The organism is Micromonospora okii (assembly GCF_020884795.1).
Taxonomy (GTDB): domain Bacteria; phylum Actinomycetota; class Actinomycetes; order Mycobacteriales; family Micromonosporaceae; genus Micromonospora; species Micromonospora okii.
Genome location: NZ_BBZF01000013.1, coordinates 657,337 through 714,140, shown reverse-complemented (window position 1 = coordinate 714,140; position 56,804 = coordinate 657,337). Strand labels below are relative to the sequence as shown.

Sequence of the window (56,804 nt, the reverse complement as noted above, 5' to 3'; positions counted from 1 at the left end):
GACCCGGAAGCCACCGCGCCCGAGAATACAGGTCCGCACCCGCCCGGGGCAAAGCGACTACCGGGAGTCGGGTGCCGCGCCTGGCCGGACCGGCCCGCCCGAGGCTGCCGGAGCGCGCCCCACCAGCCCGCCCAGGGCTGGTGGGGCCCGCCTGACCGGCGCGGTTTCCCGCTGTGCCGCCCCCGGATCAGGGCTACGCTCCATCGACATGGAGGAGCAGCCGCCCAGCGACCCGCCCCGCCGCGCGCCTGGTGAGGGCACGCGGCGACGCCGTTCCGCACGGGCGGCCTTCACGCCGCCCGCGCCTCCCGAGGCCGATTCCGCCCCACCCCGGGATCCGGCCCCGGCGGCACCGCCGCCCCGCCCGCGCCGGCCCAGGCCCGCTCCGACCGTGCTCTTCCAGCCGCCCGATTCCGGGCAACCGACGCCCCGGGCCGTCCCGGGCAGGGCGAAGAAGAGCGAGTCGGCCGTCGGCGAGCAGCCCGAGGACGTGACCGGGGGACGTGACGAGCCACACGCCGGGGCCGAGCCGGGACCGGGCGGGCCGGAGACGACCGGACCGGCCGCCACACCGGGGACGCCCGCCACGGAGCCCGAGACGGACGTCACAGCGGCTGAGCCGGCCGCCAGGGCGCGCGCACCGAGGAAGGCCACCGCGCGCAAGGCAGCCCCCGGGAGGGCCACCCCGGCGAAGTCGGCGGCGAAAGCCACCCCCGTCGAGGCGACGGCGGAGGCTGCCCCCGCCAAGGTGACCGCGAAGGCCGCCCGGAAGAAGGCCGCCCCGGCCAGAACCGCTGCCGAGCCCGCCCCCACGACGCCGGCGGCCGGAGTCGTGGCGGTACCGGAGGCCGCCGGGCCGGTGGCGCGTACCGCTGGGGTGGGCCTGCGGGCGACGGCCGCGCGGGTGCTCGACCAGCCGGGCTTCGCTCCCGAGCTGCTGGCCCTGGCCGCGGTGCGCACGCTCGGGCCGGACGCTCGCGAGTGGGCCCGGCGGCACCGGGCCGCCTACCCGGAGGCGACCGCCGACGGGCTCGCCCGGCTCGCCACCCGGCGGTACGTCCGGCTGGCCCGGGCGGGCGGGGCGACCGCGGCGCTCGCCGGGGCGTTCGCGCCGGTCGCGGAGCTGGCGGCGGCGCTGTGGGCGCAGGCCGGGCTGGTGCTGCACCTGGCGGCGGCGTACGGCCGGGACCCGGCCGACCCGGAGCGGGCGGTGGAGCTGCTGGTGCTGACCGGGGTGCACCCGGACCAGGCCGACGCACGGGCGGCGCTGGCGGCGGCGGAGGCGGCGGCCGGCGCGGTCGATCAGCCGTGGCCCCGGGTTGTGGAGGGGGCCCGTCGGTTGGCCGCGCCGCTCGGCGCGTGGCTCGGGGTGCGGTGGGCGGCCCGGCTGGTGCCGGGGGCGGCCGTGCTGGCGGGCGCGGCGGGCGGCTCGGCCGCCGCCGAGCGGCTGGCGGCCCGCGCGGTGGCCACCTACCGCCCGCCGCGCCGGGGCCGCTGACCGGGACCGCCGCTCCCGAGGCCGCTGATCGGAGCCGCCGCTCCCGGGAGGGCGCTGATCGGAACCGCCGCCCCGGGAGGGTCGCTGATCAGGGCCGCCCCGCCCGGCAGCTCTGCCCCGGACCACGAGCGGTCAGAGCCAGTCGAACCATGATCTCGGCAGGAGGGCGTAGCCGACGAAGGCGACGACGTCGAGCAGGGTGTGCGCGACGATCAGCGGCATCACCCGCTTCGTGCGCAGGTAGAACAGGCCGAACACGACGCCCATCACGGCGTTGCCGACGAACGCGCCGAAGCCCTGGTAGAGGTGGTAGGACCCGCGCAGGACGGCGCTCGCCGCGAGCACCGCCCAGAGCCGCCACCGGAGCTGGCGCAGCCGGGTGACCAGGTAGCCGACCACGATCACCTCCTCCACCACGGCGTTCTGCACGGCGGCGAGGATCAGCACGGGGACCGTCCACCACAGGTCCGGTAGCGCGGCCGGGACGACGGTGGCGTTGACGCCGAGCTGGGCGGCGACCCAGAACAGCGCCAGGCCGGGCAGGCCGATGAGCGCCGCGAGGCCCGCGCCGCGCGCCAGGTCGGAGCCGGGGCGCCGCAGGTCGACCCCGAGGGTACGGGCGGGGTCGCCGGGGTCGCGCGCCAGCAGGTGTACGGCGAGCAGCACCGGTAGCAGAGCGAAGACGATGCCGAGGAGCTGGTACGTCAGGTCCAGCCAGGGGCGGGCCGACTGGGAGGTGTTCAGGGCGGCGGTCTGCTTCGACAGCGGCCCGTCGGCGGTCAGCTTCGCGGCGATCGACACGAGCGCGTAGACCGCCGACCGCCCGAGCGAGAGCCCGAGCACCAGCAGCGTCTCCGTGCCGAGGACCCGGCGGGACGCCGGGCGGGTGGGCTCAACGGTCACCGCACCACTCTGCCCGACCGGCGGCCGGCGGGACACGGCCGGTGGGGCGACGGAGGGCCGGTGAGGCGGCGTCCGGACGGCCCGGCAAGACGGTGTGAGCGGATCGCACATTCTGTGCGACCGGCGCACACGCTCCGTGGACATTCTATGCGGGCCCGATCCGCCGGCAGGAGGAGGAGCGCCGAAGTGGACGACGTCGCGCGGTTGTTGAAGGAGAGCTGGACCCTGGTCGAGGAGCACCGGGACCGGCTGAGCGGCCACTTCTACGCCCGGCTCTTCCTGCTCGACCCCGCACTGCGTCAGCTCTTCCCGGCGGAGATGACCGGCCAGGGTGACCGCATCCTGGACGCGATCGTGACCGCCATCCAGGTGGTGGACGATCCGGAGAGCTTCGAGGAGTACCTGCGCGCGCTCGGCCGGGACCACCGCAAGTACCACGTCGACGCGGAGCACTACGCCACGATGGGCGTCGCGCTGCTGGACGCGCTGCGCTGCACCGCCGGGGACGGCTGGAACCTGACCTACGACCAGGCGTGGCGAGACGCGTACGGGGCGATCTCGGAGAAGATGCTGGCCGGGGCGGCGGCGGACGGGAACCCGCCGTTCTGGCACGCCGAGGTGCTGACCCACGAGCGGTACGGCCAGGACACGGCCGTGCTGACCGTGCGCGCCCTCCAGCACCCGCTGCCGTGGCGGGCCGGCCAGTACGTCAGCGTCGAGGTGCCCCGGCACCTGCCCCGGGTCTGGCGGACGTACTCGGTGGCGAACGCCCCGAACGACGACAACGTCCTGGAGTTCCACGTGCGGACGCCCCCGGGCGCGGGCTGGGTCTCCGGGGCGCTGGTCCGTCGCACGAAGGCGGGCGACCTGCTGCGCGTCGCCGCGCCGATGGGGTCGATGACCGTGGACCGCGCCTCGGAGCGGGACATCCTCTGCGTCGCCGGTGGGGTGGGGCTGGCCCCGGTCAAGGCGATGGTCGAGGAGCTGACCACCTGGAACCGGAGCCGCTGGGTGCACGTCTTCTACGGGGCCCGGCGCGCCGGCGACCTGTACGGGCTGGCCGGGCTCCGCGAGCTGATGGAGACTCACCCCTGGCTGTCGGTGACCCCGGCGTGCAGCGAGGAACCGGACTTCGACGGCGAGCACGGCGACGTCTCCGAGGTGGTCGCCCGGTACGGCCCGTGGACGAACCACGACTGTTACGTCTCGGGCTCCGCCCGGATGGTCCGGTCGACCCTGCGGGCGCTCGCCGAGGACGGCGTCCCGCCGCCGCACACCCGGTACGACACGTTCGGCGACCTGTAGCTTTCCTCCCCCCGAAAAAAGGACCGGGTCGCGTGCCCCCGCCCCCTGGGGCACGCGACCCGGTCCTCCCCCGATACCCGCTCAGTACCGCCAGGGGTTACCGGTCTCGCGGTACTCCTCGACGGGCACCAGCGGGACGCCCGGCGTCATCCGGTCGACGTACAGCCGGCCCTCCAGGTGGTCGATCTCGTGCGCCACGAGCCGGGCCATGGCGAACTCGAACGAGGTGATGATCCGGCTGCCGTCCCACTGGGCGTGCTCCACGTCGATGCGCAGCGGCCGGGGCACCAGCCCCCGGTGGTCGAAGAAGGAGAGGCAGCCCTCGTACTGCTCGTCGGTGTCCGGGGAGGCGTCGACGACCCGGGGGTTGAGCAGCACCACCGGCTCGGCGGCGCGGTCGGGCGGGCGGACCACGGCGGCGGCCCAGGCGTGGCCGAGCTGCGGGGCTGCGATGCCGACGCCCTTGCTGAACGGGTGCAGCTCGTCGAGGCGGACCAGCGCCGAGCAGAGCCGGTCGACCAGCTCGCGGGCGGTGGCCTCGTCGGCCGGCAGGTCGAACTGCCGGCTGGGCTGGCGAAGCAGGTCCGCGCCGCGCTGGACGATGCCGAGCCCGCGCATCCGGTCGCTGGCCCGGACCCGGACGCTCCCCGCCGGCCCGCCCGGGTCGGACTCGGGCGGGCGGCTGCGGAACCGCCACTGGAGCCGGTACCGGGCGTTGAGCGGCGGGTCGTCGGTGCGCCAGTCGAAGACCGCCCGGTCGCCCCGGCCCTCCCGGACGATCGGGCGGCGCAGCGGCCCCTCCTCCGCCGAGAGCGAGGTCTCCACCCCCCAGACCTGCGGGTCCAGCTCGGTGGGGAGGTCCAGCCGCACCGAGAGGTGCCGGGTGGGCAGCCGCACGGCCCGCTGGAACCAGGGGCCCCACTTCTCCCGGCCGACGCGGTACGCGTACTCGATGGTGACCCGGTCGCCGGGGTAGAGCGGGAAACGGCCCTCGTCGTTCTCGAAGAGCAGCCAGATCTCCTTGAACGCGTCCCGGTCGTGCTTGGCCCGCCAGTGCATCGGCTCGGGCTGCCCGCCGTCGTGGCGGTGCGCCCGCAGTTGCAGCTCGGCGAAGGTGAGCGGGTGGTCGCGGTGGTGCCGGTTCGACCGGCCCGGGTCGTTGGGGTACCGGTCGACGGCCACCCGGACGAGGTAGCGGGTGACCGGCTCGGTGCCGGCGTTGTAGAGCTCCCGGCGGATGGCGCAGTGGTAGGCGTCGTGGGTGTGGGTGAGCACGGCCTGCTCGCGTTCCACGATCAGCCCGGTGCCCGGTGGCATCCACTGGCCGGGGGCGGGGTGGTCGCGGTGCGGCGGGGTGGAGCGGCCGTGGCGCAGCTCGTCGTACTCCCGGAAGCGCTGCCAGATCGCGCCGCTGGCCTCCAGGACGGCCTCGGCGCGGCGGGCGAAGTCCTCGGTCGGCCGGTGTCGGCGCCCCTCGACGTGGCTGACGTATGACGGGTCGAAGCCCATCAGCGTCGCCAGTTGCTTCTTGGACAGCCCCCGCTCGGTCCGGTGCCGGGCAAGCTCGGCCGCGAACGAGTCGGCGGCCCGCTCGATCGGAGAGGTCGTCATCGGCTTCCTCAACGCAGGGGAAGTATCAGTTTCACGTTCCGTACGCGAACGCGCACAGAAGTGGCACTTTGTCGACATTCACCTTGACAATTCACGCGCGAACGTCGATGCTTCCGCGCCCTACGGCGCACTCCCGCCCGGCGGCCAGGCGGGCGTCGCAGCCCGAACCCGCCCGACCCGGGGTGACGGGCGCCTCCCGATCACCCTCGGATGAGGCTTCCCATACGACGAGGCACTAGTTAGGCTAGCCTTAGCTCAGTAACGCGGACCGTAGTGGGGAGGCCAGGTGACAGCGGTGATGCCCACGACCGCGACGCCGCTCGCCCCGGTGACCGCCACCCTCCGCGCCGTGTTCGGCACCGACGACCTGCCCGGCCTCGCGCCGGGCCTGCTGGTCACCGACGACCGGTTCGGCTGGGCCCCGGCCACCACCCTGGTCGACGGCACCCGGCTGCCCGAGCTGCTCTCCGCCGCCGCGCGGCGCTGGGGCGGCACCCCGCACGCCTGCGCCGCCCTGGCCTGGAAGGCCTACAGCTACTGGGCGGCCCTGCCGGCCGTGCTCGGTTGGGCCGCCGCCCGCCGGGTGCCGCTGCTCGACGCGTCCGACGTGCTGATCCACTTCGAGGCCCACGGCCCCCTGGTGACCATCGGGCTGCGCCGGTCGACCGCCGTCGCGGTGCTCCCCTCCGACCCGCTGGCCCTGGCCGGGCTTCCCGAGGTGCGGGTGGTCGCCGACGAGGCCGAGTTGCTGGCGGCGCTGCGCGCCTCCCTGCTCGACGCCCATCTCGCCCCGCTGATCGCCGCCATCCAGACGGAGGTCCGCATCGGCGCGCGTACGCTGCTCGGCTCCGTCGCCGCCAGCGTCGCGCAGGCCGTGCTTGGCGCGGCGGACACGCTGCCCGGCCCCGCCGTCCGGCACGTCGAGACGCTGCTCGCCGCGCTCGACCTGGCCGACCTGGTCGAGCTGGTGCCCGGCCCGGCCGGAAAGCCGACGGTCCAGCGGCGCACCTGCTGCCTCGCCTTCACCCTGCCCAGCCCGAAGGTCTGCCAGGGCTGCTGCCTCCGCTCCGCCTGAGCGGCCCCCACACTGGTCCGCCTGAGCGGGCGGCCCGGCTCGCGTCAGCTCGTCAGCGGGCGGACGTCCCAGACCCAGACCCCCCCGGTGTACGTGGGGCGGACGCCGGTCAGCTCGGTCATACCCCGGCGCAGTGCGTCGGCGTGCTCGTGCGGGCCGAGGACGACCACCCCCGCCCGCCAGTACCGCAGGTCCTCCAGCGCGGCCCTGCGCGTCGGCCCGGTCACCGGCGGCACCTCGCCCGTGCGCCGGATGGTGAGGAAGAAGCTGCTGGTCGGACGGGGCGGGGCGGTGAAGAGGGCGATCCGGCCCTCCGGGGCCCCGGGCCGGGTGTCCGGCCCGAGGAAGTAGCCCCGGGCCAGCGGCAGGTCCAGGCCGGTCGCCGCCGACCAGCGCAGCGGGTCGGCGTAGTTGGTGTCCGGCAGGGGCAGGGTCACCACGCTGCGCCCGCCGGCCACGTACGGCCGCCAGGCCCCGGAGGTGACGAACTCGGGCACCGGGTCGAGGCGGGTGGCGGGCAGCGGGGTCGGGAACGCCGGGAGCAGCGCCATGAACAGCACGGTGGCGGTGGCGAAGCGGATCTGCGGCCGGGCGGCGGGGTGCTCCCGGGCCAGCCGGCGGGCGTGCTCCGCGCCGAGCGCGAGCAGCACCCCGACCAGCGGTACGGTCGCCAGCGCCCACCGGGTGGGGACCACCGAGTGCAGGATCGGCAGGTTCTCCAGCGCCGCCCAGGGGCCGGGGATCCCGGTCGCCCGGCCCTCGAACTGGATCTCCCGGCCGAGGGAGAGCACGGCGAAGAGCAGGCCGACGGCGGCGAGGCCCAGCACGACCGGGCTGCGCCGCAGCCACCACACCAGCGCGCCCACGAGCACGACGAGGGGCCAGCCGAAGAAGCCGTTCTCCTCGGTGGGGTTCTTCACCAGCCGCGCGGCGACCTTCGGATCCCCGGCGACCGACTCGCGGGCGAAGGCGGTGAACGAGGCCAGGTCGGTGCGGTAGCCGCGGATCAGCTCGGACAGCCCCTCGTACGCGCCGGGGCCGAAGAACTGCACGTAGAGCGGGTAGGCCAGCGCGCCGGCGGCGAGGACGGCGGCGACGCCGAGGCCGGCGAGGAACGGCCGGGCCTGCCGGCGCAGGTCGGCGCGGCGCAGGGCCAGCGCGGCGACCACCACGCCGAGCCCGATCGCGGTCATCAGCAGGATCTCCAGGTTGATGAACGCCTGCCAGACGATCACCAGCCCGAGCAGCACGCCGTTGCGCAGCCACCGGCCGCCCTCGGTCAGCCGCAGGGTGCGCCAGACGATCAGCGGCACCACGAACTGGCTGACGATGTTGGGGTGGGCGTTGGCGTGCGACACCATCGCCGGGGCGAACGCGCAGAATCCGGCACCGAGCCAGGCGGGCCCCCGGGAGCCGATCAGCACGCGGGAGAGCACGAAGTACCAGGCCGCCGCGGTGAGGAACATGCCGCCGGTGAGGAACACCAGGAATGCGGTACGGGGGCCGAACAGGACGGTGACCGGCGTCATTGGCAGGGAAATGGATAATACGGACGTGTTGGCCATCAGGTTCACGCCGTCCGGCACATTCATCCGGTCCGAGCCGAACGGATATGCGAAATCGGTCATCACGCGCGCACCGTGCGCCATCATCCACTCGAAGAGCGCCTGATCGGAGCGGTTGTCCCGGACCCCGTGCCCCGGGTTCGCCCAGAACCGGAGGGTCACCCAGAGCGCGAGCAGCGCGAAGCTGGCCAGCGCGGCGGCGTCCGTCCACCACCCCCGCTTGTCGACACGGCGACCCGGCCGGCGAGTAGTCATAACAATTCGCAGAGTAGTCACACCGTGACGCCGACGTGCGCGTTTCGGGGGACTGGCGTACTATCTGCCGGGTTCGCCGACCGCCGATCTCGTGCCCGCCCCGACCGCAATTCGGCCACCCCCGGTGCCCCGATTTCGCCCCCGTCCGCTTCGGATGGTTCACTCTGTCGGTCCCGGCGCAGGTCGAGTCACACCGTGAGGAATCGACGCATGGCAGAAATCACTGGGGATCAGCGTGTCCAGTCCGAGGTCCTCGAGGGTCTCGCGACGGCGGTCAATCACCGCAGGTGGTTCGTCGAGCTGGCCGTCCCGTACCTCGGTGACAACCCCATCGAGATCGGCAGCGGGCTGGGCGACTACGCCCTGGAGTGGGCGGAGCACTTCCCCCGCTTCACGGCCACCGAGGCGGACCCGGACCGGCTGGTCGCGCTGAAGGAGCGCCTGGCCATGCACCCGAACATCGAGGTGCGGCAGATGCTCCTGCCGCACTCGGAGCGCGGGGACTACAGCGCCGCCGTGTCGTACAACGTGCTGGAGCACATCGAGGACCACGTGGGCGCGCTGCGCAGCATGCGCGACCTGGTCCGGCCGGGCGGCGCCGTGGTGATCATCGTGCCGGCGTTCCAGTTCGCGATGAGCCCGGCGGACATCGCCACCGGCCACGTCCGCCGGTACACGAAGAAGACCCTCTCCGCCGCGATGACCGAGGCCGGCCTGACCGTGGAGAAGATCCACTACGCGAACGCGCTCGGCCTGATCGGCTACTTCATGGCAACCAAGGTCTTCCGGCTGATGCCGAAGGAGGGCCCGATGGTGAAGGTCTACGACACCCTCGTCCTGCCCGCCACGAAGGCGGCGGAGCAGCTCGTCCGCCCCCCGTTCGGCCAGTCCGTCTTCGCCGTCGCCCGCGTGTGAGGAGGGGCCCCCTGTCGACGCTTTCCGCGGTTCAGGGGGCCCCTCCTAACACCTACTCCTTCACCTGGTACGTCGGGCGGATGACCGCCCGCGCCAGGGTGTGGAAGGCCAGGTTGAAGCCGACGTAGGCCCCGCTGGCGTCCGGCCCGACGCCGAGGCGCTCGACGTCGACGGCGTGCACCGCGAAGACGTACCGGTGCGGGCGGTCGCCGGCCGGCGGGGCCGCGCCGCCGTACCCGGTCGCCCCGTAGTCGCTGCGGATGCTGAACGCGCCGCCCAGGTCGGCCTCGTCGACGCCCCGGGGCAGCTCCGTCACCGACGCGGGCACGTCGACCAGCACCCAGTGCCAGAAGCCGCTGCCCGTCGGCGCGTCCGGGTCGAAGCACGTCACCACGAAGCTCTTCGTCTCGGCGGGGAAGCCCGACCAGGCGAGCTGGGGGGAGACGTTCCCGCCGCCGACGCTGTCGTGGGCGTACCGGGCGTCCATCGGCTCGCCGTTGTGCACGTCCTCGCTGGTCAGGGTGAACGACGCAACGGTCGGCAGCAGCTCGTACGGGTCCGGGGCGATCGGTCGTTCCAGGGACATCGGCACGGTCCTTCCGGTGTACGCGGGTTTCCTGCGCACCTTCTTACCCCGCACCGCCCCGCCTATCGACCACCGGCGGACATCGGCGCGCCCCGCCCGTCGCCGGCGGTGTCGACGCCGGATGGTTCACCCGACGTTACATCGACACACTTGACTCTCTCGTGACGCGGTGCTGAACTATCAGTAAAGTTTCCTAAGAATTGCGGGGATCGCATGGAACACAGAAGAAGACGCACCCGCCTCTACCGCCTCCTCGTCTCCCTGACCGCCGCGACGCTGGCCGCCGGGCTGGCCGTGGCAATCCCCGGAACGGCGCAGGCCGCAACCGGACTCACCGCCACCTTCTCGTCCGCCAACAACGGCTCCTGGTTCCTCGACAAGTACGTCATCCGCAACGCCGGGAGCACCTCGGTCAGCAGTTGGAAGCTGGAGTTCGACCTGCCGGCCGGCGTGACCCTGGGCAACGCCTACCACGGCAACGTCACCCGCGACGGCAACCACGTCACCGTGGCCAACGCCCACTACAACGGCACCATCCCGGCCGGCGGCAGCACCGACCCGTTCAGCTTCTGGTTCATCGCCAACGGGTCGGGCGCCGAGCCACTGAACTGCCGGGTCAACGGCGACAAGTGCGACGGCAGCCCCGACCGGGCACCCGCCACGCCGACCGGGCTGGCGGTGACCTCCCGCACCACGAAGACGGTCTCGTTGAGCTGGAGCGCCGCGACGGCCACCGACTTCCCGGTCGCCGGATACGACGTCTACCAGGCGGGCGAGCGCGTCGCCACGGTCAACGGCGCCACCACCGCCACGGTCACCGGGCTGACGCCGAAGTCCACGTACACCTTCACGGTGCGGGCCAGGGACACGCGCGGCAACCTCTCCGCGGACAGCGCGCCGGTCTCCGCCACCACCCTCGACCCGGCCGACGACCGCACACCCCCGTCGACGCCGACCAACCTGCGCGCCACCACGACCGGCGACGTCAGCGTCACGCTCGCCTGGAACGCGTCCACCGACGCCAGCGGCATCGCCGGCTACGACGTGTACCGGGGCGACCAGCTCGCCGCCACGGTCACCGGCACCACCGCGACCGTCACCGGGCTGAGCCCGCTGACCCCGTACAGCTTCACGGTGCGGGCCCGGGACACCTACGACAACGCCTCGGCGGCCAGCTCGCCCCTCAGCGTCACCACGAAGGACGTGGTGGGCGACGGCAAGTACGCCCGGGTCGGGTACTTCGTGCAGTGGGGAATCTACGGCCGCCAGTACTTCGTCAAGAACCTGGACACCTCGGGCGCGGCGGCGAAGCTGACCCACATCAACTACTCGTTCGCGAACATCGACCCGGTCAACCTCACCTGCCTCCAGGGCGTCACCAAGGGCACCACGCAGAACCCGCAGGACCCGAACCAGGGCGACGGCGCGGGCGACGCGGACGCCGACTACGGGCGTCCCTTCAGCGCCGCCCAGTCGGTGGACGGCGTGGCCGACAGCGGTTGGGAGCCGCTGCGCGGCAACTTCAACCAGCTCAAGAAGCTCAAGGCCAAGTATCCGCACCTCAAGATACTGATCTCGCTCGGGGGCTGGACCTACTCCAAGTACTTCTCGGACGCGGCCGCGACGCCCGCCTCGCGGGAGAAGCTCGTCCGCTCCTGCCTCGACATCTACCTCAAGGGCAACCTGCCGGTGGCCGGCAACTCCGGCGGGCCCGGCACCGCCGCCGGCATCTTCGACGGCGTCGACCTGGACTGGGAGTGGCCCGGGGCCGAAGGACACCCCGGCAACCACTGGGGCCCGCAGGACAAGGCCAACAACACCGCCCTGTTCGCCGAGTTCCGCCGGCAGATGGACGAGCTGAGCAAGACCACCGGCCGCCGGTACCTGCTGACCGCGTTCACGCCCGCGGACCCGCAGAAGATCGCGGACGGCTGGGACATCACCCGCTCCGACGGCAACCACAGCGTCTTCGACTACATGGACTTCGCCAACGTGCAGGGCTACGACTTCCACGGCGCGGGCAGTGACAACTCGTGGGAGCCCAACCGCACCGGGCACCAGGGCAACCTGTACCGGGACGAGCAGGACCCGTACCAGTTCGAGTTCAGTGTCGACCGCGCGGTGAAGACCTATCTCGACGCCGGCGTCAACCCGAGACAGCTCACGATCGGCTTCGCCTTCTACGGTCGGGGCTGGCAGGGCGTCGCCGCCGGCACCGCCCCCGGGGGCGGGTCCGCCAACGGCGAGTGGCAGAGCGCCACCGGGGCGGCACCGGGCCAGTTCGCCGAGGAGGCCGGCACGCGCGGCTACTCCAACCTGCTCGCGATGGTCCCCAACTGCACCGTCCACCACGACACCCAGTCGGTCTCGACATACTGCTACACCGGCAACGGCGGGCAGTGGTGGAGTTTCGACGACGCCTGGTCGATCGGGCAGAAGGCCGCCTGGGCGCGACAGCGCAACCTGCTCGGCGGCATGATCTGGGAGATGTCCGGCGACACGTCGAACGGCACGTTGATGAACGCCATCCACACCGGCTTCTGACCTGTCGGGTTCCCACCGCCTCGTCGAGGCGGTGGGAACCCGCTGCCGGCGGCGTCGGGGCGGAGTGACCACGGTCACCTCCCCGCCGCAATCCTGTAATAATGTTCTCCGTGCCGACGCGGAAGTTCTCACTTCCTGCAATTTCGCCCCCTTCGACGCCTGCAGCGGCCCCGAACGTGCCGTTCGGCGCCAGCCTGCGGGCAGCCCGCGAGCGCGCCGGTCTGACGCAGCGGGAGCTGGCCGACCGGGCCGACGTGAACATAGCGACCATTCGTGACCTGGAACAGGGCCGCAGCCGCCTGCCACGGCCGGCCTCGCTGGACGCCCTGGTCGGGGCACTGGGGCTCGCCGGCGAGGCCGCCGAGCTGGTGCGGGCAGCCGCGACGGCCCGCAGGAAACCGACGCCGCAGCCCGATTCCCCGCCCGGCCACCCCGCCGACGAACTCTCCGTGGCGGTGCTCGGCCCACTTCGGGTGCGGTGCGGTTCCCACGAGATCGAGCTGACCTCCACCAAGCAGCGTCGCATCCTGGTGCGCCTGGCGCTGAGCGCCGGCGAGGTGGTGGGACGCGAGGACCTCATCGAGCTGCTGTGGGGCTACCAGCGGCCACCGCAGGCCCAGCAACTGCTCCAGAGCCACGTCGGCCGGCTCCGCCGGAAGCTGCGACTGCCCGACGCGACGAAGGTGCTCCGCCTGGCGGGCGACGGCTACCGCCTCACGCTCGCGCCACAGCAACTGGACCTGCTTCGGTTTCGTCGGCTCGTCGCCCTGGGCGCCGATGAGGCCACCCCCGAGCTGACCGGCAGCCATTTCGCGGCAGCGGCGCTGCTGTGGCGTGGCGAGACGGACGTGGAGGCGCTGCGCGACCATCCGGTGAGCACCGCCCTGCGGCACCAGTACGCACAGCTTCTCCGTAGCTGGGCGGCGCTCACCCGGGAGTTCGGCGGCTGCGAGCAGGTGTTGCCGCCGTTGCGGGAGTTGGCCCGACAGTTCGAGCTGGACGAGCCACTGCACGCCGAGCTGATGATGACCCTGTCAGCCAGCGGGCGGCAGGCCGAGGCGCTCGCCACCTACCAGAGGATCCGTGCCGCCCTGGTGGATCAACTGGGCATCGAGCCCAGCCCGGAGCTCCGGCAGGCGCACGACTACGCGTTGCGGCGCCACGAGTTGCCGGCCCCGGCACCGGCGCACCGCCCCGTGCCCCAGCAGGCCCCCGCCCCGCCGTCCGGTTTCGTCGGCCGGGCCACCGAACTCGGCACGATCGGGGCCGCCCTCGCCGGAGGGGGGCCCGAGGAGGGGCAGGTCTCCCCCCACATCGTCATGCTCAGCGGAGCTGCGGGGGTGGGCAAGACCGCTCTCGCCCTGAAGGCGGCGCACCAGCTACGCGCCGCCTACCCGGACGGGCAGCTCTACGTCGACCTGCGGGGCGGCGCCGGCGTCGCCGTCGCGCCCATAGAGGTGCTCGGACGGTTCCTGCGCGCCCTGGGCGTGCCGGCGCGCCAGGTCGGGGCGGACGAGGCCGAGGCCTCGGCGGCCCTGCGCAGCGAGCTGGCCGACCGCCGGATGTTGCTCGTTCTCGACAACGCGCGTGAGGCGGCGCAGGTACGACCGCTGCTTCCCGGCCCCGGCCACTGCGACGTGCTGGTCACGAGCCGGTGGCGACTGCCCGGCCTCGCCGACGCGACCGTCGTCGACGTCGCCACGCTCCCCCTTCCGGACGCGGTGAAATTGATCTCGGATGCCGCAGGTCGGCGGCCGCCGACGGACCCCCGCTCGACCCAGGAGGTGGCGCTGGCGTGCGGGAAGCTGCCGCTGGCGCTGCGCATCGTGGCCGCCCGGCTCGCGAACCGGCCTGCCTGGAGCGCCGACGACCTGGCCCGGCGACTGCGGGACGTCAACGGGCGGCTGGCCGAGCTCAGCGCCGGCGACTCCAGCGTCCTGGCCAGCTTCCAGCTCAGCTACCAGGAGCTCAGCGAAGCCGCACGCCGGGCGTTCCGGCTCTGCGCCCTGCACCCCGGCGACGACTTCGGTCTCGACGCCACCGCCGAGGCGCTGAACCTGGACCCGGTCGCGGCGGACGCCGTCGTCTGCGAGCTGCTGGACGGCAACATGCTGCTTCAGTCGACCGCGGAACGGTTCAGGTTCCACGACCTGCTCGGGTTGTACGCCGGCAAGCTACTCGCCGCCGGTGACCCCGGTGAGCGCGACGCCGCCCGGGGGCGCCTGCACGCCTGGTATCTCGAACACCTGATCGCCGCGATGGGGCACGTGTCCCCACACGCCGTCCAGCTACCGACCACCGTCACCGGGCGGGCGGGCGCCTTCGCGGGGCAGGAACAGGCGTTGGAGTGGCTGGACCGGGAGGCCGCCGGGCTGGTGGCCCTGGTCGAGCAGACCGCCGAGCCGGGCCAGGAGCCGGTGAGCTGGCAGGTCGCCGACCAGCTACGGGGGTACTTCCTCGTCCGGCGGCACGTGGACCGGTGGCTCCGCACGGCGGAGGCCGGTCTGCGGGCCGCGACGAAGGCGGCCGACGATGCCGCACAGGCCGCGCTGCTCATCAGCCGTGGACAGGCCATGTGGGCGCTGGGTCGCCACCGGGAGGCACTGGACGACTACCGGGCGGGCGCGCTGCTCGCCGAGTCGTGCGCGTGGCGTGAGGCCGCCGCGTACCTGTGGCACACCAGCGGGGTCGTGCAGGCCGAGCAGGGCATGCTCGACGACGCCCAGGAGTCGTATCGACGCGCGCTCGCCCTGTGCGGTGACGAGAGCGCCGGCTACGTCCGGTCCCTCGCGCTCAGTGGTCTGGGTGCCATGTACGTGGACCAGGGGCGGCTGCGGCCCGCCGCCGAGTGCTTCACGGCCGCGCTCCGGCTCAACCAGCGGGCCGGCCGGGAGGCGTCCGCGTTGTCGGCGCGGGGGAACCTCGGGATGGTGCTGCGTCAGCTCGGCGAACTCGACCAGGCCGAGACCTGTCTGACAGCGGCGCTGGCCGGCTACCGACGACGCTCGAGCATGCATGGGGAGTTGTCGATCCTGGACGAGATCAGCCAGCTCCACCGGCAACGGGGCGCACCGGCCGCCGCCGCCAGCGCGGCCAGGGAGGGCTACGACGTCGCCCTGATCGTCCGCGACCAGCGTGCCCAGGTGGCGTTGCTGACCTCGCTCGGCGAGGCGCACCTGGCCGGCCTGGACGTGCCGGAGGCGACGCGGTGCTTCCTGCGCGCGCAGGCCATGGCGAGGCAGCACCACTACCCGTACTTCGACGCCCGCGCGGGGGTGGGCCTGGCCGGCGCGTTCCTGCACACCGGCGACCGCGACGCGGCGCAGCGGGCCTGCGAGCTGGCCCACGACACGGCACGGGCGCACGGCTTCCGCATCCTCGAAGCGGACGCCCTGGCGGTGCGCGCCGACTGCCTGGCGGAACACGATGCCGGGACGGCGAGCCGGCTGCTCGACGAGGCAGCGTCCATCTACCGCGCTGCGGGCGCGGACCGCATTGCGGACGCCCTCGTCCGACGGTGACCCGGGCCACCGGAGGGGGATCGGACGCGTGGGTACGGGACAGCTACGGGAAGCCGGGCGTCGGTCGCGCGTCCCGGCCCGTCGTTAGCTTCGACGCGCTGGGAGCAGTTGTCGATCTCGGATGCCGACGGACGCCCACCCATCAGGGCGTTTCCGAACGGCTCACCAACCTCGCGAGGGAGAGCCGTGACCCTGTGCTTCACGCTGCTGGGCCCGGTGGGGCTCACCACCGACGGCTGCCCGGTCAACGTGGATCGGCCCCGCCGCCGGGCGGTCCTGGCCTACCTGCTGCTGCACGCCAACCAGGTGGTGTCGGTCGGCCAGCTCGCGACGGCGATCTGGGGAGGTAACCCCCCGTCGACGGCGAGGGCCCAGGTCCAGTCCGAGATCTGGGCGCTGCGCCGAAGCATCCAGCAGGCCGACGACGCCACCGGGTCGATCGTCACCCAGCCCGGCGGATACCTGCTGCGGCTGGAGGCCGACCAGCTCGACCTGGCGAGGTACCGGGCCCTGAGCACGACGGCCCGGGTCGAGGTCGAGCGGGGCCTGCTGGAGGACGCCTGCACGCTCATGCGTGAGGCCCTGGCGCTCTGGCGGGGGCCGACGCTCTCCGGGGCGGCAGCCGACTTCGTCGAGCCCAGCCGGGTGCACCTGGAGGAGAGGCGCCTCGCCGACCTGGAATGGCTCCTCGGCCTCGAGCTGACCATCGGGAGACACCACGAGCTCATCGCCGAGCTGACCCGGCACGTCGCCGATCATCCGCTGCGCGAGCGCCTGCGCACCCAGCTCGTCCTCGCGCTGTATCGCTGTGGCCGGCAACCCGAGGCGCTGCGGGTGGCCCGCCAGGGCTGCCAGCTCCTCTCCGACCAGCACGGGCTCGACCCCGGCCCACTGCTGCGCGGCCTGGAACTGGCCATCCTGCGGCAGGATCCCAAGCTCGACCTGGCGGAGAGGACCACACCGGACGAGGCCGCCGCCGTCATCACGGGCACGGCGTCGCCGGGCTGGCGTCCTCACGCCGTCGGGCGGGCGGACAGCACCTCCTGGTACGCCGCGACACTCTCCGCGCTCGCCCGCGACAACAGCTCCGGCTGAGGCCGCCGCCTCCGGCGCAGCCCGTCCACGACGGCGGACAGCCACGCCCGGACCTCGGCCCCGGTCATCCGCACCAGGTAGTCGTCGCCGCACTCCGGCGGATCGAGGCAGCTCCCGCCGTCGCCCACGGCCTCGGGCAACCCACCGGTCCGGGTGGCCACGACGGGCACGCCGTGCACCACGGCCTCCCGGGCGACCATCCCGAAGCTCTCCCGCCACAGGCTCGGCACCAGCAACAGGTCCGTCTCGGCGTACAGCGAGCAGACGTCGGCACGGTAGGCGACGATCTCGACGCACGGCAGTTCCGCCGCGACGATGCCCTGGCTGGCCAGATCGGCGGCGGTCCAGCGACCCTCCACGAAGCGGAAGCGGAACGGCAGGTTCGCCCGGGTCGCGGCCACGACCAGGTGCATCACCACGCCGAGCCCCTTGGCCGGTTCCGGGTTGACGAAGGTGATCCGGTACGGGCCGGAGCGGGCGACGCCACCGGCGCCCGCGCCGGGTGGACAGGAGCACGGGCGCAGCAGCGGCTCGATCGGCCGGGCGTCCCGGCCGGCCTGCCCGACGAAGAGGTCCCGGGCGAACCGGGAGGGCACCACGACGTCGTCGACGAGGCGGAGCGTCTGCGCGACGGGCCGCAGGTCGGCTGCGGGGTGCTCCAACACGACCGGCACGCCCGCCGCCCGCAGCCGCCGGGCCAACGGGGTCTCCTCGCCGAGATGCCCCCAGAGCAGGGCCGCGTCCGGGCGGTCCTGCTCGAGCAGCCGGTCGAGCGACCGTGCCAGGGACCGCAGCGCCGCGTCGTGCCCGCTGCCCGCCGCGCCCGGGTCCATCGGCCCGTCCAGCACCGTCACCCGCGCACCGGCGCTCCGCAGTGCCCCGGCGAGCTGGCGGAGGTGGATCGCCTCGCCCGACCGCCCGGTGGAGATGCGGTGCACGCCGACGACGAGAAGGTGTCTCATCGCCCGCCCCGCGCCCCGCCGGACCGGTACGTGGGCAGGTGGAACTCGCCACGGATCCGGTCGAAGGCGGCGGACCGGCGGCGGAGCCGCTCGATGTCGGCCGGGTCGTCCTTGCGGTAGACGAACGGGGACAACCAGACCACCGCCCGGTCGTCGAGCGGGCGCAGGGACCACGGCGTATCCGCCAACGTCGCCTCGGCCTGCACGGCCTTGGCGAAGGCGACGATCATCGACGGCGCGAACGGCAGCGCCGCCGTGTGCCACTCCAACCCCGAGGCGAGTTGGGCCACCTCCTCCGGCCGCTCGCCGTCGCCCCCGAGAATGCGCAGGTCGTCGGGGTGCTCCGAGACGCGCAGGGCCAGCCGTTGCCCGTGCTGACGGACCACCCGCTGAACGTCGGCGGCCTTGGCCCGCAGGGTCGCCACGGAGCCGGCGGTGACGGAGAGGTCGAGGACGAGCCCGTCGTGGGCGATGGCGGTCCCCTGTGCCCGCCGACGCGCCTGCGGCGCCAGGAGGGAACCGCTCACCAGCCCTTCGAGGAGCAGCTCGCGCCAGCACCGCACCAGTTCCTCGGTCAGGACTGGCCCGGAGAGCACCACCAGCCGCATCGCCTGCGCCGTCGCCACCTGGAGGACATGGGTCAGCTCCACCACGACCGGGCCGTACCCGGCGGTCTGGAACAGCGCGCCCTGGCCGTGCGGACCGGGCGGGTAGGGCAGGGCGCCCCGGACCCGCGCGTCCTCCGCACCGGTCCAGCCCGGCCGGTGCAGGGAACCGTCGCGCTCCATCACCAGGAAGTCCCGGCAGTGCCGCTCCCGTTCGCCGAGGCCGGAGAGCAGGCCCCGGTCGAGGGCGTTGCCGAGAACGGAGGTGTGCGGCCCGGAACCGGGCGGCGGCAGGTAGAACCGCGCTCCGGCTTCGGTCAGTGCCTCCTTCAACTTGGCGAAGGTCACCCCGGGCTGCACCGTGGCGAGGCCGAGCTCGACGTCCAGGCTGAGCCGGTCCAGCCGGGCCAGCCGGACGATCACGCCGGGCGTGCGCAGGCGGGCGTCGTCGTACCCCCAGTTGCGCCCGCGACTGTCGACCCGCCACGGGATCCCGCTGTCGTCGAGGATGCGGACCACGGCACCGAGCTGGTGCAGCGACGTCGGCTCCACCAGCCACTCCGGCGCGTGCCCGACGAGCACGGTCGACGCCGCGGAAGCCGCCGGCGTCACGACCGCGCCCGCGTTCGACAGGCGGTCGAACAGGTCTGCCCCGCTCATATCCGCTCCAGCGCCGCGCGTACCCGATCCGGGGCGACCCCGTACTCGTCCCGCAGGATGCGGGTGACCGACGCGTACGCGGCGACCAGCGTGGCCGCCTGCGGCCCGCGCTTGATGCTCCACAGGTGGCCGAAGTCCGGCGGGTCGGTCGTCCAGGTCAGCGTCTGGGGTGACCAGAGCGCGCCGAAGACGTTCACCACCGGATGCCCGGCGGTACGCGTGAGATGCGTGGCGAGCACCTGTTCGGCGACGGTCATGTGCAGGTGGATGTCGCGTCCCGGGGTGGACGGGTTGTCGGCGAGGAAGGACAGCCCGGTGCGGCTGATCCGCCGGGCCAGGTCGGCGTCGGCGGCCCGGAACAGCGCGGTGTTGCCGACCAGCGGCAGCGAGTCGGGCAGGTCCACGCCGGCCGGGTTGGCGAGTTCGCGCAGCCGGGTGTAGAAGTCGGCGGCGCCGTCCTCCAGGTGGGCGAAGAGCGAGCCGGGTCCGGGCGGGCGCAGGCGGGCGCGCAGGTAGGCGTCGGGGTCGACGAGCACCGCCTCGGGAAAGCGGTCGAGGGCGAGCAGCTTCGGCAACGCGAAGCAGGCGACCCGGTCGTAGTGCCGGTCCAGCCCGGCGTCGTCGAGGACCTCGGTCCGGTCGTAGTGGCCGAGCCAGCCGAGCTGGTCGAGCCAGTCGATGGTCGGCTGGTCGGCGTACAGGTCGATCGGGCCGGCGTGCCGCTGCCAGGACAGGATGCTCAGCAGCCAGGTGGCGCAGGACAACTGGCGGTAGGGGCGCGGGTGCCGGCTGGGCACCCGCCAGTAGGCGTGCACCCCGCGCAGCGGCTCAGCCACCGGCCACCACCCGGGAGACACCGTCCGGACCGCGTACGACGGTCAGGTGCCGGCTGCCCAGTTGCTCGCCGACCGGCCGGTGACTGACCACGATCAGCGTCTCCACCCGCTGCCGGACGGCGGCCAGCAGCCGCAGTTCCATCTCGCGGTCGAGGGAGTTCGTCGCCTCGTCGAGGATCAGCAGCGACGGCCGGCGCAGCAGCGCCCGGGCCAACGCGAACCGCTGCACCTCACCCGCGCTGAAGGTGGCGCCGTTGATCCGCAGCGTCGTGCGCAGCCCCAGCCGCAGCGGGCGCATCACGTCGTCCAGCTCCATCAACGTGAGCGTGTCCCGGATCTCCCGGTCGTCGACCTCCGTCGCGCCGGCGCAGAGGCTGTCGCGGATCGTGGTGTGCATGAAGTCGGAGCGGGGTGGCACGTAGCAGACCAACGGCCGCAGCCCGTCCGGGTCCCAGTCGGCGGTCGACACGCCGTAGACGACGGCCCGGCCGGCCGGCGCCGGGTCCAGCCCGCTGACGATGTGCGCCATCGTGGACTTGCCGACGCCGCTCACCCCGCCGACGGTGACCGTCTCCCCCCGCTCGACACGCAGGTCGAGCCGCAGGTCGAAGCCGTCCTTGGGGCGACTCACCCGCACCCCGTCCAGCTCCACCGCCGGGGCGTCCGGCACCGGCCGGGTGCGCGTGCCGGCCGGCATCACCGGCAGCGTCAGCAGCGTCGCCACGTAACGCAACTGCCGCTCCAGTTGGGCGACGGCCGGCAGGGTCTGCGCCATGGAGATGACCGCGAAGAGCACCGTCCCGCCCAGGGTGAGGAACCCGAACAGCTCCGCCGTGCTGACCAGCCCTGCCGCGACCAGCACCGACCCGACGACGAGGATCACGTAGAGGCCGGCGAAGCGCAGGGCCTCACTCGGCCCGTACACCCAGGAGAGCCGGTACTGCAGCGTCCGTACCGACTCGTGCAGCAGGTCGAGCCGCCGGGCGTGCTCGGCCCGCAGGTGCGACACGGCCCCGAGGCCACGGAAGGTGGTCAGCCCCCGGGTCGTGGTGATCAGGACGTCCTGGACCTCACCGTCGCGGCGCAGTTGCTCGTCGTAGTGGCGGCTGATCGGCCGCCGGGCGAGCAGCGTCAACCCGATGTGCAGGGCGCCGATGGCCGCCACCACGCCGGTGAGCGGCAGCGACATCGACGCCATGAACGCCAGCAGGATCACGACGGCGACGGCGTCGGTGAACATCGACAGGGCCAGGGTGGTGCCGGTCTCCCGCACCTCCCGGGCGCTCTGCACGCGGTGCAGGACCGCGCCCGAGGTCAACTCGGTCGTCGCCGACGTGCGGGTCAGCCGGTCGACGAGGTGACCGAGCATCGCCCGGTCGAAGGCCAGCCCGACGGCGGTGAGCTGCCGGTGCCGCAGCCAGAACAGCACGCTCAGCGCGACGAAGAAGGTGCCGAGGGCGGCGGCCAGGGAGCCGGCGGCCACCCGGCCACCGGCGGCGACCTGGTTCAGGTACGGCAGCAGGACGAGGTTGAGCAGGGTCAGGCCGGTGTAGAGCACGAGGCTCATCACGAGCAGTGGCACGACCTGGCGGAGGTTGAGCCCACCGGAGCGCACCAGGGGCCACAGCCACGAGGCCCGGGCCGACCGGCGGGCGCGTCGGCCCGACGTGGCCGCCACCGAGGGCGGTCCGCCGGCACCTGGCGTGACCGGCCGGCCGTCCGGCAGCAGCACCCAGCCGGAGGACCGTCGGCGGTAGTCGTCCTCGTCGAGCCACGCGCGACCGAACGACGGATCGAAGATCCGCACCTGACGCCGCCGCCGGCGCTCGACGACGACGAAGTGGTCGGCCCGCAGGTGCACGATGGCACCGGGGGTCAGCGCGTCGAAGGGGCAGTCCCGCCGGGCGCGGTAGCGCACGCCGCAGACCTCGGCCGAGGTGTCCCGCAGGTCCCGGAGGGAGAGCGCCCCGCGTACGGCCAACGCGTCCCGCAGCGCCGGCTCGGGGAAGTCGTGGCCCAGCAGCTTCAGGCTGGTGACCAGGGCCTGCACCCCGCAGTCGTTGTCCTGCGTCTGGAGGCTGACGGTCATACCGGGACTCCGATCACTCGTGTTCCGGCCACGGCGGGCGTGCCGTCGCCCAGGCTCACCCCGATCCCCCACCACGGCGGGGTGCCGGTCGCGGTCTCCGCCAGCGCCAGCGCCACCCCGACCGGCCCGCTCAGCACGGAGAGGACGTACGGCGTGTCGAAGACGTCGGCCACCGCCTGCCCGTCGACCCGGTCGAGGTGGGCCGAGAGCCGGGCCGCGAGCGCGCCCGACCGCTCGGCGCCGACGAGCCCTGCCCAGCACGGCGAGAGCCGCATGGCGAGGCTCAGCCCGGCGAGGCCGTGGCAGAAGGTGGTGTCGGCGGTGCCGTCGACGAGCAGGTCGTCGAGCCGACGCAGGGACGCCGGGGTGATCGGCGCCCGGACCATCCGCGCCAGCACGGCCGGGTCGGCGTCCGGGCCCAGCGCGGCCAGCAGGCCGGGCAGGCCGGCGCAGAGGGTGACCCCGCCGACGCCCAGGCCACCGGTGTCGAGCTCCGTCGGCTCCAGCCGTTGGACGTCGCGCACCAGCGCGTCCACCGGCCCGGTCAGCTCCCTGTCCCGGCCGTACCGGTGACCGAGCATCCGTAGCGACAGGATGCCGCCGCCGCGGCCGTGGTAGAGCCCGTTCGACGGTGCCCGGAGGATGCCCAGGGAGGCCTGGGTGAGCGCGGTGGCGAGTTCGTGGCGCGCCTCCGGGTCGGCCACGTCCCACAGCATGATTCCGATGCCCACGGCACCGTTGATCGGGTCGAGTTCGTCGGCGTCGACGAAGCGCCGGTGCTGGGCGGCCAGCACCTCGGCAGCCGCCGGGCCGGTCGCCGCCGGCGTCTCCGAATGGTCGGCGGCCGCAGCGTCGCACTCCTCCGCCAGCCGACGCAGCAGCCAGGTGACCCGGTGGTCGGAGACGGGCTCGCCGCGCAACGCGAGCCGGGTCAGCGACCCGGCCAGCGGCCGGTGGTCGAGCCTCGACGCGAGCAGGGCCAGGGCGGCCAGCGCGTCCACGGTCGCGCCGCCCCGGTGGCGCAGGTGCTCCACCAGCCTTCGGAGCAGCCGGCGCGCGGCGTCGACCTCAGGCACGGCCGGTCCCGCCCCGGGTCACCCGGGCCGTCCGGCCCTTCAACAGCCGGGCCGCCGCCAGCACGATCTCCGTTTCGCGGCTCACCGCCTGCCCGAGCGGCAACCCCCGGTTGACCGTCATGTGGATCATGCTGCTGAAGGCCAGCCGACGGGCGTCGTCGTTCAGACCGGCGAGGTGACCGAGCGTCGGATCCGGCTCGGCGAGCGCGGAGTCCAGGGCCCGTTCCAGGTCGGTCCGGGCCGAACGGAAGGCGGCCATCCAGCTCCGCTGGGCCAGCGAGCTGGGCAGCCGTGGGTCCAGCCCACGCAGGTCGCACAGCAGGTCGAGGGCGCCGTCGTCCCCGCCGAGCTGCCGGCACCAGGCCGCGATCCGGGACACCGCCAGCGCGTACCGGCCCGCCGGGTCCGGAGCGGCGGCGAGCCGTTCGGCCCACCAGGCCGAGTCGCCACAGAAGTGACGCAGGGTGTCCGCCCGCGATTCCGGGCCGCCGTACCGGTAGTCCTCCGGCACCCAGGCGCGGACGTCGACCTCCCACGGCTGCTGCGGCACCAGCCCGGCCAGGTGGGTGCGCAGGCCGGCGAGCAGCGCCCCGGTCGCCGCCGAGGAACGCACGCGGACCCGCAGGTGCGGCCGTTCGTCCCGGTACCGGATGTAGAACAGCTCGCCCCGGCGCATGAGCGTCGTGGCGTCGGCCCCGGCCAGCCACGTCTCGACCGCGCGGTCCGGGGCGTACACGTACCAGCCGGTCCAGTCGGGGTCCGCCGCGGGCAGCCGGTCCACGAGCCGGGTCCGCGACAGCGGCCGGCTCGTCGTCGGCTCCCGGTGCGACCAGGGCACCCAGACGTCGTGTACGTGGCCGCCGAGCTCGGACCACACCGGGGTGCCCACCGGCAGCGCCTCGTGCAACTGGAGCCTGCCCTCACGGCGCAGCCGCTGGGTGAACCACCGCCGTTGCACGGCATCGGTGAGGTCGATCCGCATGGTGAGGTCCGCGCCCTCGGTCAGCTCCACCGTGGAACCCAGCCCCACCTCGGTCAGGACGTCGCAGAGCCCGACGGGATCGGCGGCCAGCTCCAGCAGGTCGGCCCGGTGTCGGGCGTTCAGCACCAGGCCACGGCGGGCGAGCAGGCACCGCCCCGCCGTGATGCGCGGAGTCATGCCGCCCGGCGACCGCCACTGGCTCGGGTCGGCGGCCGGTATGGTGTCGGCGGCCTCGTCCAGCAGCAGCCCGAGCAGCCTGACCGCCCACGGGTTGAAGTCGTGACTCAACGACAGCGGGCTGTCCCAGCGTAGTTCCACGAAGCGCCCGTCGACGCGGTTGACGAGCTGGAGCCGACCGCCCACGACGACGACGGCCAGGTCGGTGAGGAGCAGGTCGCCGGGACGGTGCGGCTGGTTGAGGTTGAGCCGGGGCAGGTCCCCGACCCGACGGCGGGTCAGCGGGGCGCGGCGGTCCAGCGGGGTCCAACCGAGCTCGACGGCGAGCCGGCCGGGGTCCTCGGCGGTGGCGCAGAGCTCCGGGACGTGCAGGTGCTCGCCGAACCTGGCCCCCGGACCGCCCCAGAACCCAGGCATGATCATCTTCAGCCAGGCGTCGGCGCCGGAGCACGGTTCGGCCAGGAGCGCGCCGCAGGCCATGCCGAACCGGGGCCGGGTCGAATCCGCGGGGTCGACCCCTCCCACCCGGTCGGGTTGCCCCGCCCGCCACTGGTCCAGCGTGACCGCCTCGTTCCACCACTCCACCGCGCTGCCGTCGCGGTAGGCGGGGCGCACGAACAGCCGCCGGGGCGCATCCGGGGGGCGGGGCGTCTCCGGGGGCGTGGGCGGTCGCCGCCAACTGCCCAGCGGGTGTTCCACCGGCGCGGTCAGCAGCCAGGTCAGCGGCACCGCGCCACCGGAGAACGTGCCGCCCACGTACTCCCTGACCCGTTCGAGCCGGTCGGACGGCCACGGCACCCGCATGAGCTGGTCGACGCCGTCGACCAGCGCCTCCACCGGGCCACGGTCGAGGCGGGGCCGGACCTCGCTGAACGCGTCCACGAACTGGTCGGGGCGGAACGGCCGTTCCTCGGCGAGCACCGCCTTCACCGGATCGGCGGGCGAGGCCGACGCGGCGGCTCCCACCAGCATCTCCGGCGCGTGCTCCGGCAGCAGCAGGTGCCGGCGTACGCAGAGGTCGAACTGCGCCGGGCCGTCCTCGCCGAGGTCGGCGGCCCAGTCGGCGGCGGAGCGCGGCGCGGCGGCGCGCAGGTCACCGAGCCGCTCGGCGAGCCGACGGATCACCGGGTCGTCCGACAGCGACGTCGTCCCACCCCGGTCCGGGCGCACGTACGACCAGCGACCGGCGTCGGCGACCAGGGTGGGATTGACGAACCAGTTCCCGGTCGGCCGGGGCAGGTCGAGGCGCGCCAGCCGGACCTCGGTGGCGAGGTCGATGCGGGTCGTGGCGCCACCGTCGACGAGATCGGCGAGCATGCTGAAGCCGAACACCCCGAACGGGGTGGGCCGGAACCGGGCCCGGTTGCCGTAGATCGCCATGCGGGTCGGCTGGTCCTGCCAGTCGCGGTCGTCGTCGGCTGAGCGCTGGAAGACGGTGGCGTACTCCACGGCCAGTTCGAGCAGCCGGCGCGGCAGCTCAGCGGCCCGGGGCGACGGGTCGTCGCCCGGCACGGCCGGCAGCACCGGCACCCGGACCAGGCACCAGCCCGGCGTGGAGAGCGTCCGTGCGGATGGCGTCATTCCAGCAGCTCCGGTCATCTGTGCGGCCGCATGGCCGCGTGCGGCTTCATGGTCACGGCGTCCAGACGCGCCTCGGCCAGCCGCTGCGCCACCCCGGGGTCGGCCGAGTCACACGCCTCGACCAGGGCGAGGACCGCTTCGAGGCAGACGTGGTAGGCGGCGGAGAGGACCGCGTGGTATTCGGCCCGCAGGGCCGGCGCGAACGGCTGAAGCCGCCCGTCCCGGGCCAGCACGTCGAAGCTGTGCAGCATCCCGATCAGACCGCGTCGGGCCAGGATCGTCCGGGTCTCGGCCTCGGCGTAGGCGACCTGCCAGGGCGATCCCGGCGACAGGCCGGGCCCCAGCAGCTCCAGCAGCCGCTCGGCGAGCCCGATCGCCACTCCGGGCATGTTCGCCAGGAACAGCGCCGCGTCGGCGTAGATCCCCCTGGGGCGGTCCGTCGGGATGCTCGACATGTCGACCACGTCCTCGGGGTCGACTCCCACGTCCCGGGCGCTCAGGGTGTGACTCGTCGTGCCGAGCAGGCCCGGCCCCTCCCACGGCTGGTCGACGTGCAGGCGGGCGCGGTCGACCAGCACGGTGGTGCGGGCGCCCCGGACCGGCTCGCACCCCATGGCCATGTACGCGGCCCGGTCCGCGCCGGAGCCGAACCGCCAGCGCCCGTCGACCACCAGCCCGCCGTCCGGGCCACTGCCCAGCCGACCGACCTGGGCGACCACGCCGTAGACCTGGTTGGTTCCGGAGTAGGCCCGCGACAGCAGGTCACCGGCCGCGTAGGTCGAGAGGTAGTGCGCGGTGCCGTTGGCGATCATGCAGAGCCATGCCTCACTGGCATCCTCGGCGGCGGCGCGACGAACGAGGTCCAGGCCCGCCACCAGGCTCTGGACCTCGTCCGGACCGTCGCGCAGCCACAGCAGCGTAGCGGCGAACTGTCGCATCGATCGTTACCTAGTTACGGCTCGATCAGTACGGCCCGGTCGGGCCGGGGCACCGGTTGGTGGTGCTGGTGCAGCCGGTGGTCGGGATGATCGAGGTCCAGTTGATGCCACCGGCGATCTCGCCGGCCTCGACGTCGATCCCGGCGAGATCGAGGTCGTCGAGGTCGACGAAGCTCTCCGCGTGGTCCGTCTGCGGAGCGCCCGCCCTGATGTCGTTCGCCATACCCACCTCTCGGTTCTGTGACGGTGAATGGGCACGGCCGGGGTTCCCCCGAGCCGCTTGACATCGATCATCGTTGGCGGCGGTCTGCGTCCACTATGCATCCGCTATGCGCCCACGCCCTCCCGAACGAACGCGGCGGGCCACCTCGGTGAGGTGACCCGCCGCAGCGGTTTCAGCAGCTACCCTGACCGACCGGGTAGTGGCCGATCCGATCTATCGCACGCCCTTCGGTCAGCAGGCGCCCTGCGCCTCCCACACGCCCCACTGCCCGCTGTTGGCCGGGTTCTCGCCCTGCGTCCACCACTTGGAGCGGTAGCGACGGTTCTCGTGCTGGACGATGCTGCCACCCGAGTAGGCCGTGCTCGCGTTCCAGACGGCGATGCCGCCACAGTTGTTGCCGCCGGTCGGCGTGACCGAGGGCGATGCCGTCGGCGACGCCGTGGGCGACGCCGGCGGGGTTCCGCCGCGGGCGTAGTCGGCCGCCAGCGCGTAGGTCTGGCCGCCGAAGCTCAGCGTGAAGTTCGACGGGCCGGCGATCGGCAGGCTGTAGCCGAGGGTGACCTCGGCGAAGGAGCCCGGCGCGATGGCCGACGGCACGTTGAGCCGTACCCGGTGGAAGTCGCCCTTCAGGCCGCCGACGTTGCTGCCGGTGTGCCCGGTGGAGACCACGGACAGCGCCCACCCGGACTGCTGCCCGAGGGTGCCCGGCGCCGAGGTGGGGTAGTCGAACTCGAGCTGGGCCCCGGCCGGGATCGGCGCGCCCGAGTTGTTGGTCACGCGCAGCTCGGGGTTGATCGGGTAGTTGTTGTCGCCGAGCGCGAAGCCACCCATCGTGACCCCGACGTTGAGCGTCTGCGTCGGCATGGTGATCGCCGCCTTCCGCTGCCCGTAGGGGGTGGCGGTGCGGAACTTGTCGTAGATCAGGTTGGTCATGGTGTTACCCATGTAGTACTCGCCGCGCTGCGCGTCCCACGCGTAGTCGCCGGCCAGCTCCCAGATCATGATGCCGCCGATGCCCTTGGCGTTGACGTAGTCCGCCTTCGCGGCGACGGACTGCTCGTCCTCGGTGGAGAGGAACACCTGCTTCTGGCTGTTCCACAGCCACGGGGCGACCAGGCTGGACGAGTACTGACGGGTGTAGGTACCGCTGATCACGTCGGTCGGGTCGGTCTTGGGGGTCAGCCCGTAGGCCTCCAGGTAGCTTCCGCTGCGCCCCTCCTGGAGGTTCTTCGCGTGCCACATCGGGTTCGCCCCGCCCGGCACCTCCTGGCCGTTCTCCAGATCGTGCCAGACGTTGTCGATGCCGATCGCGCCGTTGCCGCACGGGGTGGTCGATCCGACGGACGAGCCCGTTCCGGCGGGGCACTTGGTCTGGTCCGGCAGCGCCGCGCGCCCCCACAGCCCGTTGGTGCCGCCGGTCACGCCGCGCCAGCCCCGGGTGTAGTAGGGCAGGCCGATGTTGATCCGACCGGATTGCATCGCGCCCCGGAAGTAGTGGTAGGCCCAGTCGGTGTTGAGGTACCCGATGTTCTGGTACGCCCCGTACACGCCGCCGGAGGCGAGCTCGGCGTCCTGCCCGTCGTCGTAGAGGGCGGCGTTCGGGCCGACGAAGTGGTTCCACGCCCCGTGCAGGTCGTAGCTCATGATGTTGACGTAGTCCAGGTACTGCAACGTCTGGAAGGACTCCATGCCCCGCAGCAGCCAGCCGGAGGCGGGTGCGGCGATGGTGACCATGTAGTACTTGCCGTCGGCCGCCGCGGCGGCGTCCAGCTTCTCCCGCAGGGTCCGCATGAGCACCTGGTAGGAGGCGTTCAGGCCGGCCCGCTTGGCGTCGGCCTGGGCGAAGTCCAGGGGGTGCCCGGCCTTGTTGTTCGACGTCGGGTACTCGTAGTCGATGTCCACGCCGTCGAAGCCGTACGTGCGCAGGAAGGCGACCACCGAGTCGGCGAACGTGTTGATGCCGGCGGTGTTGACGGTGTTGCTGCCGGTCGTGGTCATCCGGTAGAAGCCACCGGCGTCGAGCCGCTTACCGGTGTCGTCGATGTAGCCGCCGGTCTCGGCCCAGCCGCCCACGCTGACCAGCGTCTTCACGCCGGGGTTCTGCTTCTTGAACTTGTTGAGCTGGTTGAAGTGTCCCGTGTACGAGTACGCCGGGTCCATCTCCGCGCCCGCCACGCCCGGCCAGGTCATGTTGGTGGCGGGGTTGTTGGCCGCGGTGGGAGAGCCGACGGAGATCTTGTTGTTGGGGTCCACGTGGGCGAACGCGTAGTTGATGTGGGTGATCTTGTTCCACGGGATCTGGCTCGCCAGGTACGCCGGGGCGCCGTTCTTGCCGGTGCGCCAGCTCGTGAAGTAGCCGATGATCCGTCGCTTGTGGTCGTCGCCCATCTTCTCGCGACCGTCCGTGTCGTAGACGTCGCAGTAGGGCACGGCGACACCGGGCGTCTGGTACAGCCCGTCAGGTCGACACTGTGCGTGGTCCACCGCGGCGGAACTCGCTTGACCCGCCACTGCCACCGCCGTCGGCACCATCAGCAGGGCAGCGACGCCCGTGACGATGAGATGCGGTAGTCGCCTCCGGCGCATGAGCGCCTCCCACCTTCAGTAAGGAAACTTAACAGTAAGGTTACTGAATATATAACGGGGTGGATGCAATGGGAAGTCATTCACAGAGATCTCATCGGTAAAAGGTGTGACGGACCGCCGGCGCGGGTAGGGCACCAGGGCCAGCTACACCTCGAACCGGGGCCGGGTGGCGGTCAGCACGGCCGTCCGGGGCGCGACCTCCCAGCCTTGGCGCAGCGCCTCGGCGAGGTCGGCGAGCAGCTTCGGCACCTCGGCCTCCGCGCCGGGATGCAGCGCCTCCGCCACGACCAGGACCCGGTCGGTGTCGGCGCCCACGGCCGACCAGCCGCTCTGCCGGTTCGTCCACCGCCGGGCGTGCGCCCGCCCCTCCTCGTCGACGAAGACGACCTCGTCGGGGTCGGGGTGCTCCTCCTCGCCGCCGAAGGTCAGGTACGACTCGGTGCCGAGCGCGTGCCGCACCTCCAGGCCCTTCGCGACCCGAGCGGTGTCGAAGACGCCGACCGGGATCGCGTACGCCACCGACAGCGCGTTGCAGAGGTCGACGAGCGCGGACACGGCGGGCAGGTCCCCGACGGTGCGCATCCGGCGCAGCAGGGATTCGGCGGCGCACCGGTAGCGCGTCGGCGCGAGACCCATCCGACCGAAGGCGCGCCGCCACGCCTGGATCTGCGGCAGACCCGCCTCGCTGCCGGCGGCCAGGTGCTCTCGGGCGGCGTGGTGCCACTCGGCCAGCCGCAGGTCGTCGCGCGGTTCGCCGCCGACGCCCTCGGCGTGGAGGACGCCGGCGACGAGCGTCGGATGCTCGGCGCGGAGGCGCGCGGAGTGTTGCAGGTACACGGGTGGGTCCTTTCGGTGGGCGTTCGGTCGGTCAGCCGGGCGGGTCGTTCGGTCGGCTTGTGCGGTCGGCTTGTGCGGTCGGCTTGTGCGGTCGGGTCGTTCGGTCGGGTCGTTCGGTCGGGGAAGCGGGCGATGGTCACGCCTCGGCGCGGACGAGCATCAGGCCGAGCGCGAGGAACGAGCCGGCGATGCCCCGGCGCAGCCAGTCGGTGACCGCCGGCCGGTCCAGCACGTGTCGACGCACCGCCGCCGCGCAGAGTCCGTACGCCACGAACACCACCAGGGTGACCAGCATGAACATCCCGCCGAGCCCAATCATCGCGGGCACCGCGCCGGGAGCGCCGGGCTGCACGAACTGCGGCAGGAAGGCGACGAAGAACAGGGTCACCTTCGGGTTGAGCAGGTTGGACAGCACCGCCGACGCGATCATCCGGCCCGCCGACCCCGGCGGCGCGTCCTCGGCCACCGTGAGCGAACCCCGGTCGCGCAGCGTCGCCACCGCGAGCCACAGCAGGTACGCCACGCCGGCGTACTTCACCAGGGCGAAGGCCAGGGCGCTGGAGTGCAGCAGCGCCGCTATCCCGGTCAGGGCCGCGACCAGGTGCGGCACGATGCCCAGGGTGCAGCCGAGCGCGGCGACCAGGGCGGCCCTCCGCCCACCGGCCAGCGCGGCGGAGAGCGTGAAGAGGACCCCGGCACCGGGGGTGACGACCACGACGAGGGTGGTCACCATGAACGCGACGGTCACGATGTTCCTTCGGTAGGAATGGACCACCCCAGCCTGCTGCCACAATGGCCCGATGAGCAGTGCCAAACCGAGACCTCACCACCGGTCCATAAGCCGAGGCGCGGGCGCTGGCGCGCATGGCTGACGCCACGGCCCGCTCCCCCACCAACGCGGGCTCGGACTTCCTGCAACTCGACATCGCGCACGCCCCGCCCGGCGGGCGGGCGGACTGGCTCGCGGGGCGACTGCGTGCCGCAGTCGCCGACGGCCGGATCCCCGTCGGTGGTCGGCTTCCCGCCACGCGGGTGCTCGCCGCGGATCTGGGCGTGTCCCGAGGCGTCGTCGTGGAGGCGTACCAGCGGTTGGCCGAGGAGGGGCACGTCGTCGGGCGGGGACGCGGCGGCACAATCGTGGTCGCCGCGCCGCCCGCCACGGTGGCCACCCGGGCACGTCGGCCCGCTCCGGCCACCACGTTCCCGGCCACGCCGGGCACCGACGTCTTCGACGCGATCCGCACGGCCCCCGCGCGGATCGACCTGACGCCCGGCGTACCCGACCTGGCGGCCTTTCCCCGCGCGGACTGGCTGCGGGCGGAGCGGAGCGTGCTGCGGGACCTCGCCGCGGCCGACTTCGGCTACGGCGACCCACGCGGCGCGCCGGCGCTGCGCCGGGCGGTGGCCGCCTGGCTCGCCCGCTGCCGGGGCATCGTCGTCGACCCCGCCGAGGTCATCGTCACGGCCGGCGTGTCGCAGGCCCTCGGCCTCCTCGCCCAGGCGTTGCGACCGGCCGGGATCACCCGGATCGCCGTCGAGGAGCCCGGCTCCCTCGGCGTCCGCCAGCACCTCAACAACTGGCGGGTCGACACCCCGCCGATCAGGGTGGACGACGCCGGTCTCCGGGTCGACGAGCTGGTTGCGAGCGGGGTGCCCGCGGTGATGCTCACCCCCGCGCACCAGTTCCCGACCGGCGTGGTGCTCGACGGGGACCGCCGCCGCCGGCTGGTCGCCTGGGCCCGCGCCGGTGGGCTGGTGATCGAGGACGACTACGACGCCGAGCACCGGTACGACCGGCCGCCCGTGCCGGCTCTCCGCGCCCAACTGCCCGAGCAGGTCTGCTACGCCGGCAGCGTCTCCAAGCTGCTCGCCCCGGCGCTGCGGGTGGGTTGGCTGCTCGTGCCGGCCCGGTACCGCGACGCGGTCGTGGCCGCCAAGCGCAACGCCGACCTCGGCAACGCCGTCCTGCCGCAACTCGTGCTCGCCGAGCTGATGACCACCGGGGCGCTGGAACGGCAACTGCGGCTGCTCCGTCGCCGGCACGTCCTGCGGCGGGACGCGATGGTGGCCGCGATAGCCCGGCACCTGCCCGGCGCGACCGTGCACGGAGCGGCGGCCGGGCTGCACCTGTTGGTCACCCTCGACGCGGACGTCGCCGACACCGACCTGGCGACCGCCGCGCTGGCTCGCGGGGTCAAGGTGCAACCGCTGTCCTGGCACTGTCAACGACCGCAGGCACCGGGGCTGGTCCTCGGCTACGCCGCGAACCCCGTGTCGGCCATCGAGGCCGGCATGGAGATCATCGGGTCGGTCTTGGACGAGGGCACCCGGTAGCGGCGTCGCCCGTTGGCCCACCTCTGCGGAACCGGCCTGGCCCACCACTGCCGCCGCCGTCGGCACGCGCCCGGGTCAGCCCAGCCGGGCGTACCGGACGAAGGCCCGCCAGGTGTCGACGCTGAAGGCGTCCGTCATCAGAGACGGCGGACAACCAGTCCGGGCTTGACGTCGGCGGCGGCCGACAGTTGCGCGATGTCCTCGGGGTCGCTGGTGAACACGATGCCGCCGCAGGCCAGGGCAACGTTGACCACGCAGGCGTCGACCACGTCACGCGTGCCGGCCTTGCCGCACAGGACGCCGGCCGCCTTCGCCAGCTCGACGCCGACCGGAACGATCTCGCAACTGTGCAGGAACCGGCCGAGCTGGACCTGGCGGCGAGAGTCGCGCCACGCCTGGCCCACCACGACGGAGGGAATGAGCAGGCGTCGCCCCTCCTCCACGGCCAAGTGGTGGATCGCCCACATCCGCCGGTCGTTTCCGTCGACCGCGAGCAGGACCCCGGCGTCGTAGACGTAGGGGATGCTCACGCTGCCACCTGCCCCCCGGCACCGAGGGCCTGAGCGTCGGCGGCGGCCATCTCCGCGCGCGCCGCCGCTATCTCCTCCACGGTGAAGGCGCCATGCTCGGCCTGCCACTCCGCGACGAGCCGGCGGCCGACCCGCCGGCGAAGTTCGCTTTCTGCCGCGTTGGCGACCAGCCTCGACAGCGGTACGCCGTCCTCGCGCGCCGCCGCGCCGAGCGCCTCGACCAGTTCCTCGGGGAGGGTAACGGTGACCTTCTTGGCAGCCATACATCCACCATACTCGGATATGGCGCTCGCGGTAGCGCGTTGAGCAGGGGGTGCTGCGCCGATGCGCCCCACCTACTGTCATCGATCATGAGGCGACGGTGCTGATTGGCCGCTTGGCCACCCCGAGTACGACCAGAGGAGTCGCACGATGCCCGAGGCTTTCCGGCCCGACTACCCGATTCTGACACCACGGCTGGCGCTACGACCGCACCGCGCGGACGACCTCGACGACCTGATCGACTTCCACGGCGATCCCGAGGTCGTGCGATTCACTCCGTGGCCCCGGCGCGACCGGGAGGCGACGAAAGCCGCGCTGACCGCGAAGCTGGACCGGGCGACCCTCACCGGGCCGGGCCAGCCGCTGGTGCTCGCCGTGGAGCTGCGAGAGACGAAGACCGTGATCGGAGAGGTGCTCCTGAAGTGGGCCAGCGCCGAGCACAGGCAAGGGGAGCTGGGCTTCGCCTTCGGGCGCGCGCACCAGCGCAGGGGGTACGCCGCCGAAGCCGCCGCAGAGATGCTGCGCCTGGGCTTCGAGGAGTTGGGCCTGCACCGCATCACCGCCGTGTGTATCGAGGAGAACGAGCCCTCGGCCCGGCTCCTGCGACGCCTGGGCTTCACCCAGGAGGCGCGACTGGTCGACAACGTCTGGTTCAAGGGTGGCTGGGCCAGCCAACTTCTCTTCGCGTTGACCGAGGACGACTGGCGGACGCCCGCGGCGACCAGCAGGGACCAGGAGGAGATCCACGCCCTCGTCCGCTGCTACTTCGACGCCTTCACCTCGGGTGCGGGAGTCGACGAGCGCATGGCGGCGCTGCGCGACGCGATGCTGCCCGGAGCCATCATCGTCCGAACGTGCGGGATGGATCCGGCGGTGTACGACGTCGACACGTTCATCGAGCCACGGCGAGCCATGCTCACCGACGGCACGCTGACCGACTTCCGGGAGGAGGCCCGGTCGGGCCGGCTGGACCTGTTCGGCGACATCGCGCAGTGGTTCGGGAGGTACGCCAAGGAAGGCCACATCAACGGTGCCCCCCTCGCCGGCGGCGGGATGAAATCGATGCAGTTCGTGCGTACCGCCGCCGGCTGGCGCATCAGCGCGGCCGTGTGGGACGACGACCGCCCGCAGCGATAGGAAGACCAGGGCCGTCACGAACACGCCCGCTGACCGACATCCGCCCTGGTGAGGGGGCGTTTCTTCTGCTCGGGGAGCGGAGGGTGTGGGATTCGAACCCACGAAGACATCGCTGCCTTACCGGTTTTCAAGACCAGCGCCATCGGCCACTAGGCGAACCCTCCCGGGCGCGGCCCCGAGGGGCTACGCGACCGTGCCTAGTCTGCCACGAACCGCGCACCGGGCGTGCCGGCGTCCCACCCCGGTGCCAGGATGGGCCCATGTGGGAGACCCCGGCGGTGGTGTTCGTCAGCGGGATCATGGCCGCCGGCAAGTCCACGGTGGCCGAGCTGCTGGCCCGGCGGCTGACCCGGGCGGTGCACCTGCGCGGCGACGTGTTCCGCCGGATGATCGTCTCGGGGCGCGCGGAGATGACCGGCGAGCCCTCGGACGAGGCATGGCGGCAACTGCGGCTCCGCTACGACCTGGCCGCCACGGTGGCGGACCGTTACGCCGCCGAGGGCTTCACCGTCGTACTCCAGGACGTGGTGCTCGGCGCGGAGCTGGCGGCGATGGTCGAGCGCATCCGGCACCGGCCGCTCGCGGTGGTGGTGCTCGCCCCGCGCGCCGACGTGGTCGCCGCCCGCGAGCGGGGCCGGCCCAAGCAGGGGTACGGCGGGTGGTCCGTCGCCGACCTGGACGCCGGGTTCCGGGCCGACACGCCCCGGATCGGGCTGTGGCTGGACAGCTCGGCGCAGACGCCGGACGAGACGGTGGACGAGATCGTGGCCAGGGCGTGGGCGGAGGGCCGGATCGGGTAAGACTGGGCCATGCGCGCGATCACGATCCCGGAGCCCGGCGGACCCGACGCACTCGTCTGGGCGGAGGTGCCCGACCCGGAGCCCGGCCCCGGCGAGGTGATCGTCGACGTGCGGGCCAGCGCGGTCAACCGGGCGGACCTGCTGCAACGGCAGGGGCACTATCCGCCCCCGCCGGGCGCGCCCGCGTACCCGGGACTGGAGTGCTCCGGGGTGGTCAGCGCGATCGGCCCCGACGTGACCGGCTGGGAGGTCGGCCGGGAGGTCTGCGCGCTGCTGGCCGGCGGCGGGTACGCCGAGCGGGTGGCCGTGCCCGCCGGGCAGTTGCTGCCGGTGCCGGAGGGCGTGGGCCTGGTCGACGCGGCGGCGCTGCCCGAGGTGGCCTGCACAGTCTGGTCGAACGTCGTCTCCCTCGCCGGCCTGGCGGAGGGCGACACGCTGCTGGTGCACGGCGGGGGCAGCGGGATCGGCACCTTCGCCGTCCAGCTCGGCACGGCGCTCGGCGCGACGGTCGTGGTGACCGCCCGGTCGGCGAAGCACGAGCGGCTGCGCGAGCTGGGGGCGGCGCACGCCATCGACTACCGGGAGCAGGACTTCGTGGAGGAGGTCCGGCGGGTCACCGACGGCCGGGGCGCGGACGTCATCCTCGACATCATGGGCGCGGCGTACCTGGGGCGGAACGTGGCGGCGCTGGCCACCGGCGGCCGGCTGGTGGTGATCGGCATGCAGGGCGGCCGGAAGGCGGAGCTGGACCTGGGCGCGCTGCTGGCGAAGCGGGCCTCGGTGGCGGCCACCGCGCTGCGCTCCCGGCCGCTGGCGGAGAAGGCGGCGATCGTGGCAGGCGTACGGGATCAGGTGTGGCCGCTGGTCGCGGCCGGCACGGTCCGCCCGATCGTCGACCAGCGGCTGCCGATGGCGGAGGCCGCCGAGGCGCACCGTCTGGTCGAGTCCAACGACCACTTCGGCAAGGTGCTGCTCACCGTCGGCTGACCGTGAGTCAGGCCGGCGGCAGCAGGAGGCGGGCGCCCGGGCCCTCGCCGGAGAGCTTGTCCTCCGGGTTGTAGAGGGTGCAGCGGCGCAGCGAGAGGCAGCCGCAGCCGATGCAGCCGTCCAGGTCGTCGCGGAGCTTGGCCATCAGCCGGATCTTCTCGTCGAGGCGGGCCCGCCAGGCGGTGGAGAGCTGGGCCCAGTCGTCGGCGGTGGGGGTGCGGGAGGCGGGCAGCGAGTCCAGGGCGTCCCGGATCTCCTCCAGCGAGATGCCGACCTGCTGGGAGATCCGGACGAACGCCACCCGACGCAGCTCGGTGCGCGCGTAGCGGCGCTGGTTGCCGCCGGTGCGCTCGGCCCGGATGAGGCCGAGCCGCTCGTAGTAGCGCAGCGCCGAGGAGGCGACACCGCTGCGCGCGGCGAGCTGGCCGATGGTCAGTGCTTCCTGCATCACGTCGCCCTTGAGTTGAAGTGGACTTCAAGTTGCAGGCTAGCGGCATGACCATCATGACCGCCAGCACGGCGACCCCCGGAGCCGACCCACCCTGTCGACCCCCGTCACTCCCCCCGCAGATCGCGGCCCTGCTGGAGCGCATCCGCGCCGGCCGCGAGTTCGGCCCGAACGTGTACTCGACCATCGACGTGCTCCGCGTCCTCTACGAGCGCGTCCTGCGGATCACCCCGGCGACCGTGGACGCCCCCGACCGGGACCGGTTCCTGCTCTCCAAGGGGCACGCCGTCGCCGGCTACTACGCCGTCCTCGCCGCCCGGGGCTTCGTGCCCGCCGACTGGCTCGACGACCACGGCGGCCCGGACAGCCGGCTCGGCGACCACCCGGACCGCGTGCTGGTCCCCGGCGTGGAGATCGGCTCCGGCTCGCTGGGCCACGGCCTCGGCCTGGGCGTGGGCACCGCACTGGGGCTGCGGGCCCAGGGGCTGACCACCCCCCGGGTGTACGTCCTGCTCGGCGACGCCGAACTGGACGAGGGCTCCAACCACGAGGCCATCGCGTACGCGGGCGCGATCGGCCTGCCGAACCTCACCGCCGTGGTGGTCGACAACGCCTCCGCCAGCCACGGCTGGGCGGGCGGGATCGCCGCCCGGTTCACCGTCAACGGGTGGAGCGCCGCGACCGTGGACGGGCGCGACCACGACGCCCTGCACGCCGCGCTCACCGGGCAGGACGGGACCCGGCCGCACGTCGTCGTCGCGGTCGTCGAGAACGGGGAGTGACCATGATGCGGGAAGCCTTCGTCGACACCACGACGGAACTGCTGGCCGAGCAGCCGCGCACCGCCCTGGTGCTCGCCGACATCTCGGCGGCGTCGTTCGCCCCGGCCGCCGGGCGGCACCCCGACCGGGTGCTCAACGTCGGCATCCGGGAGCAACTCATGCTCGGCGTGGCCGGCGGGCTCGCCCTGACCGGGCTGCGGCCGATCGTGCACAGCTACGCGCCGTTCCTCGTCGAGCGGGCGTACGAGCAGATCAAGCTGGACCTGGACCACCAGGGGGTGAGCGCGGTGCTGGTCGGCATCGGCGGCTCGTACGACCGGGCCGAGTCCGGGCGCACCCACCTCTCCCCCGCCGACGTCGCCCTGATCGACACCCTGGACGACCGCTGGACCGTGCACGTCCCCGGGCACGCCGACGAGGTGCCCGCCCTGCTGCGCGCGGCGGTCGACTCGGACGGCCCGGCGTACCTGCGGCTGTCGACCCTGGCCAACGACCGGGCGCGCGGCGGCGACGGCGCGCTGACGGTGGTGCGGGACGCCGGGCCGGGCGCGCCGCTGCTGGTGGCGGTCGGGCCGGTGCTGGACGCCGCGCTGGCGGCGGTCGCCGACCTGGGCGTCACGGTGGCGTACACGCACCGGCCCCGGCCGTTCGACGTGGCCGGGTTGCGGGCGCTCGCGGGCGCCGAGGTGATCCTGGTCGAGCCCTACCTGGCCGGGACCTCGGCCCGGGTGGTGGGCGACGCGCTGGCGGACCGGCCGCACCGCCTGCTGGCGCTCGGCGTCGGCCGCCGGGAACTGCGCCGGTACGGCTCCGCCGACGACCACACCCGGTGGCACGGACTGGACGCGGCGGGCCTGCGCCGGTCGGTCAGCGCCTTCCTCGCCCCCGGACGGGGCTGAGCGGGGTCAGTGGCGGGGGGTTTCCAGGGGACGGCGGCGGGTGCGCTCCCGGCCGAGGATCCAGATCGCCTCGACGCCGTCCTTCCAGGTGATCTTCTTGCCCTCCTCGCGCCCCCGGGCCCGGTAGCTGATCGGCACCTCGTACGGGCGGATGCGCCGGCGCAGCAGCTTGCCGGTCACCTCCGCCTCCATGCCGAAGCCGCGGGAGCGGATGTCGAGGGAGCGGTAGAGGGCGACCGGCATCAGCTTGAAGCAGGTCTCCAGGTCGCCGATGTACGAGTTGAACAGCACGTTCGCCGCCATCGTGACGCCCTTGTTGCCCATCACGTACCAGAAGCTGTAGGCGCTGTGGCTGCCGAAGGTGCGGTTGCCGTAGACGACCGTGGCGCGGCCGTCGAGCACGGGGTCGAGCAGGCGGGGGATGTCCTGCGGGTCGTACTCCAGGTCGGCGTCGAGGATGACCATGTACTCGCCCTCGGCGCTGTCGACCGCCGTCTTGATGGCCGCGCCCTTGCCCGCGTTGCGCTGGTGGGTGATCACCCGCAGCCGCGTGTCGTCGGCGCGGCCGAGGATCTCGCCGGTGCCGTCGCGGCTGCCGTCGTCGACGACGACCAGCTCCACCTCACACGGATAGTCGACGGCCAATGCCTGCTTGAGGGCGTCCGCGATGCGTTCTTCCTCGTTGTAGACCGGCATGAGGATCGAGAGCTTCACGGGAATCTCCACGGTGGCGGCAGACACGTCGGCCCTAGCGTAGCCTGGCAGGCCGGTCCAGCGCGTTCCCCACCGCCCGGCGGCGGGCGTGGCGCACTCAGCCCGATGGTGTTTACTTCCGCCATGTCGGCAGCCGGCTTCCTCCTCGTGGCGGCCCCGCCCGTCGCCGTCGCGGCTCTCACGGTGGCGCTGCGGCCCCGCCTGACGGACGTCGTCGCCCCGCTGCGCCTGGCCGTGGTCCGGGCCGCGCTGGTCACCGGCGCGTACGCGGTGCTGACGGTGGAGCTGCTCGGGGCGCTGCGCCTGTTGACCCTGCCCGCCTTCGCGGTCGCCTGGCTGCTCTTCGTTGCCGGCACGGTGGCCGCCGCCGGCTGGCGGCTGCGCCACGACCCCGCGCCGGCCGCCGGGCGTCCCGGGCCGACCGCCCCGTGGCGTACGGCGGGACGGGGCGAGCGGCTGCTGGCCGGCACGGTCGGCGCGCTGGTCGGGGTCGAGCTGCTGATCGCGCTGCTCGCCGAGCCCAACAACTTCGACTCGCAGACCTACCACCTGCCGAAGGTGGAGCACTGGGTGGCCCAGGGCGACCTGGACTTCTGGCCCACCGCGATCCACCGGCAGGTGACCATCCCGCCCGGGGCGGAGTACCTGCTGCTGCACCTGCGCCTGTTCACCGGCGGCGACGCGCTGCACAACCTCGTCCAGTGGGGGGCCGGCGTCCTCTGCCTGCTGGCCGCCGCCCGGATCACCGCCCAGCTCGGCGGCCGGCGGCGGGCCCAGTGGATCACCGCGTTCGTGCTCGGCACCACCCCGATGGTGGCGCTCCAGGCGACCAGCACCCAGACCGACCTGGTCTGCGCCGCCTGGGTGGCCTGCGTGGCGACGCTGGCGCTGGACGGGCTGCGTCGGCGCGCCGGGCTGGGCGCGCTGCTGCTGCTCGGGGCGGGCACCGGGCTGACCGCCGTGACGAAGACCAGCGGGCTGGTCGCGGTCGGCCCGCTGCTGGTGCTCTGGGGGATCGGCCAGCTCCGGCTGGCGCACCTCGGCGCTCCCTCGCGGGTCGACGGCGGCGACGGCGCGGGTAACGACGACGACGGCGGTGGCGGCGACGCTGGTGCTGGTCGCGGCGGCGACGGTGGTCGCGGGTTGCGGGCCGGGGACGTGGGCCGGACCGTGGCCGGTTCGGTGCTGGTGCTGCTGGCCGCCCTCGTGGTGGTCGGCCCGTTCCTGGCTCGGGTGCAGGCCGAGTTCGGGCACCCGCTGGGGCCGCCCCGGCTGCGCGAGTCCATCCCTATGGAGCGGCACGACCCGCCGTCGGTCCTGGTCAACGCGCTGCGGATCGGGCACACCGCGTTGGACACCCCGCTCGCGCCGCTGCGCGACGGCACGGCGGCGGCGATCATGGCGGGGGCCCGGCTCATCGGGGTGGACCCGCAGGACCGGGCGATCACGTTCGGCCGGGAGACCTTCCCCGTGCCGTCCTGGTATCCGGACGAGGACCGGGTGGCGTTCCCGCTGGCCGGCGCGCTGGCCCTGGTCGGGGCCGTGGTCGCGCTGCGGCGGCCGGCCCGGATCAGCCCGGCCTCGGCCGGCGCCCTGCGCGGGTACGCGGTCGTGGTGGTGACCGCCGTCGCGCTGCACACCGCCATGATCAAGTGGCAGCCGTGGGGGAACCGGCTCCTGCTCTACGCCCTGGTCCTGGCGGTGCCGCTGGCCGGGCTCTGGCTGGACGACCTCTTCCGCCGCCGGCTCCCGCCCCGGGGCCGCGACGGCGTCCCCGCCGCGCCCCTGCCGGGGCGGCGGCCGGTGGCGGTCGGGCTGGCGGTGACCGTGCTGGCCACCTGCGCGCTGTCCGGGGTGCTCGCCCTGTCGTACGGCTTCCCCCGCCGGCTGGTCGGTGCGGGCTCGGTCTTCACCACCTCGGAGTGGGACACCCGCTTCCTGCGCCGCCCCGGGTGGGCGGAGGAGTTCCGGTGGGCGGCCGACGCGGTGCGCGCCTCCGGCGCCCGACGGATCGGGCTGGTGCAGCAGAACGACAACTGGGAGTACCCCTGGTGGCTGCTGCTGCGCGACGCGGACGGCCGGGCGCCGGAACTGGTGGCGCTCCAGTCGGTGCTGCCGGACCGCCCGCCGGCCGACCCGGCCTCGACGGACGCGATCGTCTGCACCGGCACCCGCAGGCCCTGCGCCGGCCTCGTGCCGGTTGGCTGGACGCTCACCTGGCGCGGCTACGTCGGCTACGCCCTGCCCCCGGGCCGCTGACCCGGGGCGGGGCAGCCGCCTTGGCGGCCGATGGGTTCGGCGCGCGTTGACAAGGTGCCTTTCCTCGCATCGGGTGCGCGGCCGGTCAGTGCAGGACGACGGGCCGGGACGCGGCGGGGCGTAGGGCGGCGGCCGGCGCGTCGCCGATGGTGGCCACGACCCGCTCGCGGGGGGTGCGCAGCCGGGCGCGGAAGGCGTGGTGCAGCAGGGCGTCGAGCTGCCACACCTGCCTCGGGTGCTGGGTGCGGATCAGGAACCGCTCCCGCACGCCGTCGATGGCGGTGGCGGCCAACTCGATCACGGAGAGCCGGGCGTCGGTGCTCCAGGTGACGTCGCTCAGCTCGCGCAGCTCGGCGTTGAGGTGCAGACGCAACCGGTGCAGGACCCGGGTCTGCCGGGTGACCACGAGCCGCCGATGGGTCAGCAGCAGCAGATACTCACCGACCGGCCGCTCCGGTCGGCCGCACCGGGTGACCAGGACGATCGCCTCGCCCGCACCGACGCAGCGGCGGAAGACCGGCATGTGCCGGCTGACGGTCTGCGCCGCCAACCCGGTCTCGGCGACGGCCGGAAGGAACGTTCGGGAGAAGACGTCCATGCCCTGACCAACGACGACAACCCGCCACATGACATGGGCCACCGCCGATTCACAGAACTTCCACGCCGGGGACGACCACGCGCCGGCCCCGTGCCGACCGGCTGGACGCTCGCCCGGCGCGGCTACGTCGGCTACGCCCTGCCCCCGGGCCGCTGACCCCACCCCGCCCCCGGCTGCGGGGCGGGGCCAGCGGCCGGGCCGATGGGCGCTGCCGTCAGAAGAGGGTGTAGCCGCCGTCGATGACCACGATCGAACCGGTCATGAAGCTGGACGCGTCGCTGGCCAGGAAGACGGTCGCCGGGCCGAGTTCCTCGGGCAGCCCGTACCGCTTCATCGCCGCCGGCTCCACGCACCAGGGCTGGTACTCCGGCTGGTCGACCGGAGACGCCTCGGTGAGGATGTAGCCGGGGGCGAGCGCGTTCACCCGCACCCCGTGCGGCGCCCACTCGGCGGCGAGCGCCTTGGTGAGTTGGTGCACCGCCGCCTTGGACGCGAGGTAGGGGGCCTGCCAGCGCGGCCGGTTGACGATCATCGCCGACATCGAGCCGACGTTGACGATCGTGCCGGAGCCACGGGCGACCATCTGCCGGCCGACGGTCTGCGTGACGCGCCACACGCCGTTGAGGTTCACGTCGAGCACGGACTGCCACTGGTCGTCGGTCATCTCGACCGCGGTCGCACCGAAGCTGATCCCGGCATTGTTGATCAGCACGTCGATCGGGCCGAGTTCCTCGGTGATCCGGTCCACCGCCGCGGTCACCTGCTCCGGCCGGGTGACGTCCGCGTCGAGCGCCATCGCCCGTACGCCGAGGGACTTCAGGTGGGCCAGCGCCTGCTCGGCCCGGTCGGGCTCCCGCGCGGTGATGGCGACGTCCGCCCCGGCCTCGGCGAGCGCGACGGCGAGCGCGGCGCCGATGCCCCGGCTACCGCCGGTCACCAGCGCCACCTTGTTGTCGAGCCGGAACGTGTCCAGGACACCCATGGGTATCTCCTCGTGTAGTCAGACAGCCAGTTGAAGCGAGTGGGAAAGAACCAGGCCGGCCCCGCCGAGCAGGGTCGCGCGGTCCTGGAGTTCGGAGAAGGCGATGCGCGGCTCCCCGCCGGGATGCGGCGGCAGCGCGGCGCGGACGTTGCGCTCGATGGCGCTCCGGAACGCCTCGCCGCCGAAGACCACGTCGCCGTGCAGAATGAACAGGCCCGGCGCGAGGATCTGTTGCAGGTTCGCGATGCCGAGAGCGAGGTTGTACGCGTAGTTCTCGAACAGCTCGTCCGCCCCCGGGTGCCCCTTCGCCGCGAGACGGGCCAGCGTGCCGGTGGTCATGGTGCGGGCCGCGGGCAGCCCGAGCCGCCCCGCCTCAGCGCGCAGCCACCGATGGGTGGCGATGGTCTCCCAGCACCCGCGTCGGCCGCACCGGCACTGCTGCCCGCCGGCCTGCACGATGGTGTGCCCGATCTCGCCGCCGGAGCCCTTCGGCCCACGGTGGATGGCGCCGTCCAGCACCATGCCGACACCGATCGCCTCGCCCGTGTAGATCGACGCGAACGAGGAGACGCCACGCCCCTGGCCGAACCAGCGGTCCCCCAACGCCTGGGCCCGGGGGTGCAGGTCCAGGAAGACCGGCAGCCCGATCCGGTCCGACACCAGCGGGCCCAGCGGCAGCCCGGCCAGCCCGGGGGCCAGGTTGATGGCGACTATGCTGCCCACGTCGGTGTCGACCATGCCGCCGACGGCGATACCGACGCCGACCAGATCGTCGCGCTCCTTCGGCAGCACCGCGTCCAGCGCCCTGATCACCGCGTCCACCACGCTGCCGGCGTCCCGCGTCCGCGCCGGGAACTGCTCCTGCGCGGTGGCCAGCACGTTGCCGCCCGCGCTGACCAGCGCCGCGTCGATGCGTCCGGGGCGGAGGTGCACCGACCCGATCGGCCAACTGGTCGGGGAGAAGAACAGCGGGCGGGCCGGCTTGCCGCCGCCGGGGGCGACCGGCGCGGGGTCCCGCTCGACCAGCAGCCCCCGTTCGAGCAGCGGCAACACGATGGCGCCGATGGTGGCCCGGGTGGCACCGGTGAGCCGGGCCAGATCGGCCCGGGACAGCGGACCGATGTCGTAGAGCGCCTGTAGCACCCGGGCGCGGTTGGCCTCGACCGCCATCGCGGGTGACACCAGGGTCGGCGCCGGCCGGTTCGCCCCCGCCTCCCCCAGTGTCATCGGGACAGCCATCGCCAGGCCCAGGTCATCGTGGCGCGCAGCGGCCGACCGGGACCGACGGTGGTGGGGTTCGGCAGGTTCAGCGAGTTGGGCGGCCCGGTCCACGGCTCGACGCACACACCCTCCTCCTCCATGTCGTAGAGCACCCAGTATGGACACTCCGATCGCACTTCCAACTCCAGCAGACCGGGCCAGCGCAGCACCGGCGGCGCGGCCAGGTCCACGAAGCAGTAGTCCCACGGGCGGGGCACCGGGGGCACCAGCCGACCGTCGGGCACCCGGTCCGCCGCATCGGCGTACATCAGCGCCGGCGCGACGTCCAACTCCACCTCCGCCGACCGGGTCCCGTCCGGCCCCACCAGGTGACGGTTGAACCACGGGTGCCAACCGACGTCGACCGGCATCCGCTGCTCGGAGTGGACCTCGATGGCGAACTCGAACCGGTCCGGGTGCAGGGTCGCGGTCTGGATCACGCGACCCGGCCAGGGCCACGGCGGGGCGAGGTCGATGCTGAGCCGCCCATCGCCCTCGACCCGCCAGGCGCGATCGGTGACCAGCCCGTGCAGCGCGTGCGGCGCGCCGTTGATCGGGAGTCTGTGCTCCTCCCCGTCGAAGGTCAGCAGCCCGTTGCGGAGCCGGCCGACCCACGGGGCCAGCACGAAGCTGCCCCAGTGGAAGATGTCCGCGCCGTGCGGCACCAGCAGCTCGTGCCCGGCGATGGTGAACGAGGCGAGCCGACCGCCCTGGTCCGGGTCGAGGACGGCGGTGCATTCGCCGGCCGCGAGATGAATGAGTTCCGTCACCAGGTCACCCGTCAGCCCTTCGCCACGAGGGAGGTGATCTCGTCGATGTCGGCCGTCTCCCTGTCGAACTCCCCCATCACCCGACCACGGGCCAGCACCAGCACCCGGTCCGCGACGGAGAGGGCCTGCTGCAGGTTGTGCATGATCAGAATGACCGCCTGGCCGGCGTCCCGGGCCGCCCGGACCTGGTCGAGCACCTGTTGGGTCTGCCGCACCGCCAGCGCCGCGGTCGGCTCGTCCAGGATCAGGCAGCGGGAGCCGTACGCGATGGCGCGGGCGATGGCCACGGCCTGCTTCTGACCGCCGGACAGGGTGGCCGCCGGGTCGTTGAGCCGACGCCGGATGTTGACGCCGAGGGTGGTCAGGGCCTCTGCGGTGATCTGGTCCGCGCGCCGGCTGTCGAAGATCCGGAACGGCCCGAATCCCTTGGTCGGCTCGTTGCCGAGCACCATGTTGCGGGAGATCGACATCAGGTCGCAGACGGCGAGATCCTGGAAGACCGTGGAGATGCCACGGGCGCGGGCGTCCTGGGCGCTTCGCAGCACCACCGGCTTCCCGTCCACCTCGACCGTGCCCGAGGTGGGCCGGTGCACGCCGGAGAGCACCTTGATGAGCGTGCTCTTGCCGGCACCGTTGTCCCCCAGCAGGGCCAGCACCTGCCCGGCGTACGCCGAGAGGTTGACCTCGCGCAGCGCGACGACCGACTGGAACTGCATGGTCACGTTACGCAGCGCCATGACCGGTGGAGTTGTCATCGGGCCCCCTCCTCCTTTGGTTCCGGGTCGACCGTCGGCCGCTCCGGGGTCATCACGAAGCGCTTCAGGATGAACCGGTTGAACAGCACGGCGGCCAGCACCACGACGCCGACGAAGATGTTCACCCAGTAGCCCTGGAGCCCGACCAGGAGCAGCCCGGCGCTGACCATGGCGTACATGAACGCGCCGAGGACGGTCCCGAGGACGCTGCCGTAGCCGCCGGTGAGCAGGGTCCCGCCGATGACGGCGACGGCGATCGTGATCAGCTCCCAGCCCACGCCCCGGTTGGCGTCGATGGAGAAGTACTGCACCGCCATGATGACCCCGGCGACCGCCGCGGTGAAGCCGGAGATCGTGAAGAGTCCGATCGTGGTGCGGGCGACCGGCACGCCGAGGTTCCGCGCGCTGTTGCCGTTCTGCCCGATCGCGAAGGTCCAGTTCCCCACCTTGGTGCGGAGCAGGAACACCGTCGCCAGCACCGCCAGCACGAGGAACCACAGCAGCGACATGCGGTAGCCGAACAGCTTCGGGCCGGCGAGCACGTTGGCGTACGTCTCGGGGAAGCGGACCACCACCGGGAAGCCACTCGTCTGCATGGTGAGCACGCCCCGGAACACCAGCGCGGTGGCGAGCGTGACGATGAACGAGGGCAGGCCGGTGGTCACCTGGATGATCCCGTTCACCGCGCCCAGCGCCGCCCCGAAGGCGAGCGCGCAGACGATGGTCAGGATCGGCGGGAGGCCCAACTCGTTGCCGAAGAAGTACATCGCCCAGCCGGTGAGCCCCACGATGGTGCCGACGGAGAGGTCGAAGTGGCCGCCGATCATGAGGATGGTGACCCCGATGGCCACGATTCCGTACTGCGCCGCGAGGCCGGTCATGTTGACGCCGTTGGCGTGCGACAGGAACAGGTCGGGCACGAGCACCGTGAAGCAGACGAAGGTCACCAGAAGGCCGCCCAGGGAGGCGAGCTCGGGTCGCTGCAGGATGCGGTTCAGTAGTCGCACCGGCTGGTGGGCGCCCCGCTTGACGGTCGGGGTGCCCACGGTCAGCGGTGTTCGGCTCTCAGACTTGGTTACCACGGTCCGCTCCCTGCCTCAGCGGACGCCGGCGTCGACGAGACCGGCGACCGAGTCGGCGTTGGCCTTGTCCACGATCGCCGGGCCGGTGAGGAAGTAGTTCGACTGCACGAGCCGGTACCGGACGTAGTGCACCAGCTCCAGCACCGACATGTAGCCGCGCCACCAGCCCTGCTGGTCCATCGTGAAGTCGAGGTCGCCCTTCTGGATCATGGCGACGATGTCGGGGCTGACGTCGAAGCCGGCGGTCTGCACCGGTCGGCCGACGGCCTTCTTCGCCGCCACGATGCCCGCGGTGGCCGGCTGACCGGTTGCCACCATCGCGTCCACGTCCGGGTGGGCACGCAGGTAGGACTCGGTGATGGTGGCGGTCTTGCCCGGGTCCGGCTCGCCGGCCACGTGGGCGTAGGCGACACCGGCCTGCTTGGCCACGTCGGAGACGCCCTGGCAGCGCTGGGTCTGGGTGCCGTCGCCGACGCCCTCCTGCACGCAGATGATGGACTTCGCCCCCTTGCCGACGAAGCGTTGCGCCGCTGCGGAGCCCGCGGCGTACTCGTCCGCGCCGACGCGCGAGACGTAGACGTCGTCCTCTGCCCGCAGCGGCTGGTCCTTGACCGGCGGGGCCGGGTTGAACGCCACCGCGACGCCCTGCGCCGTCGCCTGCTTGGCGACCGCGTCGAGGTCGCCGATACCCAGCAGGAGGATGCCGTCCGGCTTCGTGGCGACCGCCTCCTGGATCTTCTGGGTGTAGGAGGCGAGGTCGACGCTCGCCGGGTACACGTACTTGACGTCGACGCCGAGGTCCTTGCCGGCCTGCTGGGCGCCGTTGTTGAGGACGCGGAAGAAGCCGCTGCTCGGGTCGGCCAGCCCGGCCACGTAGATGGTGAGCCGCTTGCCCTTGGTCAGGTCACCGGGGTACGCGCTCCCGTCGCCCCCGGTGGCCGAGTCGCTGCCCTGACAGCCGGCGAGAAGTACAGCGGTCGCGGCGAGCACCGCCACCGCTGTCGTCCTGATTCTCATCGTCAAGCCTTCCCATGCACCGAGGTTTGGTCGAGATTCGTACATTCTTAGCCCACGCCCGGGGAGTGGTCAAGACCACGTTCGCCCGATGTTTGCACTGCTCAAGTGGGGTGACGAGATGCGAACTCTCCGTCAGGAGGCACCGACAACTCCGGGGCTTTGGCGGATGATTGTCCGATCGATGAACAAACCTGATCCGAACGAGACAGCCAGCCGGGTGCCGGGAAGGCAGCGGGAGGGACCGGCGCGGCGGCACACCGGGTAGCACCGGGTGGCGTCAGCGGGCGTCGATCAGATCGCCCGGAGCAGCTCGGTGAACGCGGCGGCGGCCATCGGCCCGCCGCTGTCGACCGCCGTCCGGCGAGGGACGGCGGGGCGTGTCGGGATCAGCCGGTCAGCGCAGAACGACGGGTGGGAGGAACGTTCGGGAGAAGACGTCCATGCCCTGCCCGACGACGGCAACCCGTCACCGGAGATGGGTCGGGGCCGATTTATCAGGCTTCTGCGGCGGGGGCTGCCACGGGCCGGCGGGCGGCCGACGCCTCGCGGCGTTCCAGCAGCAGGTCGGCTGCGGCGGCCACCCCGCCGGCCTCCCGCATCCGCCGGCTCCACTCCTGCGAACGCTGCCGGAAGCCCTCCTCGACCAGCAGCCGCCGGAGCTTCCCGACCACCTCGTCGACGTCGAGCGTGTCGCCGCGCTCGACGGCCAGCGCCACCCCGGCGTCGACCGCCCGCGCCGCGCCGTCGGGGCAGTCGAGCCAGAACGGCATCACCAGTTGCGGGGTGGCGAAGTGGACGGCCTCGTGGACGGCGTTGGCCGCCCCGTGGTTGAAGAACACCCGCACGTGCGGGTGGGCCAGCACCCGCAGTTGCGACGGCAGCCACGCCGCCACCCGCAGGTTCCCCGGCAGCTCCGACGGGAGCAGGCCCCGCTGCCCGGCGGGGAGCTTCCACAGCACGGCGTGCTCGGGGGCGAGCCGCTCGGCGACCGCCACGATCGCCTCCACCTGGCCCCGGGTCGGCCGCATGATGGTGCCGAACCCCACGTACACCACCGAGGGGTGGTCGTCGAGCCACCGGTCGAGCCCGTCGTCGCCCTCGGTGGGCGGCAGTTCCCTCGGCACCGCCGGGCCGAGCATCCGCAGCTTCTCCGGCGCGGCCGGGAAGGGGTACTCGAAACCGAAGACGGTGTACGCCATGAGCGCCTCGGCGGCCTCGACGTACGCGGCCGGACGCATGTCGGGGTTGTGCAGCCCGGCCGCCTTGCGGGCCGCCACGGCGGGCAGGTCGCGTGCCAGCCGGTCCGGCCGTGTCAGCTCGCGCAGCAGCCGGTGGCGGAAGCCGCCGTTGGCCACCTGCTGCCGGGGCGTCATCCGCACGGGCAGCCCGGAGAACGGAACGGGGTAGCGGGGCGGGAGCTGGTCCTGGAAGAAGTTGGACGGCGGCAGCGAGATGCTGACCACGAAGGGCACGCCCCGGGTCTGCGCCGCGTCCATCGCGTAGGTGGCGAAGCTGTCCGCCACGACCAGGGCGGGCCGCACCTCGTCGATGATCTCCAGGCAGCGCTCGTGCATCCGGCGGAGGTGGTCGTAGTCGGTGCAGTGGTCGACGTACCGGGCGACGGTCTCCGCCGGGTCGCCGGTGGTGAGGGAGCGGTACGTCGCGTCGTCCCAGCGCTGGGGCGACGACTGCGGCGGGGCCGCGCCCAGGGAGGCGAAGGAGACCTCCCCCGGGCCGGGCAGCCCCTCGACGTCCGGCCGCCGCTCCTGCGCCGAGGCGAACCAGACGTGACGCACGCCCCGGGCCTTCAGCTCGCCCACCACGCCGAGCAGCGGGTTGAACGGCCCGGCGCTGCTGTCCGCGACGACCAGCACCGGGCGGTCGTCGTCAGTCGCGGTCATCGCCACAGTTCCCTCGCTCTTCCCGCCTGTCGGCGCCCGGGCGGCAGCCCGGGGACCCCGCGCCGAAACGATGCAGGGATCGATCAAGCTACCGGACCACGACCGCCGTGACGCCCCCTCCGCGACGGTTCTGGGGTCGCCGACCCTTAGAGCGTGTCGGGCTCGAACAGCTCGGCGAGCCAGCCGGGCACCGCCGCGACGTACTCCTCGCGGGCCGGGTCCGGGGTGGACAGCGCGCGACGCCAGGCCAGCGCCCGGCTGACCTTCGTCACGGTGATCGCGAGGCCGGCCGCCTCCCGCAGGTCCGCCGGGTCGTGCCGCCCGGTCCAGGCGTCGAGGTACGCGTCGCGCAGCCGCGCCAGCGCCGGGTCGCCCGCCGGCAGCCCGAAGGAGTCCGCCACCGAGTTCAGCGTCACCAGCAGCGTGCCGAACGGGTGGGCGACCGAGGCGTCCCCCCAGTCGAAGAGGCGGTGGTCGGCCGCGAGGACGTTGCCGTCGTGCAGGTCGTCGTGCTGCACGCTGGCCGGTACGCCGAACGAGGCGAGCCGGCCGCAGCGCTCGGCGAACTCCGGCAGGAAGTCGCGCAGCCGCTCGTGGGTGCCGGCGCTCAGGCCACCCGGCGCGTCGAGGCGCACGGCCTCCCGGTCGTCGAGCAGCTCGGCGAGCCGGCCGGGCAGCGCCTCGGGCCGGTGGTCGGGCACGCCGAGGGCCAGCAGCTCGCCGGCCCGGGGCGCGGCGGCGAGCTGAAGGGCGGCGTACCCGGTGAGGACGCGTTCCCAGACGGCCAGGTCGCGCCCCCCGGCGAACGCCTCGCGCAGGGTCTTCCCGCCGTCGGGCAGCAGCGCCCAGCCCCGCGCGGCGTCCACCGCCAGCGGGTCGGGCACCCGGCCGGGGGCGATGCGGGCCAGCGCGCCCAGCAGGGCCGGCTCGTACCGGGTGCCCGCGCTGTTGGCCTTGAACCAGTACGGGCCGGCGTCGGTGGGCACCCGCCAGACGAGCGACCAGGGCCGGACCCTCGGCTCGACAGGGCCGGTGATCCGGCGGCCGGCGTGGGCGAGATGCCCGGCGACCCAGTCGTGGGCCCGGTCCCGCCAGCGCGGGTCGGACCAGTCGGCGGGCGGCGTCGAGGAGTCGGTCACGACTGGCAGGCTAGGGAGCCGCCCCCTGCGCCGGCGACCGGTTTTCGGCCCGTCGCCGGGCGGCGGGCCCTCCGCCCGGTGGGCGTCGCTCAGAGCAGCTCGACGACGGTGGCGTTGGCCATGCCGCCGCCCTCGCACATGGTCTGGAGGCCGTAGCGGATGTCGTTGTCCCGCATGTGCTGGAGCATCGTGGTCATGATCCGGGCCCCGGACGCGCCGAGCGGGTGCCCCAGGGCGATCGCCCCGCCGCGCGGGTTCAGCCGCTCCGGGTCCGCCTCCGTCTCGGCCAGCCAGGCCAGCGGCACCGGGGCGAACGCCTCGTTCACCTCGTACACGCCGATCTCCTCGATGCCCAGCCCCGCCCGGCGCAGGGCCTTCGCGGTGGCCGGGATGGGGGCGGTGAGCATGGCGACCGGGTCGTCGGCGGCGACCACGGCGGTGTGCACCCGGGCCAGCGGGCGCAGGCCGTGCCGGCTGGCCCACTCGGAGGTGGTGACCGCGAGCGCGGCGGCGCCGTCGGAGATCTGGGACGCCGAGCCGGCCGTGACCACGCCGTCGGCGCGGAACGGGGTCTTCAGCTCGCCGAGCTTCTCGATCGTGGTGTCGCGGCGGATGCCCTCGTCGGCGGCGAGCGTGCCGCCGTCGGGCAGGGGCACCGGGGCCAGCTCCGGGTCGAACGCCCCGGCGTCCTGCGCGGCGGCGGCCCTGGCGTGGCTGGCGAGGGCGTACTCGTCGAGCTGGGCGCGGGAGAAGCGCCAGCGGGCGGCGATCAGCTCCGCGCCGACGCCCTGGTTGAACGGCAGCGGCGCGTCCTCGGCGAACCCCTCGACGCCCCGGTAGCGGTCGCGGATCAGCTCGCTGAACGGCACGCCGTCGCCGACGCTGGAGCCCATCGGCACCCGGGTCATCGACTCGACGCCGCCGGCCACCACCAGGTCGGCCTGGCCGGAGACGACGGTGGCGGCGGCGAAGTGCAACGCCTGCTGGCTGGAGCCGCACTGCCGGTCCAGGGTGGTGCCGGGCACCGACTCGGGCCAACCGGCGGCGAGGACCGCGTTGCGGGCGATGTTCCAGGACTGCTCGCCGACCTGGGACACGCAACCCCAGATCACGTCGTCGACCTGGGCGGGGTCGAGCCCGGTGCGCTCGGCGAGGGCGCGCAGCACGTGCGCCGAGAGGTCGACGGGGTGGACGGCGGCCAGGCTGCCCCTGCGCCGCCCGACCGGGGTCCGTACCGCACCGACGATGACCGCGTCACTCATGTTTACTCCCCGGTAACCTGGCTGCCTGCGATCGTACGTCCTCGCCGCCCGGCCGTCGCCCCCGGCGCGCGGCGGCGGGCTGCCGCCGGGGTCGGGGCAGGGGCATGCTGTACGGATGCGGCCAGAACCGAGCCCTGCGGAGTCGTCCCCCGGCGAGCGGCGGTGGCGCGTGCCGCCGGTCGTGCCGGCCCTCAAGCTCGTCGGCGCGGCGGCGCTGGTCGGCCTGGGCCTCCTGCTCGCCGACGGCGACCGGGTGCGGCTGGCGCTCGCCGTGCTGGTGGCCGCCGGGCTGGCCGGCTGGGCGCTGCGGGACCTGTTGGCGCCGGTGCGGCTCGCGGTCGACCCGGCGGGGGTCACCGTGGCCCACGGGTTCGCCGGCCGGCGGCGGCTCGACTGGGCCGCCGTCGAGGCGATCACCGTCGACCGGCGGTCCCGGCTCGGCCTGGCCAGCGAGCTGCTGGAGATCGACGCGGGCGAGTCGCTGCACCTGTTCGGCCGGTACGACCTGGGCGCGCCGCCCGACGAGGTGGCCGACGCGCTGCGCGCGGCCCGCCCGCGCGGGTGGGAGCCCCGGGTCAGCCGGTGAGCGCCGCCGTGCGGACGATCGCGAGGCCGAGCAGCGCCACGAGCAGGACCACGGTGCCGGCGGACTGGAACAGGGTGCGCCGCGACCGGGGGGCGTACGCCAGCACGAGGGCCATCAGCGCGCCGGTCAGCAGGCCGCCGAGGTGGCCCGGGATGGAGATGCCCGGGACGGTCAGGGTGAAGACCAGGTTGATCACCAGGATCGGGAGGACGGAGGAGATGTCCCGCCCCATCTTGCGTTCGATGACGATCAGCGCGGCGAACAGGCCGAAGATCGACGTGGACGCGCCGGCCGTGGTGGCGTTCTCGGCGCTGAACAGGTACGCGGCGACGTTCCCGCCGAAGCCGGCGACCAGGTAGAGGGCGGCGAAGCGCGCCGGCCCGAGGTTGGCCTCCAGCGACCGGCCGAGCACCCAGAGCGCCCACATGTTCAGCAGCAGGTGCACCACGCCGTAGTGCAGGAACATCGCGGTGACCAGGCGGTACCACTCGCCCTGCGCGATGCCGTGCACGCTGCCGTCGGGGAAGAGGGCCTGGCCGAGCACCGAGCCCCAGTCGGTGAGCGGGGTGCTGCCGCCCATCAGGCCGCCGAAGCCGGAGCCGCCGGCCGCCGCGTCCCCGCCCCGGTCGGAGGCGATGGACAGCAGCATGAGCAGCACGTTGAACGCGATGAGCGCCTTGGTGACGTAGCCGTGGCGGCCGACGGTACCGCCGCCGAAGGCGGTACGCGCCGGCCGTACGCCACGGCGCCCCTCGTCCACGCACTCCGGGCACTGGTGCCCGACCGAGGCGTCCCGCATGCAGTCCGGGCAGATCGGCCGGTCGCAGCGGGTGCAGCGGACGTACGTCTCCCGGCCGGGGTGCCGGTAGCAGACCGGGGTGGTCGGCGGGGACTCACTCACGGCCGGTGCCTCCGGGTGCCGCGGGGCGCTCAGTCATGCGTGCAAAGGTACCTCGCGGAGCCGGTCAGGCCGGGGTGCGCTCGATCTCGACGCGCTCGATGACGACGTCCTGGAGGGGACGGTCGCTCGGGCCGGTCGGGGTGTTGGCGATCGCGTCGACGACCTTCGCCGACGCCTCGTCGGCCACCTGACCGAAGATGGTGTGCCGGTTGTTCAGGTGCGGGGTCGGCCCGACGGTGATGAAGAACTGCGACCCGTTGGTGCCCGGCCCGGCGTTCGCCATGGCGAGCAGGTACGGCCGGTCGAAGCGCAGCTCGGGGTGAAACTCGTCACCGAAGGTGTAGCCGGGGCCGCCGCGACCGGTGCCGGTCGGGTCGCCCATCTGGACCATGAAGCCGCTGATGACGCGGTGCGAGATCGTGCCGTCGTAGTACGGCCCGTTGCCCGGCTGGCCGGTGCGCGGGTCGGTGTATTCCTTGTTGCCCTCGGCCAGGTCGACGAAGTTGCGGACCGTCTTCGGCGCGTGGTTGGGAAACAGCTCCAGCCGGATCGGACCGGCGTTGGTGTGCAGGGTGGCGTAGACAGCCTCGGCCACGGGTACTCCTCACTCGTTGGTCAGTTCCATGCGGATCCTCCCATGTGCCCGATCTGGCAGTGCGGAGGCATCCGAAGGTGGAGGATGACGGAGGAACAACTCCCAGGAGGTGGGACCGTGTTTGGAATCGGGCGGCGAAAGACCCAGGGGCAGCTCGCCAAGGTGGAGCTGAACCAGAGCATCGGCCACCTGAGGCAGGCCGCGACGTACGCGGCGAAGGGTGCCGGGGCCGCGGTGGGCCCGCGGGTCCAGGCGGCCAGGGGTGCCGTCGCGCCGACCGCCCTCGTGGTGCGGGACCGCGCGTCCAGCGGTCTCGCCTCGACGGCCGCGGCCCTCGCGCCGCTGGCCCTGGCCGTGCGCAACGCCCAGGTCGAGGCGGCCGGCAAGGCCGTCGCGGGACGTAAGGCCGCCGCCGCGAAGCAGGCCGCGGTGAGCAAGAAGGTCAGGGCGAAGAACCTGAAGGCGAAGAAGCGGAAGAAGTCGTCGGCCGGGATGATGGCCGGCCTGCTGGCCGCCGGCACGGTCGCCGGCCTGGCCGGCGCGATGGCGGTGCGTCGCCGCCGCGAGCAGCAGGAGTGGACCGAGTACGACCCGACCCGCGCCATCGAGCCGACCCGCGACGAGGTGGACACCATCGTCGTGGAGACCCCGTCGAGGAACGGAGCGAAGATGACCGACCCGTCCACGAACGCAGCCCGGACGACCGACGCGTCCACGATGTCCAGCGACTCGCCGGTGGCGGGCGGCCCGACCGGGGCCGGCAGCTCGGCGGTGGCCGGCGGCGACAGCGCCTCCACCACCAGGCCCGGCACCCAGCCGGTGATCCACCCGAACGACAAGGTCCCCTCGGTCGCCGAGGGTGCCCGGGACGTCTCGGGCCGCCCGGCCGACGACCTCAGCAAGGCGCTCGGCAACGGCGACGCCGCGAAGTCCGGCCGTCGCTGACCCTCGCACCGTCGCCCGCGGCGCGGAGACGACCCACCCCGGTCGTCTCCGCGCCGCGGGCGTTCCCGGTCCGCGCGTCCGGGCCCGCGTAGCACCCGGGCCGGACGCCGGGCGGGCCCGCGCACCCGGGCCGGATGCCTCGCCGACCCGCGCCGGCCGGGTCAGAGCCAGCCGTTGCGGCGGAACCAGCGGTACAGGGCCAGCGAGCTCGCCAGCATCAGGGCGAGCACCACCGGATAGCCGTACGTCATCTTCAGCTCGGGCATGTTCTCGAAGTTCATGCCGTAGATGCCGGCGATGGCGGTCCACACGGCGGCGATGGCGGCCCACGCGGCGATCTTGCGCATGTCGTTGTTCTGGTCGACGGTGACCTGGGCCAGCCGCGCCTGGAGGATCGAGTTGAGCAGGTCGTCGTAGGAGTTGACCTGCTCGACGGTGCGGCTGAGGTGGTCCTGCACGTCGCGGAAGTAGCGCCGCACCTCGTGCGGGACGTCCCGGTTGGCCTGGGTGGTCAGGGTCAGCAGCGGCCGTTGCAGCGGGGCCACCGCCCGCTTGAACTCGACCAGCTCCCGCTTCATCTGGTAGATCCGCTGGATGCGCCCGCTGCCCTGCGGGTCGAACACGTCGGCCTCCAGGACGTCCAGGTCGTCCTCCAGCCGGTCGGCCACCTCCAGGTAGAGGTCGACCACCCGGTCGGTGACCGCGTACGCGACCGCCCAGGGGCCGTGCGCGAGCAGCTCGTGCCGGGCCTCCAGGTCGGCGCGGACCGGGGCGAGCCGGCAGGCGTCCCCGTGCCGGACGCTGATCACGAAGTTCGGGCCGATGAAGAGCATCACCTGCCCGGTCTCGACGACCTCCGAGTTCTCGGTCAGCTCGTCGTGCTCGCAGTACCGGGCGGTGCGCAGCGCCAGGAAGCTGACCTCGCCGAAGCGCTCCAGCTTGGGGCGCTGCCGGGCCTTGACCGCATCCTCGACGGCCAGCTCGTGCAGGCCGAAGGTCTCGGCGATGTCCGACATCTCGGCCAGCGCGGGCTCGTGCAGGCCGATCCAGACGAAGCCGCGCTCGCGGCGGGCGGCGGCCAGCGCCTCGGCGTAGTGCCACTCGCCGGGCCGCCGCCTCCCGTCGACGTAGAGCCCGCAGTCCATCACCGCGCTGCGGCCCGGGGAACCGGGGGGCGCGGGAGCGGGCTGGGTGCCGTCGGCGTTGAGGATGCGGGTCATCGCCCGCACCGACGCCCAGGCCCGAGGCTTGATCACCCGTCCGCCGGTGGGCGACGCGGCCCGGCTCCCCTGCGCCTGGTCCGACATGGCGACCCCCTCTCCCCCACGCTGCCGCGACCGCCTCAGCCGTCGCGGGTAGCAGGGTACGCCCGCCGGGCGCGACCCGGTCGGCGTCGGCCGCCGCCCGGCTGGCCGGGGCGGAGGTGGTGCCGGGT

The 56,804-nt window shown here is 73.4% G+C and carries 48 protein-coding genes and 1 tRNA gene; 16 read left to right on the top strand and 33 right to left on the bottom strand.

Annotation, left to right across the window (positions count from 1 at the left end; genetic code table 11):
- Positions 1–391 precede the first annotated feature (391 nt).
- Positions 392–1,498 (top strand): EcsC family protein, encoded by a 1,107-nt coding sequence (locus tag LPU43_RS06340; RefSeq protein ID WP_229399268.1) that lies wholly within the window; start codon positions 392–394, stop codon positions 1,496–1,498.
- A 132-nt stretch (positions 1,499–1,630) separates the two neighbouring features.
- Here the strand turns inward: LPU43_RS06340 and LPU43_RS06335 are convergent, their stop codons facing one another.
- Positions 1,631–2,401 carry a CPBP family intramembrane glutamic endopeptidase gene (locus LPU43_RS06335; protein WP_229399267.1) on the bottom strand — a complete coding sequence of 257 codons (771 nt, stop codon included), beginning with the start codon at positions 2,399–2,401 and terminating at the stop codon, positions 1,631–1,633.
- A gap of 186 nt (positions 2,402–2,587) precedes the next feature.
- On the opposite strand from LPU43_RS06335, the gene LPU43_RS06330 reads away from it, so the two are divergent.
- On the top strand, positions 2,588–3,706 hold the full coding sequence (locus tag LPU43_RS06330) for a globin domain-containing protein (protein ID WP_229399266.1): 1,119 nt from the start codon (positions 2,588–2,590) through the stop codon (positions 3,704–3,706).
- Between the two features lie 81 nt (positions 3,707–3,787).
- Here the strand turns inward: LPU43_RS06330 and LPU43_RS06325 are convergent, their stop codons facing one another.
- A complete protein-coding gene (locus tag LPU43_RS06325) occupies positions 3,788–5,317 on the bottom strand; it encodes a peptide deformylase (protein ID WP_229399265.1) in 1,530 nt (509 codons plus the stop codon).
- Positions 5,318–5,615: 298 nt separating this feature from the next.
- Between LPU43_RS06325 and LPU43_RS06320 the strand changes: the two genes are divergently transcribed.
- Entirely contained in the window at positions 5,616–6,392 is a 777-nt protein-coding gene (locus LPU43_RS06320; RefSeq protein ID WP_229399348.1) for an IucA/IucC family C-terminal-domain containing protein, read from the top strand.
- 44 nt (positions 6,393–6,436) lie between these two features.
- Here the strand turns inward: LPU43_RS06320 and LPU43_RS06315 are convergent, their stop codons facing one another.
- Complete coding sequence (locus LPU43_RS06315) at positions 6,437–8,212, bottom strand: DUF6311 domain-containing protein (protein WP_229399264.1); 1,776 nt, start codon at positions 8,210–8,212, stop codon at positions 6,437–6,439.
- Positions 8,213–8,422: 210 nt separating this feature from the next.
- On the opposite strand from LPU43_RS06315, the gene LPU43_RS06310 reads away from it, so the two are divergent.
- Positions 8,423–9,127 carry a class I SAM-dependent methyltransferase gene (locus LPU43_RS06310; protein ID WP_229399263.1) on the top strand — a complete coding sequence of 235 codons (705 nt, stop codon included), beginning with the start codon at positions 8,423–8,425 and terminating at the stop codon, positions 9,125–9,127.
- A gap of 52 nt (positions 9,128–9,179) precedes the next feature.
- Here the strand turns inward: LPU43_RS06310 and LPU43_RS06305 are convergent, their stop codons facing one another.
- Positions 9,180–9,713 carry a YbhB/YbcL family Raf kinase inhibitor-like protein gene (locus LPU43_RS06305; RefSeq protein ID WP_229399262.1) on the bottom strand — a complete coding sequence of 178 codons (534 nt, stop codon included), beginning with the start codon at positions 9,711–9,713 and terminating at the stop codon, positions 9,180–9,182.
- Positions 9,714–9,926: 213 nt separating this feature from the next.
- Here LPU43_RS06305 and LPU43_RS06300 point away from each other — a divergent pair, with 213 nt between their 5' ends.
- The 3 genes from LPU43_RS06300 (at position 9,927) to LPU43_RS06290 (ending at position 16,873) form a co-directional block, all read left to right on the top strand.
- The gene (locus tag LPU43_RS06300; protein WP_229399261.1) at positions 9,927–12,257 is read left to right on the top strand and encodes a glycosyl hydrolase family 18 protein; all 2,331 of its coding nucleotides are present in this window, start codon (positions 9,927–9,929) and stop codon (positions 12,255–12,257) included.
- Between the two features lie 176 nt (positions 12,258–12,433).
- Entirely contained in the window at positions 12,434–15,778 is a 3,345-nt protein-coding gene (locus LPU43_RS06295) for a BTAD domain-containing putative transcriptional regulator (RefSeq protein WP_229399260.1), read from the top strand.
- A 186-nt stretch (positions 15,779–15,964) separates the two neighbouring features.
- A complete protein-coding gene (locus LPU43_RS06290) occupies positions 15,965–16,873 on the top strand; it encodes an AfsR/SARP family transcriptional regulator (RefSeq protein WP_229399259.1) in 909 nt (302 codons plus the stop codon).
- On the opposite strand, the gene LPU43_RS06285 is transcribed toward LPU43_RS06290, so the two are convergent.
- From LPU43_RS06285 to LPU43_RS06235, 11 genes are all read right to left on the bottom strand, one after another.
- Positions 16,792–17,835 carry a glycosyltransferase gene (locus LPU43_RS06285; RefSeq protein ID WP_229399258.1) on the bottom strand — a complete coding sequence of 348 codons (1,044 nt, stop codon included), beginning with the start codon at positions 17,833–17,835 and terminating at the stop codon, positions 16,792–16,794. The two genes, LPU43_RS06290 and LPU43_RS06285, sit on opposite strands and share 82 nt — an antisense overlap.
- Positions 17,832–19,100: an FAD-binding protein gene (locus LPU43_RS06280; RefSeq protein WP_229399257.1), complete on the bottom strand. Its 1,269-nt coding sequence runs from the start codon at positions 19,098–19,100 to the stop codon at positions 17,832–17,834. The genes LPU43_RS06285 and LPU43_RS06280 overlap by 4 nt, the downstream gene beginning before the upstream one ends.
- Positions 19,097–19,936 (bottom strand): hypothetical protein, encoded by an 840-nt coding sequence (locus LPU43_RS06275; protein ID WP_229399256.1) that lies wholly within the window; start codon positions 19,934–19,936, stop codon positions 19,097–19,099. The genes LPU43_RS06280 and LPU43_RS06275 overlap by 4 nt, the downstream gene beginning before the upstream one ends.
- Positions 19,929–22,025, bottom strand: coding sequence for an ATP-binding cassette domain-containing protein (locus LPU43_RS06270; RefSeq protein ID WP_229399255.1), 2,097 nt, complete (start codon positions 22,023–22,025; stop codon positions 19,929–19,931). Before LPU43_RS06270 ends, LPU43_RS06275 begins: the two co-directional genes overlap by 8 nt.
- On the bottom strand, positions 22,022–23,101 hold the full coding sequence (locus LPU43_RS06265) for a glycoside hydrolase family protein (protein WP_229399254.1): 1,080 nt from the start codon (positions 23,099–23,101) through the stop codon (positions 22,022–22,024). Before LPU43_RS06265 ends, LPU43_RS06270 begins: the two co-directional genes overlap by 4 nt.
- Positions 23,094–25,841, bottom strand: a complete 2,748-nt coding sequence (locus tag LPU43_RS06260; protein ID WP_229399253.1) for a thiopeptide-type bacteriocin biosynthesis protein — start codon at positions 25,839–25,841, stop codon at positions 23,094–23,096. Before LPU43_RS06260 ends, LPU43_RS06265 begins: the two co-directional genes overlap by 8 nt.
- Before the next feature lie 14 nt (positions 25,842–25,855).
- The gene (locus LPU43_RS06255) at positions 25,856–26,779 is read right to left on the bottom strand and encodes an acyl-CoA dehydrogenase family protein (protein ID WP_229399252.1); all 924 of its coding nucleotides are present in this window, start codon (positions 26,777–26,779) and stop codon (positions 25,856–25,858) included.
- Between the two features lie 25 nt (positions 26,780–26,804).
- Entirely contained in the window at positions 26,805–27,002 is a 198-nt protein-coding gene (locus tag LPU43_RS06250) for a hypothetical protein (protein ID WP_229399251.1), read from the bottom strand.
- A 231-nt stretch (positions 27,003–27,233) separates the two neighbouring features.
- Positions 27,234–29,486, bottom strand: a complete 2,253-nt coding sequence (locus LPU43_RS06245; protein ID WP_229399250.1) for a glycosyl hydrolase family 18 protein — start codon at positions 29,484–29,486, stop codon at positions 27,234–27,236.
- 246 nt (positions 29,487–29,732) lie between these two features.
- Positions 29,733–30,425: a B3/B4 domain-containing protein gene (locus LPU43_RS06240; RefSeq protein WP_229399249.1), complete on the bottom strand. Its 693-nt coding sequence runs from the start codon at positions 30,423–30,425 to the stop codon at positions 29,733–29,735.
- A 136-nt stretch (positions 30,426–30,561) separates the two neighbouring features.
- A complete protein-coding gene (locus LPU43_RS06235) occupies positions 30,562–31,173 on the bottom strand; it encodes a LysE family translocator (RefSeq protein ID WP_229399248.1) in 612 nt (203 codons plus the stop codon).
- A gap of 116 nt (positions 31,174–31,289) precedes the next feature.
- On the opposite strand from LPU43_RS06235, the gene pdxR reads away from it, so the two are divergent.
- Positions 31,290–32,759, top strand: coding sequence for a MocR-like pyridoxine biosynthesis transcription factor PdxR (pdxR, locus tag LPU43_RS06230; RefSeq protein WP_229399247.1), 1,470 nt, complete (start codon positions 31,290–31,292; stop codon positions 32,757–32,759).
- Positions 32,760–32,896: 137 nt separating this feature from the next.
- Here pdxR and LPU43_RS06225 read toward each other — a convergent pair whose 3' ends face one another.
- Both LPU43_RS06225 and LPU43_RS06220 read right to left on the bottom strand, forming a co-directional pair.
- Positions 32,897–33,289 (bottom strand): type II toxin-antitoxin system VapC family toxin, encoded by a 393-nt coding sequence (locus tag LPU43_RS06225; RefSeq protein ID WP_229399246.1) that lies wholly within the window; start codon positions 33,287–33,289, stop codon positions 32,897–32,899.
- Positions 33,286–33,552 carry a ribbon-helix-helix domain-containing protein gene (locus LPU43_RS06220; protein ID WP_229399245.1) on the bottom strand — a complete coding sequence of 89 codons (267 nt, stop codon included), beginning with the start codon at positions 33,550–33,552 and terminating at the stop codon, positions 33,286–33,288. Before LPU43_RS06220 ends, LPU43_RS06225 begins: the two co-directional genes overlap by 4 nt.
- 148 nt (positions 33,553–33,700) lie before the next feature.
- Between LPU43_RS06220 and LPU43_RS06215 the strand changes: the two genes are divergently transcribed.
- Complete coding sequence (locus LPU43_RS06215) at positions 33,701–34,687, top strand: GNAT family N-acetyltransferase (protein ID WP_229399244.1); 987 nt, start codon at positions 33,701–33,703, stop codon at positions 34,685–34,687.
- Between the two features lie 77 nt (positions 34,688–34,764).
- On the opposite strand, the gene LPU43_RS06210 is transcribed toward LPU43_RS06215, so the two are convergent.
- Positions 34,765–34,851, bottom strand: a tRNA-Ser gene (locus LPU43_RS06210).
- Between the two features lie 96 nt (positions 34,852–34,947).
- On the opposite strand from LPU43_RS06210, the gene LPU43_RS06205 reads away from it, so the two are divergent.
- Together LPU43_RS06205 and LPU43_RS06200 are read left to right on the top strand one after the other, a co-directional pair.
- Positions 34,948–35,487: an AAA family ATPase gene (locus LPU43_RS06205; RefSeq protein WP_229399243.1), complete on the top strand. Its 540-nt coding sequence runs from the start codon at positions 34,948–34,950 to the stop codon at positions 35,485–35,487.
- A gap of 9 nt (positions 35,488–35,496) precedes the next feature.
- Positions 35,497–36,474: an NAD(P)H-quinone oxidoreductase gene (locus LPU43_RS06200; protein WP_229399242.1), complete on the top strand. Its 978-nt coding sequence runs from the start codon at positions 35,497–35,499 to the stop codon at positions 36,472–36,474.
- Positions 36,475–36,481: 7 nt separating this feature from the next.
- On the opposite strand, the gene soxR is transcribed toward LPU43_RS06200, so the two are convergent.
- The gene (soxR, locus tag LPU43_RS06195) at positions 36,482–36,922 is read right to left on the bottom strand and encodes a redox-sensitive transcriptional activator SoxR (RefSeq protein ID WP_229399241.1); all 441 of its coding nucleotides are present in this window, start codon (positions 36,920–36,922) and stop codon (positions 36,482–36,484) included.
- Between the two features lie 56 nt (positions 36,923–36,978).
- On the opposite strand from soxR, the gene LPU43_RS06190 reads away from it, so the two are divergent.
- Complete coding sequence (locus LPU43_RS06190) at positions 36,979–37,704, top strand: thiamine pyrophosphate-binding protein (protein WP_229399347.1); 726 nt, start codon at positions 36,979–36,981, stop codon at positions 37,702–37,704.
- 5 nt (positions 37,705–37,709) lie between these two features.
- A complete protein-coding gene (locus LPU43_RS06185; RefSeq protein WP_229399346.1) occupies positions 37,710–38,603 on the top strand; it encodes a transketolase family protein in 894 nt (297 codons plus the stop codon).
- 6 nt (positions 38,604–38,609) lie between these two features.
- On the opposite strand, the gene LPU43_RS06180 is transcribed toward LPU43_RS06185, so the two are convergent.
- Positions 38,610–39,317, bottom strand: coding sequence for a glycosyltransferase family 2 protein (locus tag LPU43_RS06180; RefSeq protein WP_229399345.1), 708 nt, complete (start codon positions 39,315–39,317; stop codon positions 38,610–38,612).
- 123 nt (positions 39,318–39,440) lie between these two features.
- Between LPU43_RS06180 and LPU43_RS06175 the strand changes: the two genes are divergently transcribed.
- Entirely contained in the window at positions 39,441–41,576 is a 2,136-nt protein-coding gene (locus LPU43_RS06175) for a hypothetical protein (protein ID WP_229399240.1), read from the top strand.
- Positions 41,577–41,661: 85 nt separating this feature from the next.
- Here LPU43_RS06175 and LPU43_RS06170 read toward each other — a convergent pair whose 3' ends face one another.
- From LPU43_RS06170 to LPU43_RS06125, 10 genes are all read right to left on the bottom strand, one after another.
- The gene (locus tag LPU43_RS06170) at positions 41,662–42,174 is read right to left on the bottom strand and encodes a hypothetical protein (protein ID WP_229399239.1); all 513 of its coding nucleotides are present in this window, start codon (positions 42,172–42,174) and stop codon (positions 41,662–41,664) included.
- Positions 42,175–42,388: 214 nt separating this feature from the next.
- The gene (locus LPU43_RS06165) at positions 42,389–43,156 is read right to left on the bottom strand and encodes an SDR family NAD(P)-dependent oxidoreductase (protein ID WP_229399238.1); all 768 of its coding nucleotides are present in this window, start codon (positions 43,154–43,156) and stop codon (positions 42,389–42,391) included.
- An 18-nt stretch (positions 43,157–43,174) separates the two neighbouring features.
- Entirely contained in the window at positions 43,175–44,383 is a 1,209-nt protein-coding gene (locus tag LPU43_RS06160; protein ID WP_229399237.1) for an ROK family protein, read from the bottom strand.
- On the bottom strand, positions 44,380–45,186 hold the full coding sequence (locus tag LPU43_RS06155) for an aldose 1-epimerase (RefSeq protein ID WP_229399236.1): 807 nt from the start codon (positions 45,184–45,186) through the stop codon (positions 44,380–44,382). Before LPU43_RS06155 ends, LPU43_RS06160 begins: the two co-directional genes overlap by 4 nt.
- Positions 45,187–45,197: 11 nt before the next feature.
- Positions 45,198–45,941 carry an ATP-binding cassette domain-containing protein gene (locus tag LPU43_RS06150; RefSeq protein WP_229399235.1) on the bottom strand — a complete coding sequence of 248 codons (744 nt, stop codon included), beginning with the start codon at positions 45,939–45,941 and terminating at the stop codon, positions 45,198–45,200.
- Positions 45,938–47,023: an ABC transporter permease gene (locus LPU43_RS06145; protein WP_229399234.1), complete on the bottom strand. Its 1,086-nt coding sequence runs from the start codon at positions 47,021–47,023 to the stop codon at positions 45,938–45,940. The genes LPU43_RS06150 and LPU43_RS06145 overlap by 4 nt, the downstream gene beginning before the upstream one ends.
- Positions 47,024–47,038: 15 nt before the next feature.
- A complete protein-coding gene (locus LPU43_RS06140) occupies positions 47,039–48,040 on the bottom strand; it encodes a substrate-binding domain-containing protein (protein ID WP_229399233.1) in 1,002 nt (333 codons plus the stop codon).
- A gap of 494 nt (positions 48,041–48,534) precedes the next feature.
- On the bottom strand, positions 48,535–49,941 hold the full coding sequence (locus LPU43_RS06135; protein WP_229399232.1) for a glycosyltransferase: 1,407 nt from the start codon (positions 49,939–49,941) through the stop codon (positions 48,535–48,537).
- 146 nt (positions 49,942–50,087) lie between these two features.
- Positions 50,088–51,080, bottom strand: coding sequence for a phosphotransferase (locus LPU43_RS06130; RefSeq protein WP_229399231.1), 993 nt, complete (start codon positions 51,078–51,080; stop codon positions 50,088–50,090).
- Between the two features lie 89 nt (positions 51,081–51,169).
- Positions 51,170–52,342, bottom strand: coding sequence for a thiolase family protein (locus tag LPU43_RS06125; RefSeq protein ID WP_229399230.1), 1,173 nt, complete (start codon positions 52,340–52,342; stop codon positions 51,170–51,172).
- Positions 52,343–52,457: 115 nt separating this feature from the next.
- On the opposite strand from LPU43_RS06125, the gene LPU43_RS06120 reads away from it, so the two are divergent.
- Positions 52,458–52,928, top strand: coding sequence for a PH domain-containing protein (locus LPU43_RS06120; protein WP_229399229.1), 471 nt, complete (start codon positions 52,458–52,460; stop codon positions 52,926–52,928).
- Here LPU43_RS06120 and LPU43_RS06115 read toward each other — a convergent pair.
- A complete protein-coding gene (locus LPU43_RS06115; RefSeq protein ID WP_229399228.1) occupies positions 52,918–53,829 on the bottom strand; it encodes a rhomboid family intramembrane serine protease in 912 nt (303 codons plus the stop codon). The two genes, LPU43_RS06120 and LPU43_RS06115, sit on opposite strands and share 11 nt — an antisense overlap.
- A 64-nt stretch (positions 53,830–53,893) precedes the next feature.
- Positions 53,894–54,424 (bottom strand): peptidylprolyl isomerase, encoded by a 531-nt coding sequence (locus LPU43_RS06110; RefSeq protein ID WP_229399227.1) that lies wholly within the window; start codon positions 54,422–54,424, stop codon positions 53,894–53,896.
- Between the two features lie 84 nt (positions 54,425–54,508).
- Here LPU43_RS06110 and LPU43_RS06105 point away from each other — a divergent pair, with 84 nt between their 5' ends.
- Positions 54,509–55,369, top strand: a complete 861-nt coding sequence (locus LPU43_RS06105; RefSeq protein WP_229399226.1) for a hypothetical protein — start codon at positions 54,509–54,511, stop codon at positions 55,367–55,369.
- Between the two features lie 161 nt (positions 55,370–55,530).
- On the opposite strand, the gene corA is transcribed toward LPU43_RS06105, so the two are convergent.
- Positions 55,531–56,589 carry a magnesium/cobalt transporter CorA gene (gene corA / locus LPU43_RS06100; protein WP_373321661.1) on the bottom strand — a complete coding sequence of 353 codons (1,059 nt, stop codon included), beginning with the start codon at positions 56,587–56,589 and terminating at the stop codon, positions 55,531–55,533.
- Between the last annotated feature and the right edge of the window lie 215 nt (positions 56,590–56,804).

What these genes read in the sequence shown, in the direction of transcription:
- LPU43_RS06325 (WP_229399265.1), bottom strand. Translation starts at nt 5,317, where the DNA reads ATGACGACCTCTCCGATCGAGCGGGCCGCCGACTCGTTCGCGGCCGAG.
- LPU43_RS06185 (WP_229399346.1), top strand. Translation starts at nt 37,710, where the DNA reads ATGCGGGAAGCCTTCGTCGACACCACGACGGAACTGCTGGCCGAGCAG.
- LPU43_RS06270 (WP_229399255.1), bottom strand. Translation starts at nt 22,025, where the DNA reads ATGACCGTCAGCCTCCAGACGCAGGACAACGACTGCGGGGTGCAGGCC.
- LPU43_RS06205 (WP_229399243.1), top strand. Translation starts at nt 34,948, where the DNA reads ATGTGGGAGACCCCGGCGGTGGTGTTCGTCAGCGGGATCATGGCCGCC.
- LPU43_RS06120 (WP_229399229.1), top strand. Translation starts at nt 52,458, where the DNA reads ATGCGGCCAGAACCGAGCCCTGCGGAGTCGTCCCCCGGCGAGCGGCGG.
- LPU43_RS06150 (WP_229399235.1), bottom strand. Translation starts at nt 45,941, where the DNA reads ATGACAACTCCACCGGTCATGGCGCTGCGTAACGTGACCATGCAGTTC.
- LPU43_RS06105 (WP_229399226.1), top strand. Translation starts at nt 54,509, where the DNA reads ATGACGGAGGAACAACTCCCAGGAGGTGGGACCGTGTTTGGAATCGGG.
- soxR (WP_229399241.1), bottom strand. Translation starts at nt 36,922, where the DNA reads ATGCAGGAAGCACTGACCATCGGCCAGCTCGCCGCGCGCAGCGGTGTC.
- LPU43_RS06250 (WP_229399251.1), bottom strand. Translation starts at nt 27,002, where the DNA reads ATGGCGAACGACATCAGGGCGGGCGCTCCGCAGACGGACCACGCGGAG.
- LPU43_RS06310 (WP_229399263.1), top strand. Translation starts at nt 8,423, where the DNA reads ATGGCAGAAATCACTGGGGATCAGCGTGTCCAGTCCGAGGTCCTCGAG.
- LPU43_RS06135 (WP_229399232.1), bottom strand. Translation starts at nt 49,941, where the DNA reads ATGACCGCGACTGACGACGACCGCCCGGTGCTGGTCGTCGCGGACAGC.
- LPU43_RS06280 (WP_229399257.1), bottom strand. Translation starts at nt 19,100, where the DNA reads ATGAGCGGGGCAGACCTGTTCGACCGCCTGTCGAACGCGGGCGCGGTC.
- corA (WP_373321661.1), bottom strand. Translation starts at nt 56,589, where the DNA reads ATGACCCGCATCCTCAACGCCGACGGCACCCAGCCCGCTCCCGCGCCC.
- LPU43_RS06220 (WP_229399245.1), bottom strand. Translation starts at nt 33,552, where the DNA reads ATGGCTGCCAAGAAGGTCACCGTTACCCTCCCCGAGGAACTGGTCGAG.
- LPU43_RS06140 (WP_229399233.1), bottom strand. Translation starts at nt 48,040, where the DNA reads ATGAGAATCAGGACGACAGCGGTGGCGGTGCTCGCCGCGACCGCTGTA.
- LPU43_RS06320 (WP_229399348.1), top strand. Translation starts at nt 5,616, where the DNA reads ATGCCCACGACCGCGACGCCGCTCGCCCCGGTGACCGCCACCCTCCGC.
- LPU43_RS06175 (WP_229399240.1), top strand. Translation starts at nt 39,441, where the DNA reads ATGTCGGCAGCCGGCTTCCTCCTCGTGGCGGCCCCGCCCGTCGCCGTC.
- LPU43_RS06285 (WP_229399258.1), bottom strand. Translation starts at nt 17,835, where the DNA reads ATGAGACACCTTCTCGTCGTCGGCGTGCACCGCATCTCCACCGGGCGG.
- LPU43_RS06300 (WP_229399261.1), top strand. Translation starts at nt 9,927, where the DNA reads ATGGAACACAGAAGAAGACGCACCCGCCTCTACCGCCTCCTCGTCTCC.
- pdxR (WP_229399247.1), top strand. Translation starts at nt 31,290, where the DNA reads ATGGCTGACGCCACGGCCCGCTCCCCCACCAACGCGGGCTCGGACTTC.
- LPU43_RS06190 (WP_229399347.1), top strand. Translation starts at nt 36,979, where the DNA reads ATGACCGCCAGCACGGCGACCCCCGGAGCCGACCCACCCTGTCGACCC.
- LPU43_RS06170 (WP_229399239.1), bottom strand. Translation starts at nt 42,174, where the DNA reads ATGGACGTCTTCTCCCGAACGTTCCTTCCGGCCGTCGCCGAGACCGGG.
- LPU43_RS06125 (WP_229399230.1), bottom strand. Translation starts at nt 52,342, where the DNA reads ATGAGTGACGCGGTCATCGTCGGTGCGGTACGGACCCCGGTCGGGCGG.
- LPU43_RS06160 (WP_229399237.1), bottom strand. Translation starts at nt 44,383, where the DNA reads ATGACACTGGGGGAGGCGGGGGCGAACCGGCCGGCGCCGACCCTGGTG.
- LPU43_RS06315 (WP_229399264.1), bottom strand. Translation starts at nt 8,212, where the DNA reads ATGACTACTCGCCGGCCGGGTCGCCGTGTCGACAAGCGGGGGTGGTGG.
- LPU43_RS06215 (WP_229399244.1), top strand. Translation starts at nt 33,701, where the DNA reads ATGCCCGAGGCTTTCCGGCCCGACTACCCGATTCTGACACCACGGCTG.
- LPU43_RS06165 (WP_229399238.1), bottom strand. Translation starts at nt 43,156, where the DNA reads ATGGGTGTCCTGGACACGTTCCGGCTCGACAACAAGGTGGCGCTGGTG.
- LPU43_RS06255 (WP_229399252.1), bottom strand. Translation starts at nt 26,779, where the DNA reads ATGCGACAGTTCGCCGCTACGCTGCTGTGGCTGCGCGACGGTCCGGAC.
- LPU43_RS06305 (WP_229399262.1), bottom strand. Translation starts at nt 9,713, where the DNA reads ATGTCCCTGGAACGACCGATCGCCCCGGACCCGTACGAGCTGCTGCCG.
- LPU43_RS06200 (WP_229399242.1), top strand. Translation starts at nt 35,497, where the DNA reads ATGCGCGCGATCACGATCCCGGAGCCCGGCGGACCCGACGCACTCGTC.
- LPU43_RS06260 (WP_229399253.1), bottom strand. Translation starts at nt 25,841, where the DNA reads ATGACGCCATCCGCACGGACGCTCTCCACGCCGGGCTGGTGCCTGGTC.